Origin of the sequence: Tenacibaculum sp. SDUM215027 (assembly GCF_050566205.1) — a bacterium.
In the GTDB taxonomy this organism is placed as follows: Bacteria; Bacteroidota; Bacteroidia; order Flavobacteriales; family Flavobacteriaceae; genus Polaribacter.
Genome location: NZ_JBNXUE010000006.1, coordinates 115,343 through 173,013, shown reverse-complemented (window position 1 = coordinate 173,013; position 57,671 = coordinate 115,343). Strand labels below are relative to the sequence as shown.

Here is a 57,671-nt window from a genome sequence, read left to right as displayed (position 1 = left end):
AAATGGAAATATTTTTGAAAAAGGAGGAGTAAACATATCTAAAGTTTTTGGTGAGTTACCTGAAGCATTAAGAAAGCAATTTGGAGTAGAAAGTGGAGATTTTTTTGCTTGCGGATTAAGTTTAGTAATACATCCAAAGAATCCGTTTGTGCCAACCGTACATGCTAACTGGCGTTATTTTGAAATGTATGATGGAGATGGAAACATTGTTACACAATGGTTTGGAGGCGGACAAGATTTAACTCCGTATTATTTATTTGAAGAAGATGCGATACATTTTCATACTATTTGTAAAGAAGCTTGTGATAAGCACCACCCAGACTTTTATCCAAAATTTAAAGAAACTTGTGATAACTATTTCTGGAATGCACACCGAAATGAAGCACGCGGCTTAGGAGGTTTGTTCTTTGACTACTTAAAAGAAACTGAAGAGTTTTCGATGCAAGATCGATATGATTTTGTTACCGAAGTAGGAAATAGTTTTTTAAACTCCTATGTGCCGATTGTTGAAAAAAGAAAAGACATAGAGTATACTAAAGAACATAAAGACTGGCAAGAAGTACGTCGTGGTCGATATGTAGAATTTAATTTGGTACACGATAGAGGAACGCTATTTGGTTTAAAAACTAACGGACGGATCGAAAGCATTTTAATGAGTTTACCACCCACAGTGCAATGGAAATATAATCACCATCCAGAAGAAGGTTCAGAAGAAGCTAAATTGTTAGAAGTTTTAGCAAAACCTAAAAACTGGGTGTAGCTTTAAGCCTATCTCCAAACAACATTTTTCTTAGTAAGTTCATTATTCACATTATGAATGTGGAAAAGACGTGCTTTTAATAGCAGTTTTCTTCCATCCATAGTTCGTGTATACACTAATTTAGATTTACCAAGATGTTTGTTCCAGCAAGATTGAAAAGCTTGACATTCTTTTTTACGAACACTAAAAATTTCTGGAACAGGAAAGAAGTTCTGCAATCTATCTTCCCATAATGGTTTTACCAGAACCAGGAGGCGCAACTATATGAAAATGATCATCCTGTATATGAGAGGAGAAGTTTTGTAGCACTTTTGCTTGATACGGTCTTCAGTCAAATAGGAAGTTAAGTTTGGTAATAGCTACGTTCAACAATTTTAAATTAGGTTAAAGAGTTCAAAAATAAAATTTTGAACTAACAAACGAAAGCCTAATTTGGTATTGGGTTATTCGTAATAATATTTGTTTTTTACAGAGATAACAATAATCTATATGTGGTTTTTAAGAGTTGAATTGAGGATAATTTAATCAATAAAGGAGAAAACAAAAATATTTAACGCATAAAATCATGAAAAAATCGTTGCTTTTTAGTAACTTCGCAAGCGTTTAAAATTATACACTATGGCTAGATACGAATTGAAGTTGCCTAAAATGGGCGAAAGCGTTGCAGAAGCAACAATTACTTCTTGGGTAAAAGAAGTTGGAGAAACTATTGATATAGATGATACCGTTGTTGAAGTAGCTACAGACAAAGTAGATAGCGAAGTACCTAGTGAAGTTGAAGGAACCTTAGTTGAAATCTTATTCGAAAAAGATACTGTTGTGCAAGTAGGTGAAACTATTGCAATTATAGAAACGGAAGGAGAAGAAGGAGCAACAACTGATGGGCTTAAGAAAGAAGAGGTTACGCCAGAAACTGTAACAGTAATTGAGAAAACAGTTGAAGTAGCTAAAGAAACAGTAGCTGCTACGATTGATACTTCATCAAGTGATCGTTTTTACTCTCCATTAGTGAAGAGTATTGCACAAACTGAAGGAATATCTGTTGAAGAGTTAGAAACTATTCAAGGAACAGGTAAAGAAGGTAGAGTTACTAAAAATGATATTTTATCATATATAGAAAATAGAGGAAGTCAGCCAAAAGTTGCAGCACAAGCTTCAGTAGAAAAGAAGCCAGCACCTCAATCAACACCAGCACCAACTCCAGTTTCATTAAGTGGTCAAGATGAAATTATAGAAATGAGCCGTATGGGGAAATTAATCTCTAAACATATGGTTGATTCTATTCAAACATCAGCACACGTACAATCGTTTATTGAAATTGATGTAACTAATATTGTTAATTGGAGAAATAAGGTTAAAAATGCTTACCAGCAAAGAGAAGGAGAGAAGTTAACGTTTACACCAATATTTATGCAAGCTGTGGCTTCTACAATTAAGAAGCACCCAATGATAAATATTTCTGTTAATGGTGATAAAATCATTAAAAGAGGAAATGTAAATTTAGGAATGGCAGCAGCGTTACCTGACGGAAATTTAATTGTACCAGTAATTAAAAATGCTGATATGTTGAATTTAGTAGGTATGACTAAGCAAATAAATGATTTAGCAACTAGAGCTCGTGCTAATAAGTTAAAACCAGATGAAATTCAAGGAGGAACTTATACGGTAACTAATGTTGGAAGTTTTGGAAGTATTACAGGTACGCCAATAATAAACCAACCTCAAGTGGCTATTTTAGCTTTAGGAGCTATTGTTAAAAAACCTGCAGTTATTGAAACTCCAGAAGGAGACTTTATAGGAATTCGTCATAAGATGATTGTTTCTCATTCATACGATCATAGAGTGGTAAATGGAGCCTTAGGAGGTATGTTTATTAAAACATTAAAAGAAATTTTAGAATCTTGGGATGTAAATCAAGATTTTTAAAAAAAAGAGATATTATTTTAAAAGGCTTAGGTGTTCACCTAAGCCTTTTTTATTTTTAGCTATATTAGCTACTTTAAACTATTAATAGAAATCAAAAAAAAAGATAAAAAAAATTTTAATAGCACTTTTGTTAGGTGTAACAATGGTAAGTACAGCACAAGAAAAAGTGTTACTTCGTTTAAATTATGAAAAAGGACAAAAGTATACTATGGACATGAAAATGGCTCAGGTAATAGGTGTTGGAGTAATGACGAATAATATGCATATTCAAATGAAGTATAACATAACCAGTGTTTCAGATGATACATATGAAAGTAGTTCTAAAATTACAAAAATGGCAATGGATATGAAACAAGGTGGTGTACCAATATCTTACGATTCAACTAAAAAAGATGAAGAACTAGATGAAGCAGGTAAAATGATGAAATCTAGAATACAACCAATGTTATCAGCTACAATTATAACAAAAGGAGATAACTTAGGAAATATTTTAGAAACAAAGGTTGAGCCTAGTAATATTAAACAAGCAAAAGATTTTTCAAAGCAATCAAATAGTGTGATTTATCCTAAAGAAGCAGTTGCAGTAGGAGATACTTGGACAAAGACTAAGAATGAAGGAGCAATGAACTTCAGCTTTACCTATAAAGTTAAATCAATTTCTTCTGAAAATGTTTTAATAGATATTTCAGGAAAAGTTACAGGAGCAGCTGATGGAAATATTACAGGAGCTATGGATATAGATAGAGGTTCAGGTATGCCCTTAGAGTCAAACATTAATATGACAATGAAGATTCAAGGACAAGACGCAACAACAAATATGACTGCTAAGTTTACTAAAGGTTAAAAATAGAATACATACTTATTTAAAAAGCTCAGAATTTATTCTGAGCTTTTTTTGTAAAAAAAAATAGTTAAAACACTTGTTTTAAGTGTCTTAAAATTTGTTAATTTTGTAAAACTCTCATTATACTTCTCACAAAGGGGCTAGTTTATAACATATTTTTTAAGCAAACCCATAATTACTTTTTTAATCATAACTAAAACTTAACTATTATGAAAACAGTTAAACTTAAGCTATTAATGGGGTTTCTATTATTCATGGTTATTCCATCAACTATCTTTTCGCAAGAAGAGAATCAACGTCCTGAGTATATAACTGTCACAACGGGGCACTGGAACTTAAATTATGAAAATTTTGATAAAGGAGAATGGATTGCTGTAGAAAAAGAATTTTTAGATAAAGTTGTAAAAAAGAATGAGTTCATCTTAAGATCGTTTGTGTTTTTACATCGTTTTACACCAGATAATACAGAGATTATTTTTGTAACTACGTATTCTTCTTGGGATAATATTGATAAAGCTTACAAAAGAAGTGGTGAGTTAGCAAAAGACGCTTGGCCAGATAAAGATAAAAGAGCTGAATATTTTAAGAAAAAAGACGCATACTATACACATCATCATTCAGATGAAATTTATGCACCTATCGGAGGGGCAAAAATGTTAGAACCTACAAATAAAGAAATGATTTGGTTGATAGTAAAAGGGCATTTTGCATTTCCAGAAGATGGCTCTATGGAAGAGTTTGATGAATTATCTAAACAATATTTAGATAACGTTATTCAAAAAAATGAATTTATAAAAGGATTCTATCAACACGGACACGCTTGGGGGTCTGATAGAACAGAGTATACCAGAGCTTATGTAATAGAGTCAATGGGAGATTTAGATAAAATGGGAAAAAGAAGTAATGAGCTTTATAGAGAGCATTGGTCTGACGAAGCAAAAAGAAAAGAGTTTGGAAAGAAAATGAGTAAATATTTTACAGGTAAACATGGTGATTATATTTATACATCAGTACCGGAATTGACTAAATAAAAACTAACATAGAATAAAAGCTCAGAAATTTCTGAGCTTTTTTATTCTTTACAGATTAAATATGTTCAAATGTTTATATTATAGTGGTTTATGTAATTGTCAAAAAAAAGATAGTATGAAACAATTTATTATATTAATGATGTTCCTTGTTTTTTTATTAGGATGTCAAAATTCAGATAAAAAGAAAGAAAAAAGTTTAATCACTTCTACAAAAATGTGTGCTCCTGTTGTGTCAGACAGAGATTGGTACAATAGTAATAATAAAGCCCCCTTGTTTGACGGACTTGGAGATTTACACTACTCTATATCCACCAGTGATTCATTAGTTCAAAGATATTTTAATCAAGGTTTAATTTTGGCTTACGGTTTTAATCATGCTGAAGCAGCCCGTTCATTTTATTATGCTACAAAACTTAATCCTGAATGTGCTATGGCCTTTTGGGGTTATGCTTACGTACTTGGTCCTAACTATAATGCTGGTATGGAAAGCGACAACTACGAGCGTGCCTATGAGGCTATTCAAAAAGCAATAAAGTTGTCAGAAAAGAATGCAACCGAAAAAGAGAGATTGCTTATTGAAGCCCTTTCTAAAAGGTATGTAAATGAAACTGTCGATAACCGCTATCCATTAGACATGGCCTACGCCAATGCCATGAAAGTACTGTATGCCAAATATCCTAATGACTCTAATATAGGTGTATTTTATGCTGAATCATTAATGAATTTACACCCTTGGGATTTACAAGATAAAGAAGGTAAGGACAAGGAATGGACTCCAGAAATTATTACCACTTTAGAAAATATTATAGAAAAATACCCGAAGCATCCTGGAGCACATCATTTTTACATTCATGCGGTGGAAGCGTCAAAGACACCAGAACGAGCTTTAATAAGTGCGGAATTGTTTGATCAAGGACTAGTACCCAACGCAGGTCATTTGGTACATATGCCATCCCATGTGTATATCAGAACAGGTGATTATCATAAAGGTACCATGGCAAATATGCGATCTATAAAAGTAGATAGTGCTTATGTAACAACCTGTAATGCACAAGGAGTATATCCATTAGCATATTATCCTCATAACCAGCATTTCATGTCTGCTACAGCTACCCTCGAAGGGAATAGTAAGTGGGCTCTCTATGCGGCCGAATCTTTACAAAAAAACACTAATAAACAATTGATGAAAGAACCAGGGTGGGGTACTATTCAGCATTACTATACCATACCTTATTATGTTTATGTGAAATTTGGTAAGTGGGACGATATACTAAGTATAGAAAATGAACTACCAGATCTAGATTACCCGACAGCAATATTACATTATGCTAAAGGAATGTCTTATTTAAGGAAGGGGAATATGAAAGCTGCAAAAAGCGAACTCCAAGCCTTAGAAAAAATAGCCTCAAAAGAAGAGTTAAGAGAAATCACTGTTTGGGAAATCAATTCAGTATATGAATTGGTACAAATAGCCTATAAAGTTCTAAAAGCAGAAATACTTTCGCAAGAGAAAAACTATAAGCAAAGTATCGTTTTATTAAAAGAAGCTGTAGCTATTGAAGATGGACTAAATTATAATGAGCCACCTGATTGGTTTTTTTCTGTAAGACATCATTTAGGCGCAGTACAATTGGATGCTGAACAATATCTGGATGCGGTTAATACTTATAAACAAGATTTAAGAAATTTACCTAAAAATGGTTGGGCCTTAAAGGGACTCAGTTTAGCCTATTCAAAATTAGGAGACATACCTAACCAAAAAGAAACGGAAAAAAGATTTAATGAAGTATGGGAGACCGCTGATATTGAGTTGAAATCATCTGTCGTAAAGTGAGTTATAGATTGTAATATTGTTTTTGTTGTATTAAAGGTTAAAAGAGATGTGTTTTTAATCCTATAACTTCATTTTTTTTTATGAAAAAACCACCAATTCATATCTCGTGTAAGTTCATATCCTAATTTTTTATAAAGCTGAATTGCAGGGTTTCCTTTGTTAGTATGTAAAATAGGATGTTTTCCATCTTTTAAAATTTCTTTAGTAACGTGTTGAGAAAGCTGTTTGGCCAATCCTTTTCTGGTATATTCAGGATGAGTAACTACAGCACTAACTTCAATAAAATTATCAGTTTGCATACGTTGTCCAGTTACAGCAACAAGTTTATTATTTTTAAAAATTCCAAAATACTTACCCATATCAAACGTTCTTTTTCTATAATAACCAGGCATTACTAACCATACTAGATTATAAATTTCATCAACATGTTTTTCAGTTAACGGTATAATCTCTTCGGTAATATTAAAATCTGTTATGTTCTCTAATATCATTTGACAACCATCAATCTTTTTATACAGAAGGATTTTGTCTCTGTCGTAGGTAGGGATTTTATTTTCAGAAACTAAAAAGAATTGATCTGTAAGTTTTGAGTATTCATTTAAAGCTACTGTAGTTTTTGAAGCATCTGTAAAAGCACCGAATGGACAAATTGTAGGATTATAAAATTTTACATCATCATAATTAATAGCAAATTCTTCATGTGTTTCACACAACGAATGCCAAACAGGATTTTCAAGTTTATTATTCATTATAAATATTGGTTAAAGCAGTTTTTAAGCTTGGAAAAATAAAATTATAAGTGTTACCTGTTTTTTCAGAGGAGACTTTACTACCTTTTAATAAAATATAAGCCATTTCGCCAAAAGCAGTTTTTAAAATAAATGAAGGAGCATTCATTGGAAGTACTGGTTTATTAATACTTTTTCCAAGTAATTTTGTAAAACTTTCGTTGGTTTGATGTTCAGGAGCAACAGCGTTAAAAATACCATTAAAGTCTTTGTCTTCTATTGCTTTTGAATAGAGTTCACATAAATCATCAATATGAATCCAAGGCATATATTGTTTACCGTTTCCTAAGGCAGATAAAAATAAAGGAGTATTCATTTTTTGTAAAGCCCCTCCATTTTTTGAAAGAACGACACCAGTTCGTAAAATGGTTACAGGAATATCTATTTGTTCAAATTGAAGAGCAGCATCTTCCCATTTCATACAAATTTTTGAAATAAAATCATTTTCAGGTTTATCCTTTTCTGTAAAAACTTTATCAGAAGTAACAGCTCCATAATATCCTATACCAGATGCAGAAATTAATTTTTCAAGAGATACTTGGTATTCTTGTGCTTTATTGAATAGTAAATTAGCTGTTTTTACACGGCTATTAATTAATTCTTTCTTTCTTTCATTAGTCCATCGTTTATCAGCTATACCTGCTCCAGCCAAATGAATGATATAATTTACGTTAATAAAAGCATCTTTATCAATAAAACTTTCTTCAACATTCCAACGAAATTCATTGTTCTTTTTAGGTGTTCTGGTAAGAATGTTTACCACATGTCCTTTACTAGTTAACTTCTTAGTTAACTCTTTTCCAATTAAACCAGTTCCGCCTGTAATTAATATAGTAGCCATAGTACTCAAAAATAAACATTCATTTTTAAAGAAACTAAGAGAAGAAAGAAGAGGATTAAAAAATAATAGCTAGAGCCCTTGTAAAATAAGGAGGTTGTAAGCTTTTATAAAAAAAAGTTAAAAAAATAAAAACCAGCATTATCATTTTCTCGTAAGTAAGGTAGAATGAGTAATTAACTTTAAAATTTACAACCATGAAAAAAATGAAATTAATTATTGGAGCTAGCGCTTTTGCATTAATAGGATTAATGTTATTAGCAGCCGATCATATTGATGCTCCAGACGTAACAGGAGGGTCAAGTGATATTACAGACTTTTATGCTTTCCAAGGAGAAAATACAAGTAATCTTGTTTTTGTAGCAAACATTCAAGGATTACTAAGTCCATCAGCTACAGCATCAGCAAGTTTTGATGAAAATGTATTGATTGAATTTAATATTGATAACAACGATGATAAAGTTGAAGATTTAGTAATTCAAGCAATTCCAAGAGATGGAAAAATGTACTTTTTTGGTCCATACAATCCATCAACTACAGGTTTAAGTAGTACGTTGCCACAAGACGGGTCTGAGTATGGAGTTTCTATAACTCCTTACGGATCTAGTGCCATAGTTGGTAGTAAAGGAGGAATGCAATTTTTTGCAGGACCTAGAGACGACCCTTTCTTTATGGATTTTGCTCAATATGGTGAAATTATAGCTGGAAATGCAGGTGGTTTTAACGACCCAGGAGCAGACACTTTTGCGGGGACCAATGTATTATCAGTAGTAGTAGAAGTGCCAAAATCTATGATTGGAGGCTCAGGAACCATTAATACTTGGGTAGAAACAAAAACAAAGCAGTAGAAACAATCAACTTTAAAATTCAAAGACATGAAACTTAACAATATAAAAATCTTAGCAATTTCAATCCTATCAATTTTTGCTTTAGCAAGTTGTAGCGATGATAATAATATGCCACCAATGGCTTCTATTGATTTTTCAGGAAGCTATATGCAAAAAGATCAAATGGGTAGACCAGCGGTGAACACAGTTTTTGTAAACAGTGATATGAAAGATACATTTAATGTAACTATACCGTCAGAGCAAGGAGCAAATTTTGCTGCAATGTTTGAAACGAATTTAAAAGCATTAAGTCCAGCATATGCAAATGATGGAGATACCAATGCATTAGGTTTAGATGCTGCAACTTTTGCCAGTGTTTTAGCTACTGATGTGTTAACTGTTTCGTTAGATGGTACAACAACTTTTTATGATGGAACTAACGTGTTAACAGGTAGAGCTTTAGCAGATGATGTGATAACAGTTGAATTATTATTGATTTTCGGAGGAGAAGACTTTTCTGAAAACCCAACATTATCAAACGATAATGTAGATGCAAATGATAAAGACTTTTTAAGTTCTTTTCCATACTTGGCTAGTCCTTGGTAAAAAAGAAATGACTAAACCTCCTAAAATAAAAATTGGTTGCTTTTTAGCAACCAATTTTTAAACAAATTATTAACTAAAAATCCTTCTAAAATGAGAACTATTAAAATAATTATATGTGCTATTTTAAGTAGTACCATATTAAGTTGTACAACATCAAAAACAACAAAAGTAGCTAACCAAGAAGAGTACAATAAGTATTTACAAAATACAAAAACTACTTCAGAATCGTTAGCTCAAAAAGAATTAGATTTTTGGCAGAAAAAACTAAAGAATCAGCCAACACAATATCCGTATTTAAGTAAACTAGCGAAGGCTAATACATTACTTTTTTCAGAAAAGGGAAATATTTCTTACTTGATAGAAGCGGAAAAAAAACTACTAAAAATCAACAAAAAAACGAACTATAACAAAGCTTCATATTTACGATCATTAGCAAGAAACTATATCTCTCAGCATCGATTTAAAGAATCGTTAGAATTACTAAAAAAAGCTGAGGTAAATAGAGAGAACCTAAATGCTACTCAAAAAATGTTATTTGATGTTTATTTAGAATTAGGAACTCCACAAAAAGCTTCTGAATACTTAGCTAAAATTGAAGATTATTCTGATTTTGATTATTTAATAAGAGTTTCTAAATGGCATGATTATAAAGGAGATTTGTCTTCAGCAATTCGATTTATGGAAAAGGCCATGAAAAAAGCAGAAGAAGCTAATAATAAAGGTTTAAAAGCATGGAGTTATACCAATTTAGCTGACTTTTATGGACATAACGGTCAAATAAAGGATTCTTATAATTTATACTTAAAAGCGTTGGAGTTAGATGACAGTAATGCGTATGCAAAAAAAGGCATTGCTTGGATTGTATATTCTCATGATAAAAATGCAGATGAAGCATTACGAATTTTAGATATAATAAGTAACGAACATTCTTCACCAGATTACTATTTGTTAAAGGCAGAAATAGCAGAGTTTAAGAATAATTTAACAATGAAAGAAAGTAATATAGAGGTATATTTATCGGCTGTAAAAAATAACCTATATGGTGTAATGTATAATCAGCATTTAGCTAAATTGTATCTAGAAGAGTTTAATGATATATCAAATGCATTATCATACATCGAAAAAGAAATAGAGAATAGACCTACACCACAATCGTACGATTTATTAGCTTGGTATTATTATAAAAATAAAGACTTTAAAAAAGCTTTAGAAATAATTAATACACATGTAGTAGATAAAACTTTCGAGCCTGAAGTACAATATCATATAGCTGAAATTTACAAAGCAAATGGAGTTAAAGATAAAGCTATGGCTTTAAAAAAAGAGTTATTAGAAAGCTCTTTTGAATTAGGACCATTGATGACAGAGAAAATTTTAAGTATATAATCAAACCCCAGTATTTTGAAAACAAAGATTTTATTTTTAGCGGCACTACTAGGTAGCTGCCATGTATTTTCACAGCATTTTAAAGGAAAAGTTTTAAATACCAATAAAAGACCTTTAGAGAACGTGTATGTATATAATACCACCAGCAATAGTCATACACATACAAAAGTTAGTGGAGAATTTATCTTAGATAATTCGAAAGTAGGAGATATTATTGAGTTTGGAATTTTAGGGTATAAAAAAATCAACTTAGAATTAGATAGTGATGACCTAAGCTCTCCCAAAACAATTATTTTAGAAATGAAAAGTTTTTTGTTAGATGAAATGGTATTATCTAACAAGAGAGATCCATTACAAACAATTGTTAGAGTTGATTTAGATAAAAAACCAGTAAACTCATCTCAACAAATATTACAACGAGTGCCAGGACTTTTTATAGGTCAACATGCTGGAGGAGGAAAAGCTGAACAAATATTTTTAAGAGGTTTTGATATCGATCACGGTACTGATATAGCATTGTCGGTAGATGGTACACCTGTAAATATGGTTTCTCATGCACATGGACAAGGGTACAGTGACTTACACTTTATAATTCCTGAAACAATTGAAAAAGTTAACTTCGGAAAAGGACCTTATTACGCTAGCAAAGGAGACTTTAATACAGCAGGATATGTAGACTTTAAAACAAAAACATATTTAGAAAACAGTCAAGTAGAGGTAGGTATAGGGCAGTTCAATACATTTAGAACGTTGGGAATGTTTAACCTTTTGGATAAGAATAGTACAGACAATGCCTATGTCGCAATTGAGTATTTAGAAACAGATGGTTTTGTAGAGTCTCCTCAAAATTTTAGTCGAATTAATATCTTCACAAAGTATAGAACTTTTTTTAAAGATAATAGTAGTTTATCGTTATCTGCCTCACATTTTACGAGTAAATGGGACGCTTCAGGGCAAATACCACAAAGAGAAGTAGATAATAGAAATATTACTCGTTTTGGTTCAATTGATGATACCGAAGGAGGAACGACATCACGAACAAACATAAACTTAGAACATTCAAAATTTTTAAAGAATGACGTTAGCGTAACTTCAAATGTTTTCTATTCAAATTATAATTTCAATTTATTTTCAAACTTTACTTTCTTCTTAGAAGACCCTGTAAACGGAGATCAAATAAAGCAAACTGAAAACAGAGATGTTTTCGGGTTTAACACACAGTTTAAAAAGAAAACACAATTATCAAATATACCTGTAGAGTTAACTTTTGGAACAGGTTTACGTGCTGATATTGTAGATAATTTAGAGCTGTCGCATACACTTCAAAGAAAAGAAGTGTTAGATCAAATTCAATTAGGAAAGGTAAACCAAACAAACTATTATGCTTTTGTAAATAGTGAATTTGAATTTGGAAAATTTATGGTAGCACCTGCGTTACGTTTAGATTACTTAAAGTTTAACTATAATGATTTTTTATTAGATGAGTACAAAACGTTTTCTAAATCACAAGTGGTTGTAAACCCTAAAATTAATGTAACCTATACTCCAAATGCTAAAATTCAATGGTTTTTAAAATCAGGAATTGGATTTCATTCAAATGATACTAGGGTAGTGGCAACACAACCTAATAGAAAAACATTACCAAGAGCTTATGGTGTTGATTTGGGAACAGTTTGGAAGCCTACTTCAAGAGTTGCTATAAATACAGCATTATGGTATTTACTTTCAGAAGATGAATTAGTATATGTTGGAGATGCAGGTATTGTTGAACCATCAGGAGAAGCACAACGTTATGGTATCGATTTAGGTCTTAGATATCAATTAACAGATTGGTTGTATTTTGATAGTGATGCTACTTTTACAAAAGCAGAAAGTGTTGAAGATCCGTCAGGCGAAAACAATATTCCACTAGCACCTAAAGTAACTGTAACAGGGGGATTATCAGTAAATAATTACAAGAATTTTTCAGGAGGGGTACATTACAGATATATAGGAGACAGACCTGCAAATGAAGACAATTCAATAGTTGCAGAAGGTTATTTTGTTACCGATGCAAATATTAGTTATAAAATAAATAACCTAACATTAGGTGTAGCTTTAGAAAATATTTTTGATGTTGCTTGGAATGAAACACAGTTTGCTACGGAATCGAGGTTGCAAAATGAGCCAAATTCAGTGGAAGAAATTCACTTTACACCAGGAACTCCATTTTCTGCTAAAGCCACCATACGATATTCTTTTTAAAATAAATGATAGTCCGGGGGGACTTGAAAAGTTGTCATTTTTTTTAGAAGGATTAATGGCAACAAAAATATAGCCGCTTTTAAGCGGCTATATTAATTTATAAGTAAATGATATTTATACTGCACCTAGAGTATATAATTGTTCTAAAGTAGGTGTTTCACTTCCACCTGCTGGTTCTAAAGTAATACCGAAAGCTTGTGAATCATTAGGATTGTTAATGGTGAATATTTTAGTATCACTAGCTGTAAAATTATCTATAGTTCCTAAACTAGTAGGAGATAACGGGTCAAGTTTTAAAGACCATATCTGATATACCTTTCCTTCTGGAGGATCAGGTAACCCTTGAACATCTAAGTAAATGTTTTTAGAGTTTTTATTCCAATATACCTTTGCGTAAGCTTCAGGAGATACTTTTTGTCCTTGTAACGGAACGGTAAGAATATCTTTACTTCTTATTACTGCTAAAAGTTTTTTATTTTCAGCTAAATCAGTATTTGTTTTGTCTAACTGAATTTCATATTGTTCTTTAGCTTCATTAATAGTGTCTATTTGACCTTGCAAATTAGCACTCTTATTTAAAGATAAAATTAAGGTACTACCAACAACCAAGGCAGCAGCCCATCCAGTATAAGTTACCCAGTTATTTTTTGATGTTCGTAAAGGAATTGTTTTTACTGAATCTTCTTTTTCTTGTAACATTTTAATTAAAACGTCTTTAAAAGAATTTTCAACATCTTTAGGAGCAACATGAGACGTAAGAATAGAAATTGACTTTTCAATTTCTTTTACTTCTTCTAAAATCTCAGGATGTTCCATCATTAAACTATATACCTGCTCATTTTCCTTTTCAGAAAGAGCTCCAGCTATGTATAGTTCTAATATTCCAGATTCTATGTGTTTATTTGTAGCCATTATTTAAGCATAAGTCTTAATTCGTTAATACAATTTCGGCTTCTAGTTTTTACAGTACCAAGAGGCATTTTTAAACTTTCAGAAACCTCTTTTTGTGTAAAACCTTTAAAATAAAGAAGCTCTATAACCTTAATACAAGTATCTTTTAACTTGTTTACAAAGTTTTTTATACCAATTGCATCTGTTTGAGAGTCCAAGCTATCATGGTTCTCTAATATATCTACGAAAATTTCGGCATCAAGGTTTTTTGAATTGTTCTTAAAGTTTTTAGATCTTGTTTTGTCTATAGCAGCATTTCTAGCAATATTAATAATCCATGTAAAAAAACGCCCTTTTTTTTCGGAATATGTACTTGCATTATTCCAAGCTTTTATAAAAACATCTTGCGTTATTTCTTCAGCTATTGTTTGATCTCTAACAATATTATAAACTACACCAGTAACACTTTGTTTGTACATTTCGTAGAGTCTTTCAAAAGCTTTTACATCTTTGTTTTTAAAATTTTTAACGAGGGATTCTAGTTGCATATAGTTAATTGATTGGACTACAAAATACTAAAAATCATTTAGAATCATAACCCTATAGTTTAAATTATAAACTTACTAAAAAAAACAAGCCTCATCTTTTTATGATGAGGCTTGTTTTGCTATAATTATAACACTATTACTTAAAGTCTTTAAGTGAGTTATTAATTAATAGTTTTAATTGATTTTTGTGAGCTCTAGTAGCAATATTTCCAACACCATTATTAACCCATGATTTAATCTTGTTTAAATTATACAAGGCCATAGATTTAGAGGCGTTAGTATATTTACTTTTACTACTAATCATTTTTAGTAGCATTTTGGTGTATTCGGTTTGTAAATTTTGACGGAAAGAGTTCACGTTGGTATTTATATCAGCCTTAAATATAGCAGCATTAAGGTCTGTCATAAAATTAGCTAGCTTATATTGGTTTCCATATAACTCAGAATCAGAAATTCTTTGTAAAGTGTTTCTGTGTAAAATATGATTTAAAACTCTTTTTTGATAGCTTAGAACTTCGGCATGAATTTTAGGGTCCTCTGACCCAGAGAAAAAGTTAAAACCACGTCTTTGTCTTGCTAGATAATTATATAAGTCTTTAGGAACATTAAAGGCATCTGGAGCAAAAACATACGTTTTTAAAGCATCTATAGCTCTTTTTTGATCTTTTAAACTTACTGGAGTATAAGGTTGGTTAGCGTTTTCTTGACCAGATACAGCTCTATCCACATAAACACCACCTATAAATCTAGAAATTACATCGCCAGCTCTAGCAGCTTGCCCGTTTAAGATATAGTAAGCATTTCTTAGTTCTTCGTAGGTTTCTCCATTTTTTGAAAAACGTTGTTTAATGTTTTTCATCATATTATTAGCTAATTTAATGCGGTCAATTGAATATTTGATTTGATCGTTTGATAAATCACCTGTCATAACACGTGGATCAATTGCCTTACCAGGAGAACGCATATCATCAGCGTCGTTACCAAAAATTAATTCTGGTTTTGTTGATTGTGCTAATAAAGCATCCATTTCAGCTCTATTTTTAAAAGGAGTATACCCAAATTGAATAGCCCAAATATCATAAGGACCTACAGCAGTATCGTAATATTGCCCCTGTTTACTTCTATCAAGAGTTAAGTTAATAGCAGCATAATCCATTACAGAACCAGTTAAACATTTTCCTTTTATAAAATCAGGGTCAGCTAATTGTTCAGGAGAAAACAATTGACTAGCTTTCATATTATGGTTTAAACCTAGTGTATGACCAACTTCGTGCATGATTAATGATTTCATAGCTTCTCTTTTCATACCTTCCATTTCTAAATCAGAAGCACCAGTAGCAGCTAAAACTGTTTTACCAAACATGGTGTTTTCGTGCATTAAATGACCAGCTGAGCAGTACATAAAGTTGTTTTCATTAGTGAAAATAGCACGTGCCTCTTCTTCAGAGGAAGCTTTTGAGATATCACCAAATATTTTATTGTATTTCACACGATTGGTAAAGTGAACATATTCAAGCATAATATCAGCTCCTAAAATTTCTCCTGTTTTAGGGTTCACAAAACTAGGCCCGTAACCACCAAATGGAGGGTTAGGAGAAGAAGTCCAACGTAATACGTTATAGCGAACATCACCAGCATCCCATGTAGCATCATCTGGTTGAACTTTTACAACCATAGCATTTTTAAATCCGGCTTTTTCAAAAGCTTCATTCCAAGCTAAAACCCCTTCTTTTATAGTTTCAATAAACTCTTTTGGTGTTGAGTTTTCAATCCACCAAGTAATTGGTTTTACAGGCTCAGAAATGGCTAATTCAGGATTTTTTTTAACAAGTTTCCAACGATGTATAAAATCTCTATAGTTCACTGTTTCTGTAGAGGTCATATCGTTAGTATTAGTTAAAAAATAACCTACTCTTGGGTCATCCATCCTAGTTTGATAGTTGTTTTCAGGAACGTTCATAAACGTATGAAAAACCTTAATAGAAATATATCTACCATCTTTAATAGCACTAGAACCTTGGTTTAAAACTAAAGGATTGTTATACACATACTCAGTTTTTAGGTTAGTATTTTCTGGATAGTTTTTTATGATATTTATTTTTGACTTTTTCTTGTCGAATCTACCTAGTTTGAATGCAAAAGGAGAACTTTTAGGAAAATTAGGAGCTTTAATTCGAGTAAAAGTTTCAGAAATGAATAAAGGATTAGCATCTATTAAGTACTCTCCTTTTTTTTCATCAGAAGCTAAAATTTTAGTGCTAGCTATAATAGCATCACTAATATTTGCTTTTGCTGATTTAGAAATAGCATTGTTTTTATCGAAATAAAAAGAAGTATTTGGAGCTACAAATTCAATTTTGTTAAAATGTTTTTTTATGTTGAAAATACTAGAACCTCTATAAGCTCCTCTAAATGCACCAGCTTCTATAACTCCATCAGCAATTTGTGAGAAATAAATAAAATCTTTGTTTAATTGTTCTTTTTTCAATAAAAGTTTAACATCTCCAGTAACTGTATCTTGGAAAATAGTAAATAAACCGTCTAACTTTTTACTACTTTTAGTTAAACTCTTAATTGTTTTTTTTGGTTCCTTTTTTTTTGATTTAGAAGAAATTTCTGTTTTAGCTTTGTTCTTTCTCTTTTTCTTTTTTTGAGCACTTATGTCTTGAATGCTTGTTATTGAAATGGTTAAAAAAAGTAAACAAACTAATTTTAGTTGTTTTGTAAACATAATAAATTGTTTGAGTTGATAAATAAGACAACCAATTTACTTTTATTATTGTTTATAATTGTTAATTATATTATAAAATTTAACAGTTTATTTAGATTTTATATTGGCCTCACACAAACGAATAATTTCATTAATTCGTTTTGTTCTTGTGGTCTCTCTTTTAGCTTGGTATATCCAGTATAAGTAACTCTTGCGGTAAGATGGCGCAAAGTTTTGATAGTTATTAAAAGCGGTAGGGTTTTTATCAAACTCAATTTGTAGGTCTTTTGGAACAATCAATTTTTCTACAGGATCTAAAGCTGTCCAAGAGCCATTTTTTTTAGCAACCTTAACAGAGGTAATTCCAGAAGGATGCATTAAGTTATTAGTAATTAATTCTTCAATATATTTCTTATTTAAAGCACTCCAAACACTTTTGGGTTTTCGAGGACAAAAATATTGTCGTCTCTTTCCGTTTCCTAAACTTTTTACAGTGCTATCAATCCAGCCAAAGCATAAAGCTACTTTTACGGCTTCTTCCCATCGCATGCTAGGTATGTCAACATCAACTTTGTATAAAATTAGGTGAATTCCATTACTTTCATTATGATTATCTAATAACCAAGCTCGCCATTCAATATGCGTTTTAAAATATAGATGAGGTTTGTTATCCATTAATTAACGTATAATTTTTGAAGGGAACGAAACAATACTTTCGTATCCGTCTTTACCTACAGTACTCACTCCAAAGAAGTAATTATCTAAAACAATTCCGTCTAAAGTAAATTCGGTAGTATTTTCAACATATTTAAAGTTATCCCAAGTAGGAGAAGTAGTGTCTCTCCAATAAATTTTATATCCTTTAGCACCATCAACTTTATCCCATTGTAGTTTAGCAGAAGCTTCAACGATACCACCAATTCCTATGTTTTTAGGAGATGGAGGTGCAGCAGCAATATTGGCTAAGTTAATAGCGTTTACAGCAGTTAATTTTTTAGCATAATCAAAATTCACAAACTTTAACCGATCACCATATTCAATACCATTTTCGGTTCTAATATCTTGATGTTGTTGCGTGTAGTTTTCATGAGCTTCCATAATTCTGATACCAGCAAAACCAGCATCGTTAAAAGGTCTGTGATGTCCACCACGACCAAATCTGTCTAAGCGATAAATCATTTTCGGATTCATTTCTGGCATATAGGTTTTGGTAGTTTTGTATATGTAACGCGCTAGTTGACGTGAAGTTCCGTCTACCTCACCTCCATAAAAACGACGAGCTTTTCGCTGGCGTTCTGTTTCTGTAGGAGGGACAGGTTCAGAGAAAATTCTAAAGGTACGATTGTCAATTATGCCATCAACACCTTTTATGTTTCCAATCATATCGTTATTCATAACACCCACAATATTCCAGTCTTTTTCTTTAGCATATTTAGCCAATCCTTTTCCTCCAAATAAACCTTGTTCTTCACCTGACAAACCAACATAAATAATACTGTTTTCAAAGGTGTAGTTACTTAAAACACGAGCCGCTTCAATTGTTCCAGCCATCCCAGAGGCGTTGTCATTAGCTCCAGGAGCATCATCGGTAAAATTATTAGGATCAGAAACTCTTGAATCAATGTCACCACTCATAACAATATAATTGTTAGGATATTTTGTTCCTTTTTGAATAGCAACAACATTAACGACCCAAATATCTTTGGTGATTCTGCTATTGGTTCCTTTTTTTACAAAGTCTTTTTGGTAAAATACCTCTAAACAGTTGTTGCAATCAGAAGATATTTTATCGAATTCAGACTTAATCCAACGACGTGCCGCTCCAATTCCACGAGTATTTGAAATAGTATCGCTTAGTGTATGACGTGTTCCGAAATTTGTTAGAGTAGTAATATCAGCTTTGATTCTATCTGCTGAAACAGTATTAATAATATCGTATATTTTAGTGTCAGTTTGCGCTGATATTGTTGTAGAAATTAGAAAGAATAGTACCGTAAATTTTCTCATGTTAAGGAATTTAGCTTACTAAATTACAAAACAAAAAAGAGAATAAAATTAGCTTTATTCTCTTTTAACATATTTATTAAAGTAATTTATTATTTAAACAAACTTTATTCGTTGTCTAATTTTTTAGTTTGATTAAAACCGATTAATAATGCCCCACCTGCACAAAGAAAAATAGATGAGATAAAGAAAACTTCTGAATCAATAGCATTTGATGGTCTATCTGCCCAAGAACCACTATATCCAAATAAAGAACTTAAAATAGCACCTAATAAAACACCAACACCTATTCCCATAGCTAATAAAGCTAAGTTTAAGATAATTACCCTACCTGTTAATGTAGAACGCTTTTTTTCGCCTTGCATAAAAATTTTGGCATCTACACCTTTTTCAATTAAAGCTAAACGTTCCTTATTTCTTGTTGAATAGAATAAATAAAAGATTCCGAATATTACTGCAAACAAGAACATAAATACAATTGCTACTTCCATATTTTTGAGTTTAAAATGATTATTTTTAATGTGTTTACAGGTATGACAGCTACATCTAAAAAAAGGTTACAGAAAATTTTTATTTTTTTTTAATGAATAGTTGTAACCTTTTTTAACTAGGTACAGTCATAGTATAAAACGACTATTATTAACGACCAAATTTACATAGATAAAATCCTTAAAGGAGAAACTAATGCTTATACTTTTTTAGTAGATAGGTATAAGACAATGGTATTTACATTGGCGTTAAAGATGGTAAAGAGTAGAGAAGAAGCCGAAGAGATATCTCAAGATACTTTTATAAAGGCCTATAAAAACTTATGCAAGTTTAAAGGAGATTCAAAATTTTCTACGTGGCTTTATAAAATAGCATATAGAACTTGTTTGGATAATTTAAAAAGGAATAAAGAAAAATATTGTATAGATACAATAAATGAGATTACTATTAATAAAATAAAGTCTACTGATAGTATTTTAGAAGGTATTGAAAGAAAGGAACGAGCAGAAGTAATAAATAAATGTTTGTTAAGTTTACCAGAAGACGAACGGTCTATTTTATGGATGTTTTACTTTGAAGAGCTAAGTTTGAAAGAAATCATTGAGATTACTGACTTTACAGAAGCAAATGTAAAAGTAAAGCTACATAGAGCAAGAAAAAGTTTGTTGAGTATAGTAGAGAAAAAAGTAGAACCAGAATTGATAAATCATTATGGGAGAAGATAAACACATAGAAGAATTAGATGTTTTTACAAAAAAGTACATCAATGAAATAAGAGAGGAAACACCATCTATTGATTTTACAGCAAATATTATGGATGCTATTTTACAAGAAGAGAAGTCTTCTATTTATAAAGCTACACCATTAATATCAAAAAAAATATGGTTTGTACTTGGGGTTATATTAGCTGTTAGTATTTTGTACGTTTCCAAAGGAACTTCTTTGAGTTGGCTAAAAATACCTGAAGTAAAAATAGATTATTTATCGAATATTCAATTGCCAAATTTATTTGAAAATATCACAGTATCAAATTTAATGCTAAGTGCTTGCTTCTTTTTTACCGTAATGGTATTTGTACAAATCTATTATTTGAAAAACCATTTTACTAGAAAATTTAACTGATAAAAAAATCCGCTTTGAGTTATCAAAGCGGGTTTTTATTTTTTATTAAAGTAGTGAGATTACTTTTGAGAAGTAATCCAGTTGTTAATTTTGTTTTCTAAAAGTGCTAGAGGAATACATCCAGTTTCTAAAACTTGGTTGTGGAATTCTTTAATATCGAATTTATCTCCTAATTCCTTTTTGGCTTTTGCACGTAATTCACGGATTTTTAATTGTCCGATTTTGTACGATAATGCTTGTCCAGGATTCGCCATATAACGCTCAATTTCAGAGGTAATACTAGCTTCGCTTTCTGCTTCATTATCTAATGAATATTGAATCGCTTTTTCACGACTCCAACCTTTAGCATGTATTCCTGTATCAACGACTAAACGAATTGCTCGGTGCATTTCCATTCCTAACATTCCGAAGTATTGATAAGGGTCGGTATATAAACCTAATTCTTTTCCTAAGTTTTCGGTATACAACGCCCAACCTTCACCATAAGCACTGTACCATAAGGTTTTTCTGAAGTCTGGTAATTCTTCGTTTTCTTGCGTTAGTGAAATTTGATAGTGATGCCCAGGAATTGCCTCGTGTAAAAACAAGGCTTCATCAGAAAAGACATTGTATTTTGTAGCATCAGGAATTGGTGTATAGAAAACACCTGGGCGAGTTCCGTCTAACGAACCAGGATTGTATTCAGCACTAGCAGAAGCTTCTCTGAATTTTTCAGTTTGTTTAACCACAAATGGAGTTTTTGGTTTGTTACCAAATAACTTTTCTAATTGAGGCTTCATTTTCTCGTGAATTGAATTAAAGTTATCGATGATTTGTTGCGGTTCGGTATAAGGCATTAACTCTTTGTTATTACGAACAAAATCAAAAAAATCTTTTAAACTTCCTTCGAAACCAACTTGTTTTTTTACTTCTTCCATTTCTGTTAAAATTCGAGCAACTTCTTTTAGTCCTAACTTGTGAATTTCATCAGCAGTCATGTTTGTAGTCGTGTAGTTTTTGATAGCATGTTGATAATATGCTTTTCCGTTAGGAATATCAGAAATACCACTACTTTCTCTACCAGCAGCTAAATAATCATTTTTTAAAAACTCATGCATTGCTTTGAATGACGGGATTAATTTATCATTTAGCATATTGGTATAAGCTTCTGTTAATCTAGTTTTATCAGCATCAGAAAAATCAGTAGGAAATTTGTTTATTGGAGAGTAAAATAAGTGTTCTGAAAAATCGGTGATTCCTTCAGGAGATGTTTTTACAATTGTTAAACCTCCAAATTGTGGAATTACTTTTTTAATTAATGATTTAGGTAATACATAGCCTTCCTTGATTCCTTGTTGCATACGTTTTTTAGCTGACTGTAACCAAGTATTGTATTTGTCTAATCTACTTAACCAATTGTCGTAATCTTCAACTGTTTTAAAGGGTTGTGCACTACTACCACTAGCTAATTGTCCTATGGTAAGGTTAATTGTCCACATTTGATTAATAGGTATGAGTAAATCGTTTTTATAGCTAGCTTGTGCTAATGCCATATCGCAATCCCAAGCCAACACAGCTTTACTCATTTGTTGACTTTCGGTTAAGTCAGCGTCTTTAAAGTTGTTAAGTTTTTCTTTATAATTTTTGAAAAATTCATTACTTTTTGCTTGATGTTCATCAGACAACGTATTAGGAAATTGATCGTTGAAACGATTATCACCGGCAAAAGTAGCGCTGATTGGATTTAATTGCAGTTTACCTTCGTTGTAATCTTTTAATAACTGATTGAATTCAGTATTTTCTGGAGTAGGAGTGCTTATTACTTCCTTTTTTTCTTGCTTACAAGAAACTAGGAAAGTAGCTGTGGCTACTACAGTTAAGAGGATTTTTTTCATGGTTTTGTTTTTGAATGTGAACAAATATACCAAAAAGAAAAAGAGAGGATTAGATTGTTAATCGTGATTTGGTAAAATAGATTCTTTAATTATATTAAATATTTTTTCATGTCCCTCTGCGTTAGGGTGAACACCATCGTAGGTAAGTAAATTCTCTTTAGTAATTTCAAATTTGCTATATATATCAATAAGATTGATGTTTTGTTTTTGTGCTATTGATAACAACACATCGTTGTATCTTGAAATGTCTTTTAGAGACCTTTTTTTAGTATTATTATCATCTTCTATGACTGGAAGTATATTGATTAAATAAACAGTTGTCTTTTGTTTTAAGGCATAGTCAATACAGAAATTAAGATTAGAGCTGAATTTTTCTAAGGAAACAGTGTTGTTGCCATTTAACAAAGCAATGTCGTTAGCTCCATAAGCTAGAGTAACAATATTATTTTCATCTTTTAAAAGCCTTGTGTTGAATTCGTTTGTAAACCTTTTTATTAAACCTTCTGTTGTTTCTCCTCCAATTCCCATGTTAAAAACACAAATCTCATCTTTTTTGTTTTTTAGAAAAAGCTTCATGCAGTAAGCTTTCAAACGATCTGTCCAACCTCCTTTTTCACTATCGTTTTCACCTCTGGTAATACTATCTCCAAAACAAATAATATGCGTCATAGTTTTAAATAGATATTAGTTTTTAAGTGAAACGAAGCTAATGTTTTTTGTGTAGATAATTGAAAAACAAAAAACCTCTCTGTATAAACAAAGAGGTTTTTAATTTATCTATGACGATTCGTCATTATTTAATTAATTCGTAAGAACGTTTGATAAAGTTAGTTAACTCTTCACCGTGTAATAGGTTTTGAGATAATTTGGCTAAATCGAAAGCTTGAGAAACTAATTGTTTTTGCTTGTCTTCATCAGCAGTTAATATTTCTGATACCAACTCGTGATTGGTATTTACTACCAAGTTGTACATTTCTGGCATGTTACCCATTCCCATCATTCCACCACCAGTAGCGCTCATTTCTTTCATACGACGCATAAATTCTGGTACAGTGATTAAGAAAGGAGAAGCACTAGAATCCATAGCTTCTAATTGTACTGTGTAGCTAGAGTTGTTTACAGCGCCTTCGATAACTGGTTTTAATTTCTCTTTTTCTTCGTCAGAAAGTTTAGAAATTACCGTGTCATCTTTCTTAATTAAATTATCAACATGGTCAGCATCTACACGCTTAAACTGTACTTTTGCATCACCAGATTCAGTTTCTAATTTTTGCATTAAATGCGGAACAATAGGAGAATCTAACAACAATACTTCATATCCTTTTGCCTTAGCATCTTCAATATAACTATGTTGCGCATCTTTGTTTGCTGCGTATAAAATAACGTGATTTCCGTCTTTATCTGTTTGAGCATCTTTAGTTTTCTCAACTAACTCATCAAACGTAAAGAATTTGTTATCAACAGTTGGGTATAAGGCAAACTTCTTAGCTTTACTGAAGAATTTTTCTTCTGATAACATTCCGTATTCGATAATAACTTTGATGTCGTTCCACTTTTGTTCAAAGTCTTCACGATTGTTTTTGAATAAAGAAGAAAGTTTATCAGCTACTTTTTTAGTAATGTATCCAGAAATCTTTTTAACAGCCCCATCTGCTTGTAAATATGAACGAGAAACGTTTAGTGGAATATCTGGTGAGTCAATTACACCTTTTAGCATTTGTAAGAAATCAGGAACAATTCCTTCTACATTATCGGTAACAAATACTTGATTTTGGTATAATTGAATCTTATCTTTTTGCATATCCAAGTTCTGCGTTAACTTAGGAAAGTATAAAATTCCTGTTAAGTTGAATGGATAATCTACATTTAAGTGAATGTGGAATAAAGACTCCTCAAATTGCATTGGATACAATTCACGGTAGAAGTTTTTGTAATCTTCATCTTCCAAATCTGCTGGCTTTTTAGTCCATGCAGGTTCTGTATTATTGATGATGTCATCTACTTCAATTTGCTTGTGAGGTTCCGTTACTTCTTTACCATCTTCCTCTTTTGTAGTTTGAGGAATGAAGTCAGGATCGTTTATTTTCTTGGTTCCAAACTTAATTGGTACTTGGTTAAAACGATTGTACTTAGTTAGTAATCCACGAATTTTACCTTCTTCTAAAAACTCTGTAGAATCTTCAGCAATGTGTAATACAATTTCTGTACCTCTGTCAGCTTTGTCATGTTCAACTAAAGTATATTCAGGAGAACCATCACAAATCCAGTGAGCAGCAGGCTCATCTTTGAATGATTTGGTGAAAATTTCTACTTTATCAGCAACCATAAATGCAGAATAGAAACCTAATCCGAAATGACCAATAACACCTGTCTCGTTTTTATCGTCTTTGTACTTTTCTAAGAATTCTTCAGCACCAGAAAAGGCAATTTGGTTGATGTATTTTTCAACCTCACTCATTGTCATACCAATACCTTGGTCTTTGATAGTTAAGGTTTTTGCATCCTTATTAATGCTTATTTCAATTTTAGCATCACCTAATTCTGTTTTTGCTTCACCAATAGAAATGAGGTGTTTTAATTTGGTAGTAGCATCTGTTCCGTTAGAAATTAACTCACGTAAAAAGATTTCGTGATCAGAATACAAGAATTTTTTAATCAGAGGAAATATATTTTCAACCGATACATTAATGTTTCCTTTACTCATAAGTATATATTTTTAATTGATATTATTTTCTGTTGAATGAATAGTCAAAAAAAATACCAAATATAGATTTATGACAAGATGGCACTTTTTGTGCACATTGCATAAAATTCATACTTTTACAGGCTTTTAATTTGCAAACAACCAAAAAATAAACATAAAAAATATGTATAGTTCAAAAATCACAGGATTAGGTTATTATGTTCCTGAGAACGTAGTGACTAACGACGATCTGACTCAGTGGATGGATACCAATGATGAGTGGATTCAAGAAAGAACGGGTATCAAGGAACGTCGTTGGATTGACCCAAAAACTTCTGATGATTCTACGTCGGTAATGGGGGCAAAGGCAGCTAAAATAGCCATTGAGCGTGCAGGTTTAACCAAAGATGATATTGATTTCATTGTTTTTGCTACCTTGAGTCCTGAGTTATATTTCCCAGGCGGAGGTGTTCAAGTTCAAGACTTACTTGATATGCCAACAATTGGTGCGTTAGATGTGCGTAATCAATGTTCTGGATTTATTTATGCAATGTCTGTGGCAGACCAGTTTATTAAAACGGGCATGTACAAAAATATTTTAGTTATTGGTTCAGAAAATCACTCAGGAGGTTTAGAGCGTTCTACACGCGGTCGTGGGGTAACTGTAATTTTTGGAGATGGAGCAGGAGCTGCGGTTTTATCACGTAGTGAGGAAGAAGGAAAAGGAATTTTATCATCACATTTACATTCAGAAGGGAAGTATGCTAAAGAATTAGTATTAGAGGGACCTTCTACGGGACGTTGGGTACCAGAGATAATGGAAGCAAACGATCCAGAGGATACTTCGTATTATCCACATATGAATGGTCAATTTGTGTTTAAACATGCAGTAGTTCGTTTTTCGGAAGCTATTATAGAAGGTTTAGAAGCAAATGGATTACAAAAAGAAGATATTGATATGTTAATTCCACATCAGGCGAATTTACGTATAGCACAATTTATTCAGAAGAAATTCCAATTGTCTGATGACAAGGTGTACAATAATATTATGAAGTATGGTAATACTACGGCAGCTTCGGTTATTATTGCATTGACAGAAGCTTGGGAAAAAGGAAAAATAAATGATGGAGATTTAGTAGTTTTAGCTGCTTTTGGTAGTGGATTTACCTGGGGGTCAGTAGTGATTCGTTGGTAGTTTTATTATATATATAACAAAAACCCCGAAGTTTTATGACTTCGGGGTTAGATATTTTTATTAAAAAATAGTTTTTGATTTTATAAGAGCTATTTTTTGGTATTTAATTAATGATTAATCCTTATTGAATTCTATCAAAATCATTGTCATCTTTGCATTCACAAACAACAAGTCTTGGTTTTTTGCAACAAATATCATCGGTGTATGCTCCTCTAACCTGTTTTTTTTCATTAATACTTAGTTGTCTCCCTAAAGTTGTTACTTTTTTTTTCATCATTTTTTAATTTTATTTAATGACCAAAATAGTAATTTTGTTTACTAAAACCAAATGTTATGTTAATAATAGAATATTTATGAGGTAGATTCAATATTTGTTAGAAGTACCAATGCTAAGTGTTTTAGGTATATAATTAATGTTCTAGATGTTTTATTAAAACATACCTCCTTGAGATTCATTATCGTCTCTATACTTTCTACTTTTACTCTTATTTTTTCCACTTCCAAAATTATAAGCAAAACCTAGGTAAACTGAGTTGTATTCTAAGATGTATTTTCCTTTTTGCATAAATGGATTATTTGATGTGTAATCAAAGTTTACATTATTAAAAATATCAGAACTTCTCAAGGTAATACTTCCTTTACCGTTTAATATCTTTAATCTAGCTGCAGCATTAATCATTGTATATGGTTGTACTGTGTATTGAATGTTTTCACTTTTACCTCTAAAAATACCTGATAATTGGAAACTCAGTTTTTTTGAAGCTTTAAAAGAGTTACTTATACGTCCTTTTACTAAGGTGTTTTTTACCGTTTCAAAGTTACCGTTTAAAACACCTTGAGAGTCTTGAATGTAAGTTTCGAAAGAAGGATTTAACGTCCACCATTTGGTTGGTTTGAGACTTGCAGATAACTCAAGTCCATAACTATCAGCATAATCGTAATTGGTAAATGAAGTAATGATTCTGTCTGGGTTTTGTTCATCTTGTTGTAATAATCGACCAATTTTATCATTAGTTCTTCGATAAAATGTGCCAAATGATATATAACCTTTAGTGATTGTTTTAGTATAATTAAGTTCTAGAGAGTTTGTAAATTGCGGCTGTAAGTCAAGGTTTCCTCTTGATATAATTAGAGGTGAAAACCATTCTTGAATAGGGGTTGTTTGATAAGCAGAGGGTCTGTCAATTCTTCTACTGTAAGCAAATTGTAACTTGTCTTTTTCAGTAAAGCTGTATAGAATTGATGCTGAAGGATACCAACTAAAAATATTATTTTTTAAAGTAGTGTTTCCTTGTTCAGTATTTGAAAAAAGAGCATCTAAATTAAATTGTTCTAATCTTATACCTGCTTGAATTGAAATTTTTTTGAACTCCTTGTTAAAATTTAGATATCCTGAATAAATACCTTTGTCATAATTTAACGTTGTATTTCCTACGAGTTCAAGAGAAGCCGAATCATTTATGTGTTCTCTATCAGTAAGTATTAAATTGTAAAAATCTTGCTTTCTGAATTCAACTCCAAATTCTAGTTTTCCAGATTTTATAGGTTTTACATAATCAATATTTAATAACCATAACTTTCGTGTATCTTTAATGTTGTTTGTATAATTATATTCTTTTGAATTTGGATTAACTAATTCTTCATTAATAGTTTTCTCAGGGTTTTTTGTGATAGAGTGATTAAATTCAACTTCTAAGCTTTGACCATTATCATCAAAACTATAAAGATAATCAATGTTATAAGTTTTGTCCTTTTGGTCATAATCAGAAAAACTTTTGTTATTAAAAACTAGTGAGTTGTTTTCATGGACAAGAGTATTGGTAGCTAAACTATTTTTATCAAAATTTAGAGAAGTATACATAGATAATATACTTTTAGGAGTAACATCTATGTCTACACCAAATTTAATATTGTGATTCTTTGAGTTACTCAAAAAGTCAATATCTTGGGTTAAGTTGATGTCGGTTCTTTTTAAATCGTTAAAGGTTTCATAATCGCCCCAACCAGTATTGTAGTTTAAATAAAAATTGGTGATCCCCGTTTTATAGTTTGTATTTAGGGAAAGTTCAGGCCTTAAGTTTCTACTTTGTTTAGCACCAACAGATAAATTTCCGTTAAAACCAATTTTAGTATTTTTTTTAAGGATTAAGTTGATAATACCACTCATACCTTCTGGAGTAAATTTGACTGATGGATTTGTAATAACCTCAACACTTTTTACTGAGTTAGAGGGTATCTGTTTTAACAATTGAGAAGTGTTTACATTAGACGGTTTTCCGTTTACCAAGATTCTAACATTTTCGTTACCTCGTAAACTTACGGTTCCCGAAAGTTGATTAATGTCTATAGAAGGAATATTTTCAAGCATTTCTAATGAAGTAGCTCCAGCAGCAGTTAAGTCATTACCTACATTAATAACTTTTCTATCAATTTTTTGAATAATAGTTGAAGTTTCTCCTTGTATTTCAACTTCATCTAATTGAGTAGTATTTTCTTCAAGAAAAATTGTTCCTATTTTACTATTCTTTTTTAAGTCAATTTTCTTTTCAAAAGTTTTGTACCCAATAAATTGAAAAGTTAAGAGCAAACTCTCTTTAGGAAGTTTTTCAATTTTAAAATTACCTTTTTCATCAGAAATGCTACCTGTTAGTATTTGGTTAGAAGTATTTTTACAAGTAATTGTGACAAAAGGTAGTGGTTGATTATTTTTTTTATCTAAAACGATTCCGGTAAGCCGTAAATTTTGTGCTTGACAAAAATAAGTACCTAGAAATAAAATTAATATTAGCAATCTTTTCATATATTGAAGGGAATGAAATTGCGCTAAAATAAAAAAACGAAGTTAAATACTTCGTTTTTTTCAAATAATTAATTAAAAACTTATTTTATAAGAAACCTCCGCCTCCTTGTTTTTCATTATTATCACGTTGTTTGCGAGAGCGGGCTTTGTTTTTTCCTCCACCAAACCTATAGTTAAATCCAATATAAGCAGTTCTACTTTCCCATTTAAAACGTCCGTTTTGAACAAAAGGTCTTTCAGAGTTAAATTTAAATCTCATAGTATTGAAAATATCATTTACTCTAAAATTAATGTTTCCTTTACCTTTAAGAATACTATAGTTAGCACCAAGGTTAACCATTTTCATAGGTTCAACATCCCATTGAATATCTTTTCTAGGACCTCTATACATTGCAAATAACTGTAAGCGTAACTTCTTATTAACTGTAAAACTATTGCTTATACGAGCGTTAAATACTTCGTTTTTAACTTCTAATCTTGGAGCATTAGGATTGTTTAAATCTGTAGTTCCAAACTGTTTTTGAGAGTAGAAATCTATACTAGCATTTGCTCTCCACCATTTTGCTACTTTATAGTTTGCAGAGAACTCTAAACCATAAGCATCTGTATCATCAAAATTCTTAAAAGATAATAATTGCTTAGTATTACTTGCATCATCAGGGTCTATAGAAGTAACTCTGTTAATTGCATCTCCAATGTTTCTATAAAAACTACCAAAAGTAACTGATCCTCCTTTAATTTTTCTTGTGTAGTTAAATTCTAATGAATTCGTAAACTGAGGAACTAAGTTAGGGTTACCAACAGAAGTAATTAACGGTGTACTCCACTCTCTAATAGGGTTTACTTGTTGAATACTTGGTCTATCTACTCTTTTACTATAGCTTAATTGAAATTGATCTTTGTCGTTTGCATTGAAAGTTAAGAAACTCGATGGGTAAACAGTAAAGATTTCATCTGTTACATTTTGAGTTGCTTCACCAATTCTATTAAATTTACCTTCAATTTCATATTGTTCTAAACGAGCACCTAATTGCATTGTTAATTTTCCAAACTTATGACTATAGTTTGCATAACCTGAGTATATATTTCTATCATATGAAAAACTTGAATTTGGAATTTTTTCAGTTTGATCTACACGAGGACCATGAATATCATAAACAATTTCATTGTTTGTATCTCTTTCGTAAGAAAGAATTCTGTGTTGATCGGTTAAGTTTGTATTGTCAGTTGTGTTAACTCTATATTCAAAACCTAATTCTAGTTTTCCGTTTTTAGAAACAGGATTAGTATAGTCAAGATTAAGAAGCGTATTTTTTCTATCATTATTTATGTCGTTAAAATAATTTAATAACTTATATCTATTATCAGAAGCACTTAATGCTATATCTTGGTTTGTTAAGAAGTTAGGCGAGTCATTTTTAGAAAAGTTGGCTTCAAATTCGATATTGTGTCCTTCTTTGTCAAAGTCATGTTTATAGTTTACGTTATAAGCTTGGTTGTGACTTTCTGAAGCTTGCATGTTTGGAGCATTACTACTAATACTTCCATTGTTGTTAGTAACAATAGCCTTACCAGAAGCATCGCTGTCAAACCAGTTTTGAGTAGTATAAAGAGATAAGGTGTTTTTATCATCTAAATAAATATCAGCTCCAATTTTAAATAAATGAGATTCGTTATCATTTGTGAAAATGAAGTCTTGATTGTTAACTCCTGGTCTATTTACATAACCAAAGTTGTAACGATCTCCACCATTAAATCCGTAGTTACCAAAAAAGTTAACTTTTCCTGTTTTATAGTTCATATTTGTTGAAGCGTTATAACGAACATAATGCCCAGCTTCAACACCAGTATTTATAGAGCCATTAAAGCCCATGTTGGCATTTTTATTAAGTATTATGTTAATAATACCACTCATTCCTTCAGGGTTGTATTTAGCAGAAGGATTGGTAATTAACTCAACACTTTTAATTGATGTAGAAGGAATTTGTTTTAATAATTCAGAAGCAGGAATATTGGTAGGTTTCCCATCAATTAATACACGTACGTTTTCGTTACCACGTAAACTAATATTACCAGATTGGCTATCAACACTTACTGATTGTACGTTGTTTAATAACTCAGAAGCAGTAGCACCTGCAGATGTTAAATCTTTACCAACATTAATTACTTTTCTGTCTACTTTTTGAGTTACAGAAGAAGTCTCTGCACGAATTTCTACTTCATCTAAAGTGGTGCTATCTTCCTCTAGAGAAATTGTTCCTAAATTAACTTTACTTGATTTACGACTTACAGAAACTGGCTTTGAAAAAGTTTTATATCCTATAAACTGGACTTCTACAGTGCTATTTCCTTCAGGAATATTTTTTATAGAAAATAATCCGTTGTCATCAGTAATTCCACCAGTAATAATTTTTTTGGCAGCATCTTTGATTATAATATTTACGTAGGGAAGAGGTTGCTTGGTTGTTTGGTCGACTACCTTACCAGTAATAACACCTGGTTTAGGGAGGCTGCTTTTAGGCATTTGTGCATATATACTTGTAGTAAATACAGCTAAAAGTATTAGTAATATGTTTTTCATTTTTGTTGTTTTTGAATTGTTTTGATGCTTAATAGACTCCTTATTACCTAACTTTGTTACTTAGTTTAAGAGAGTTTAACGTATTATTAACAGAAAATGAAAAACCGTACTTTGGTGCTAGGGACTTCTTTAAAACCTTTCAGATACTCTAATATTGTCATTAAAAGATTAAGAGATAGTGGTATAGATACTGTAGCAATTGGTTTGCAAAAGGGAAGTGTAGCAGACGTTACTATTAAAACAGAAAATGTTTTTTTTGAAGATATTGATACCGTAACCTTATATTTAAATCCGGAGCGTCAGAAATTATATTATGATTATATAATCGGTTTGCAACCTCGTAGGGTAATCTTTAATCCAGGGACTGAAAATGTAGAGTTTATAAAGTTGTTAAAAGAAAATGGTATTGAGAGTGAAATAGCTTGTACTTTGGTGCTTCTATCAACAAAACAGTATTAATTTAAAATTTCAACAGGAAAAGAATTAGTGCTATATCGTTTTCCCGCTTCAGCTAATTCAGTGTTCTTGAAAACTGTTTGAGCTTCTACTTTAAAATCGTTAATGTTCTTATATCTGCTAGAGTAATGTCCAATAATTAACTTATTAGCATTTGCTTGATTAGCAATATAAGCTGCTTGTTCTGCTGTAGAGTGTTTTGTTTTATCACACAAATCTTCTCTATCTTTTAAAAATGTAGCTTCATGGTATAGCAAGTCTACATCTTTAATTATAGGAACAATATCTGGTTTGTAAGCGGTATCACTACAAAAAGCAAAACTTAAAGGTTTAGGCGGGTCAATAGTTAACTCTTCATTCGAAACTACTTCTCCTGTAGATAGTGTAAAGTCTTTACCAGCTTTAATATTATGAAAGTCACAAGTTTCTATTTCATTATATTGCTGAATGTTTTCAATGTGTAGTTTTCTAAGCTTTGGTTTTTCTGTAAATAAAAAACCATTGGTGTATATTCTATGATTTAATGGAATCGTTTTTACAGAAACCTTATCATCTTCAAAAATAAGCTCACTTTTTTTAGATTCTAATTCGTGAAAAATAATAGGATATTTAGTCCACGATTTAGAAACCTTTAGCTGAACTGTTGTTGCTTCTTTGATTCCTTTAGGACCATAAATATGGAGCTCTTTTTCTCTGTTTAAAATTCCAAAAGTAGCAATGAGTCCAACTAAACCAAAAAAGTGATCACCATGTAAATGAGAAATAAAAATATGGTTGATTTTAGAAAAACCAACCTTATATTTTCGCATTTGACGTTGTGTACCTTCACCGCAATCAATTAAAAAATGACGATTGTTAATTTCTAAATATTGGGCGGTAGGGTAGGCATTAACTCTTGGGGTAGCAGAATGACAACCTAAAACAGTTAAGTGTAAACTCATTTATTTAATTACAAAGCGTTTTGAAATTATTTCTTTATTACTTTGTATTGCATAAATGTACATTCCAGATTTTAAGTCGTTACGTTGAAACGGAAAAGAGTTACGTCCCTTAACCACTTTAAGCTCTTTATTATAAACAGTTTTACCCAATACATTTCTAACAGTTAAAATAACTGTTTGATTATGTTTAGCATTAAAGTAAATAGTGGTGTTGTTCGTAAATGGGTTAGGGGATGCTATTAACTTATCGATTGATTTTTCTTGAGAAAAACCAACTGAAATAGCTAAGAAAAAAGTTATAAAAAGTATTTTTTTTATCATAAATTATCTTTTAGGGGGTGGATAATTATTAAAAATATAAGGTTAAAAACCTAAATCACGTTGAATATTCTCCATTTCAATAACATCTTCTGCTTCTACTAAAGTAGGAACAATGTTAAATGTTTCAGGAAAATCATCAATATTAACATCTTTAGACACAACTACAAAAGATGTGCCATTGTCCTGATGTTCATGAGCGTAATTCAAAAATAATAAAATATTTTTGTTAGAGGCATTAAATTCTTCTGAAATTACAATAATCAGGTTTTTTCCTGTAAGGTTTACATACTCATTCTCAAAGTTTTCTATAAAATTAGAAAACGTTTTTTCGTCAGAAGTAATTAAAGTGTAATCAGTTTTATCTGTTATGTTCATGATTATCTTTTTATTTGTTGTGCTAACAAATAAATAACAGCCATACGAACAGCAACTCCATTTTCTACTTGGTTTAGAATAATTGATTGATCACTGTCGGCAACATCACTTGTTAGTTCTACACCTCTATTAATAGGTCCTGGGTGCATAATGACAATTTTTTTACCTAGATTATCTAATATTTCTTTATTAATACCAAAAAGTTGTGTGTATTCTCTAGTTGATGGAAAATATTTAATATCCATACGTTCGTGTTGTACACGTAATACATTAGCAACATCACACCACTCTAGGGCTTTTTTAAGATTGGTTTCTACTTCAACACCTAAACTAGAAATATATCTAGGAATTAATGTAGTAGGTCCACAAACTTTTACCTCAGCTCCTTGTAATTGTAGTGCAAAAATATTTGATAAAGCTACACGAGAGTGTAATACATCACCAACAATTACAATTTTCTTTCCTTTTAAATTGCTGTTTAAAGCCTCTCGCATAGAGAAACTATCTAATAATGCTTGAGTAGGATGTTCGTGTGTACCATCACCAGCATTAATAATTTTAGCATCTACATGGTTTGATAAGAAAATTCCAGCTCCTACATTCGAATGACGCATCACAACAATATCAACTTTCATAGATAAAATATTGTTTACAGTATCAATTAAGGTCTCTCCTTTTTTTACAGAAGATTGTCCTGCAGAAAAATTGATAACATCTGCTGATAAACGCTTTTCAGCTAATTCAAAAGAAAGTTTTGTACGTGTGCTATTTTCAAAAAATAAATTAGCAATGGTAATATCACGTAACGAAGGAACCTTTTTTATAGGTCGGTTAATGACTTCTTTAAAATGAGAAGCAGTTTCAAAAATAAGCTCAAGGTCATTTTTGTTAAGGTATTTGATTCCTAATAAATGTTCAACGCTTAACTGCTTCATCTTAGTTTGTTTTTTTAATCATAACTAATCAAGCTTTGAGGGCTTGGGTTCAAGGTAAATTGTGTCTTCTTTATGAGTTTCTTGCCAGTTAACAACTACTTTTTCTTCATTAATGGCGTCTACTTGTCTTCCTCGGTAATTAGGTTGAATTGGTAAATGACGGCTAAAACGACGATCAATTAATACCAATAACTCAATACTATCAGGTCTTCCATACGATTGTAATGCTGTTAAAGCACTTCGAACGCTTCTTCCTGAAAATAATACATCATCAATAATTACCACCTTCTTTCCTTCAATTAAAAAGTCAATTTGTGTAGAAGTGGCTTCTAAGGGTTCTTCTCTTCTGCGAAAATCATCACGATAAAAAGTAATATCTAGCAAACCTAACTCTAAGTCTTTAATATGATACTCGTCTCTTAATAACTCAGCTAGTCGATTAGCTAAATAAGAACCTCTAGGTTGTAATCCTATTAAAACGGTGTTAGAAAAATCGTTGTGATTCTCGATTAACTGACACGCTAATCGATGCAGAATGATTTCAATTTCTTTCGAAGTAAGTAGTGTTTTTCTGCTCATTTGTTGCTACCAAATTGGTTTGATAGTTCAACGTTCAAAATTAAGGCAAAAATTAACGCTGACAAAATTAAACTTAATGAAACCTAAAACTAGGTCTATAAAATTATCTTTACATTTGCGCACTTTTACAAAAGACTCTTAGAAATTATGATGAAATACATTAAAAGTAAGAAGATTAACATAAAAGACGATTCGTTAGCAGGTATAACAGTATCGCTAGCAATGATACCGGAAGTGGTAGCTTTTGCTTTTGTGGCTCAAATTAGTCCTATTGTAGCGTTATTTGGAGCTTTTGTGGTAGGAATTGTTTCAGCAGTTTTTGGAGGTAGACCTGGGTTAATTTCTGGTGCAGCAGGTGCTGTGGCTGTAATTTTTGTAAATATGATACAAGAAGGGCATGCAAAGGGATTACTGTTTGATACACCTGTAGAAAACATGGGGTACTTTTATTTATTAGCAGCTGTAGTATTAATGGGAGTTATTCAAATACTAGCAGGAGTTTTTAAGTTAGGGAAATTAGTTAGGTTAATTCCGCACCCAGTTATGATGGGATTTGTAAATGGTTTAGCCGTAGTTATTTTTATTGCACAGTTAGGAATGTTCAAAGAGAATAAGAAAGATGTTTTTGGACAAAATATGCGTAAAACTGAATCGAAAGAATTGGTGTATAAAATTGCTGATAACGAAGTGCAAGATTTAGTTTCAAATGCTGCGTTGTTTTCAATCAAAGGAAGTTCGATTATCAATAATGAAACAAATCAAGAAGTTTTTGTAAAGTCAGACACGCAAGTTTTTGATGCAAAAACAAAAAAGGTAGTTTATAATATAGAAAATGACGGATTTTATTCAGTAAAAGATAGTGGAGTCGTAAAATCTACCTTACAAGGAACAAAGTTATATACTATGATTGGGTTAGTGTTGTTAACAATGCTAATTATATGGTTATTACCTAAATTAACAACTAAAATACCAGCCGCGTTAACAGCTATATTAATAGTAACATTTATATCTATTTTTGGTGGATTAGAGTCTATTAATGTAGGAGATTTCATTAGAGATGGTGGAGGTGCTGGTTTAAATGGATTTGATGAGATTTCTAAAAAAATGAACTTAGCAGAGCTTTGGAGTAATTTACCATTCAACTTAGATACGTTAAAATTTATCGCTCCGTATGCCTTCTTAGCAGCTTCAGTAGGATTGATTGAAACATTAATGACAATGAATTTAGTAGATGAGTTAACTGACTCTAGAGGTGATGGAAATAAAGAATGTGTAGCACAAGGAGCTGGAAATATGTTAAGTGGATTGTTTGGAGGAACAGGTGGTTGTGGTATGATTGGTCAAACTGTAATTAATATTAATGCAGGTGGTAGAGGACGTTTATCAGGAGTAATGATGGCAGTTACCTTATTAGTTTTTATTCTTTTTGCTGATAAGTATATTGAGCAAGTACCTATTGCTGCTTTAGTAGGAGTAATGTTTATGATGGTGATTGATACATTTGCATGGTCTAGTTTTAGAATTATGAACAAAATACCAAAATCAGATGCGATTGTATTAATTATAGTATCTGCTGTAACTGTAATTTTCGATTTAGCAATTGCTGTATTTGTAGGGGTAATTATTTCAGCATTAGTTTTTGCATGGGAGAATGCGAAGAAAATTAGAGCAAGGAAACGTTTTAAACGAGATGGAACTAAGGTTTACGAAATTTGGGGACCTTTATTCTTCGGAAGTATTACAGCTTTTAACGAAAAGTTTGATATTAAGAATGATCCAGAGAATGTTGAGATTGATTTTGTAGAATCTCGTATTTCAGACCATTCAGCTATTGAAGCTATTTTTATATTAGTTGAAAAGTATCAAAAAGTAGGGAAAAAGGTAACGCTAAAACACTTAAGTGAAGATTGTAAAGTGTTGCTTTATAAAGCAAGTCCAATTTTTGCAGATGTTATAGAAGAAGCGGTAGATGATCCTCGTTATCATTTGGCTGCAAACCCAGAAGATTTTCCGAAACCATTATCAGAATATAGTTTTTAAATCGTAGGGCGATATAGTTAAAGATTTAATTAGATACTTGTTTTGAAATTAAAATAAAAAATCCCGCAATTTGCGGGATTTTTTATTTCTTAACTTTTCTGAAGAGGACTTATAATTTCTACATCACTAAAAGCAATTGCCCCTCTAATTACACTATCAATAGTACTTTTTAAAGCTTCAATCAATTGCATTTTTAATTGTGATTTATGATAAATCAAACTAACTTCACGTGCAGGAGAAGGAGATTCAAATTCTCTTAAATGAGTTTTGTCTCGTTCATTTAAGTCTAAAGTATTTAAGTAAGGAAGTAAAGTCATTCCTAACCCGTCTTTAGATAATTTAATCAATGTATCAAAACTTCCGCTTTCTAGTTGAAAATGATGTGTTGAGCTTCTTTTATTTGTTCTACAAAGATTAATTACACTGTCTTTAAAACAATGCCCGTCTTCTAATAACAAAATATCATCAACCTCTAAATCGTCAACTTTTAATTTCTTTTGCTTAAATAATCGATGCTCACTAGGAACTAAACCAACAAAAGGTTCGTAGTATAAAACTCGCTCTTTAATTGCTTCGTTTTCTAACGGAGTAGCAGCGATAGCAGCATCAATATAACCATCCATTAACTTCCTAACAATTTCTTCAGTAGTTAACTCTTCAATAACTAACTGAACTTTAGGATAATTTTTACTAAAAGTTTTTAAAAACATAGGGAGTAACGTAGGCATAATTGTAGGAATGATTCCTAATCTAAATTCACCACCTACATAACCTTTTTGTTGATGTACAATATCTATAATACGATTACTTTCATCAACAATAACTTTAGCTTGTTCTACAATACGTTTCCCAACTTCAGTTAACTCAATTGGCTTTTTAGAACGATTAAAAATCTTAGCATCTAATTCTTCTTCAAGCTTCTGTATTTGCATACTTAACGTAGGTTGCGTAACAAAACAATGTTCAGCAGCTATGGTAAAGTTTTTATATTCAGCAACAGCTAGTGTATATTTTAATTGTGTTATAGTCATTTCAATAATAATTTTCGATAAAGATATTAAAACAATCGATTACCTTTATAGTAAAAGCGTTAAAAGTTGCCTTAAATTTGCAATAGAAAAAGTAAAAAACTTAAAGTCAATACAATATGTCAACTACAATTTTAGGATTAGATAAACAAAAAACTGAAAACTTAGTAAGCGAGTTAAATACATTATTAGCAAATTTTCAAGTGTATTATCAAAATGCAAGAGGGTTGCACTGGAATATTAAAGGAAAAAACTTTTTTGAGTTACATATGAAGTTTGAGGAGTTTTATACAGATGCACAAGAAAAAGTAGATTTAATTGCAGAACGTATTTTAACGCTACAAGGAACACCATTACATACTTTTGAAGATTACACTAGTGTATCAAGAGTGCCAGTAGGGAAAAATATTTCAAATGATGTTGAAGCAGTTAAATTAATTATTAATTCATTATCAGAATTATTAAAAATAGAACGTACAATTCTTGATTTGTCAGATGAAGCTGAAGATGAAGGAACAAATTCAATGATGAGTGATTTTATTGCAGAACAAGAAAAAACATTGTGGATGATGAATGCTTGGTTAGGCTAAGAAATAGTTATCTATGTTTTGGGGATGAAAGAGCAACGTATTTACGTTGCTTTTTTTCGTTTTTAGAAAAAACTATGTAACCTATTTATTTTTAAGCCGTCCTATTTGTAATAATCAAGAAAACAAGCCAAATGAAAAACCAAATTCAAATAAAAAAAGTCTTACTCTTCTCTTTATGCTTTTTGTTAACAAGTTTAGTGTCAGCACAAAATTTGACATCTAAGGTTGATGGAATTTTACAAACACAATTCAAAAATAATGAAACAGGAGTAGTGGCTTTGGTAGCTAAAAAAGGAAATATTATTTACAGAAAAGCTTTCGGAAAAGCTAATTTAGAGCTTGATGTAAACATGGTGCCAGAAAATGTTTTCGAAGTAGGTTCAATAACAAAACAGTTTACATCAGTTTCAATATTAATGTTGTTAGAAGAAGGTAAGCTAAGTTTAGAAGATGATATAACTAAGTTTATATCTGATTATCCAACGAACGGAAAACAAATTACTGTTCATAATTTACTAACACATACATCTGGAATTAAAAGTTATACATCAATGCAAAAGTTTGGGGAAATTATGACGAAAGATGAGTCACCTTTAAAATTTATTGATTTCTTTAAGAATGAGCCAATGGATTTTGAACCAGGAAAAAAGTATAAATACAATAATTCTGGATACTTTATTTTAGGATATATTGTTGAAAAAGTAAGTGGAATGAGTTATCCGAAATTTGTTGAAGAACGAATTTTTAAGAAGCTAAATATGAATTCTTCTTACTACGGAAGTCATACAAAACTAATTAAAAACAGAGCCTCAGGATATCAAAAAAGGAACGGAGAGTTTTCAAATGCTCAATACTTAAGCTTATCGTTACCATATGCAGCAGGTTCAATTATGTCGAATGTAGATGATATGTTAAAGTGGCAAACAGCCATTCGTAATAATACATTAGTAAAAAAAGAAACAATTGATAAAGCGCTTACCAATTACACACTGAATAATGGTAAGAAAATAAACTATGGATATGGTTGGAGTTTTAACGAAATAAATGGTGTACCTACTATTGAACATGGTGGAGCAATTCCTGGGTATAGATCTATGGGAGTATATGTTCCTAGTGAAGATGTATATGTAATTGTATTTTCTAATTGTGGAAGTAATTCGCCAACCAATACAGCTATAAAAATAGCTACTTTGGCTATTAATAAACCTTTTTCTACAGGTAATAATGCCGTTTCTTTATCAAAAGAAGAGTTGCAAAAATGGGTAGGTGCTTATAAATTTGAAGATGGAGGAATTCGTTTAATTACGATGGAAAATAACCAACTGTATAGTCAAAGAAAAGGGAGTTCAAGTAAATTTAAGATTTATCCAACTTCACTAAATGAGTTTTCTTTTGAAGACGGATTTTACACATATAAGTTTTTAGAAAAAAAAGGAAAGAAAACAACAATCTTTCAAAACAGAATAAAAAAGAAAAAGGTATGTTTACATCTAACCAAAGCTAAAGATTAATAAAAGGAGCTAAAAACCGAAATTAGAATAAGTACTTAATTAAAATCCGAATACTTACAAAGGCAATCAAAATAGCGGTTGCCTTTTTTAGTTGAGTGGGAGTAAAGAATTGATTACTCATTCTGCTACCAATTTGACCGCCAATAAAAACGGTAATTAATAAAATAGAAGTTAGTGCCCAATCAATAGAAAACTCAGGATTTGTATACTGACCTATCAACCCAGATATAGAGTTTACCAAAATGAAAAAACTTGCTGTAGCAGCTATTTTTTTAGGAGTGTCCCAATTGGTTAAATGAAGCAATGGAGCTAGGAAAATACCACCACCAATACCAACCATTCCTGAAATAAAACCAATAACTCCACCATAACCTGCGTTTTTTGTTAAGCTTAAATCAGAAGTTTTGTTATTATTAGTAACTACTTTATTAGAAATCCACATAGTAATAGCAGCAAAAAGTAACGTAAAACCTAACAGGATAAAGAAAAACGTTTGACTTATACGTAAATAGCCACCTAAAAAAGCCATGGGAATGCTAAATAAAGTAAGAGGAATGACCTTTTTCCAATCATATTGTTTTTGTTGTGTATACAGTAAAACATTCCCTGTAACGACCATCACATTACAAAGTAAAGCAGTAGCTCTAATTTGTGTAAAAAGTAACCCAGTAAGTGCTAAAACGGCTAAGTAACTAGAACCTCCACCAAATCCGACAGAGGAGTATAGAACAGCTACAATAAAAAAAAGTAAGATTATGTACCAATTAGTACTTAAAACATCTAGAAAAAGAGATATCACCATATAAAACAAATGTAACTATAAAAGTTTTTTGAAAAAAGTTGATGATTTATTCTTTTATAAAAGACTTTTTAAATTGCTGAGGAGTAATCATCTCCATTTTTTTAAACTGCCTGTTAAAGTAGCTAATATTATTAAAACCAGATTTGTAAGCTATTTCAGAGATTCGCAGGTTTTTAGATTGTTTTATAAGTTTTTTAGATAATTTAATCTTTTCAGAATTTATATAGTCAATAGGAGAAATTCCTAAGGTATTTTTAAACTTTTTATGAAAATGAGACGTACTCATACAAGCTTTTTTAGCTAACAATTCTACAGTAATATCTTTATTAGTAAGATTGTTTTTTATAAACTTAATAACCATACCTATACGTGTATCTGTAAGCGTGCCAGAAGGATCATTTAAGATAAAAGCTTTAGCCTTAGTTTGTAATAATCTCACAATAAGTTCCTGAATCATTAAATCAAGAAGAATGTCTTTAGACTTATTTTGGTCAGTAAAAGTGTGTACCAAACGTCCTACTAAATGATTAATATCTGTATTGTGTACTAGGTGAGAAGAAGTTTCATTTAGCTTCCAATTATTGTTTTCACGTTCAATAGTTACGTTATGATTAAACTTTTCTACTATCTCATCAATCTTATTAGAATCAATGCCTAAAGCCAAACATTGAGTAGGATTATTCTTTTCAGCTAAAGGAAAATCGATAATCATTTCTTTGTTAGTCGGCATTACTACAGATTCACCAGGGAAGAAATCAAAAGGTTCCATACCTTCTAAATGCATTATTTTTTTCCCAGTAAGCATACTTGCTATAACAGGAAAATCAAAAGTCAAAGAGACTTGTTCAGCACTTTTATGAGTCTCAAAAATATTTAACTCAGCATATTCAGCATTATACGTAGTTCTGTTCTCTATTAAAGTAGTAAGTTTTCTACTTTCTTTATGTCGACTTAATAAATGGTTCATAATCAATAGTACAAAATTCTATTTATCCTTTTTTTGAGATAATAGATATGTGTTACAATTTAATAAATACGTTCAATATATTGACTATATGATGTTTTAATTTTACAAAAATTACGAAATATTCATTTTTAACACGTATTTATTGAGGAAGTGTTATTTCGATAGTTGATTTAAGTAAAAAACAAAAATACAAAGTTTTATGAGTTACACGAAACCAAAATTTAAAGACACTTATGCAAATTTTATCAATGGAAAGTTTGTGTCTCCATTAGGAGGGGAATATTTTGAAAATACATCTCCAATTGATAATAGCATTATAGCAAAATATCCTAGATCACAAAAAGAAGATGTTGAATTAGCATTGGATGCAGCAAACGCAGCCAAAGAAATCTGGGGAAACACTTCAGCTGCGGAGCGAGCATCTTTATTAAATAAAGTAGCAGATATTATTGAGGCAAATTTAGAAGAGTTTGCATTAGTAGAAACGTGTGATAATGGAAAACCAATACGAGAAACCTTAAATGCAGATGTTCCTTTAGCGGCAGATCATTGGCGTTATTTTGCTGCAGCAATTAGAGCAGAAGAGGGTAGTGCTACCGAGCTTGATCAAAATACCTTATCAATGAACATTAAAGAGCCTTTAGGGGTTGTTGGACAAATTATTCCTTGGAATTTTCCTCTTTTAATGTTGTCATGGAAATTACCTCCAGCACTAGCAACAGGTAACTGTGTAATATTAAAACCAGCAGAACAAACTCCATCATCAGCAACACTTTTAATGGAGAAAATAGCAGATGTATTTCCTCCAGGGGTTATTAATGTAATACATGGTTTTGGACCAGAAGCAGGTAAGCCATTAGCATCGAGCCCTAGAATAGATAAAGTAGCATTTACAGGAGAAACTACTACAGGGCAGTTAATTATGCAATACGCTTCTAAAAATTTAAATCCAGTAACGATGGAATTAGGAGGTAAGTCTCCAAATATCTTCTTTAATAGTGTAATGGATGAAGACGATGCATTTTTAGATAAAGCAATTGAAGGTGCAGTGTTGTTTGCTTTTAATCAAGGAGAAGTATGTACTTGTCCTTCGCGTATTTTAGTACAAGAAGATATTTATGATAAGTTTATGGAGCGAGTGGTAGCAAGAACAAAAGCTATTGTTCAAGATAGTCCATACGATGTAAATACGATGGTAGGTGCACAAGCATCAAACGATCAATATGAAAAAATACAAGCCTATATTAATATAGGAAAAGAAGAAGGAGCGAAAGTGTTATGCGGGGGAGAAGCTAATAAATTAGAAGGAGAGCTAGCGAATGGATTTTATATTAAACCAACTATTTTAGAAGGACATAACAAAATGCGTGTATTCCAAGAAGAAATTTTTGGTCCAGTAGTATGTGTAACAAAGTTTAAAGATGAAGCTGAAGCGTTAGAAATAGCAAATGATACGATGTACGGATTAGGAGCAGGAGTTTGGACGCGTGATGCACATCAGTTATATCAAATTCCAAGAGCTATTAAAGCAGGTAGAGTTTGGGTGAACTGTTACCATTCATATCCTGCACATGCACCATTTGGAGGGTATAAAAAATCAGGATTTGGTAGAGAAACCCACTTAATGATGATGGACCACTATCGTCAAACTAAGAACATGTTGATATCGTATGATAAAAACAAGTTAGGATTCTTTTAGTTGTTTGAAAATACTGGGCTGATATAGGCCCAGTATTTTATAATTTAAAAATAGAATATGCAAAGAGTAGCAATAACAGATGCGGCAAAAGAAATAGTTGAAAAACTAAAAAAACAACATGGAGATTTAATTTTTCATCAAAGTGGAGGGTGTTGTGATGGTTCATCACCAATGATTTTTCCTAAAGATGAAATGTATTTAGATGAAAGTGATATTCTGTTAGGTGTGTTAGATGAAGTTCCTTTTTATATGAATAAAGATCAATATGAATATTGGAAGCATACGCACTTAACAATTGATGTTACTGAAGGAAGAGGGTCAAGTTTTTCGTTAGAAATTCCTTTAGGAGTTCGTTTTATTGTGCGTTCACGTTTATTGCAGCAAGAAGATAAAGATTAGTATATGTTTTAAGAAGAAGAACTAATAAGTTGATAAACAATTAAAAATGATTTATTTTAGTAGCTTTAGCTAAAATAAAAGAAGTATAAGAATGAGTAACTACCACGTAAAAAACCTAGAAGAATATTTTCAAGTATATAGAAAGTCCGTAAGAAATCCAGAGTTATTTTGGGAAGAAATAGCAGAAGAACACTTTGTTTGGAGAAAAAAATGGGATACCGTTTTAAACTATGATTTTGATAAAACCGAATTTAAATGGTTTGAAGGAGCAAAGCTAAACATTACAGAAAATTGTATAGATCGTCATTTACATATTAGAGGAGATAAAACGGCTATTTTATTTGAGCCTAATAACCCAAAAGAAGATGCCCAACACATATCTTATAAAGAATTACACAAGCGTGTTTGTAAATTTGCTAATGTGTTAAAAGACCACGGAATTAAAAAAGGAGATAGAGTTTGTATTTACTTACCAATGATTCCAGAGTTAGCGATCTCAGTTTTAGCTTGCGCCCGAATTGGAGCGGTACATTCGGTAGTCTTTGCAGGGTTTTCTTCAACGGCATTAGCAACGAGAATTAACGATTGTGAAGCAAAAATGGTAATTACATCTGATGGATCTTACCGAGGGGCTAAAACAATCGACTTAAAAAGTATTGTTGATGAAGCATTAGAAGACTGTTCTACTATAAAAAATGTATTAGTAGCAAAGCGTATAAATTCAAATATTAAATTAAAAGAAGGGCGTGATAAATGGTTAGGACCATTGCTGGAAGAAGCATATCATGATTGTGTCCCTGAGATTATGGATGCAGAAGATCCGTTATTTATTTTATATACTTCCGGATCAACAGGGAGCCCCAAAGGAATGTTACACACTACAGCAGGATACATGGTGTATACCGCTTACACTTTTAAAAATGTTTTCAATTATAAAGAGAATGATGTATACTGGTGTACGGCAGATATTGGTTGGATTACTGGGCATAGTTATATTGTGTACGGACCTTTAGCAAACGGAGCAACTACGGTTATGTTTGAAGGAGTTCCTAGCTACCCAGATTTTGGTCGCTTTTGGGAAATTGTTGAAAAGCATAACATAAACCAATTCTATACAGCACCAACTGCAATTAGAGCATTAGCAAAAGAGAATTTAGATTTCGTAGATAGTCACAACTTATCATCACTAAAAGTTTTAGGAACAGTAGGTGAGCCGATAAACGAAGAAGCGTGGCACTGGTATAATGATAATGTAGGGAAAAAGAAAAGTCCTATTGTAGATACCTGGTGGCAAACAGAAACAGGTGGAATTATGATTTCACCATTACCATATATCACTCCAACAAAGCCAACTTATGCAACGTTACCTTTACCAGGGATCCAAATAGCATTAATGGATGAAAACGGAAAAGAGGTAAAAGGAAATCAAGTTGACGGAAGATTGTGCATAAAATATCCTTGGCCATCTATGGCAAGAACTATATGGGGAAACCATCAGCGTTATAAGGAAACGTATTTTTCAGCATTCAATGATATGTATTTTACAGGTGATGGGGCACTTCGTGATGAGGTAGGTTATTACAGAATTACAGGTAGGGTAGATGATGTAATTATAGTTTCAGGACATAATTTAGGAACTGCACCTATTGAAGATGCTGTAAATGAGCATCCAGCAGTTGCTGAAAGTGCTATTGTAGGTTTTCCACATGATGTGAAAGGAAATGCGTTGTATGGATATGTGATTTTAAAAGAAACTGGAGAAGCAAGAAATCAAGATAACTTACGTAAAGAAATAAATCAAATAATAACTGAGCATATTGGACCTATCGCTAAGCTAGATAAAATTCAGTTTACTGAAGGATTGCCAAAAACACGTTCAGGAAAAATTATGCGTCGTATTCTTCGAAAAATAGCACATAATGAATTAGATAATTTAGGAGATGTTTCTACACTCTTAAACCCTGAAGTTGTACAAAGTATAATTGATAATAGATTTTAAAAAAAATAAAAAAGGGGTTCTTATAAGAATCCCTTTTCTTTTGCTATTAAAATTAAATCACGGTCATCAGAATTGTCAACTCCAAAAATTTTAGCCATTTGTCGTTTTCTTTTTTGAACGGCAGCCAACGATAACGGAAGAATATTAGGTAATTTATTTACACGATTACCAATAGATAACTCATATAAGATTTTTCGATCCAAATCATCTAAAAAATATTCATTAGAAACCTGACTTCTCATCATTTTCATTACCGTTTTGCTGTAATATGGAGGATCATTAAGTACTTCTTCAATAGCGTGAACCAACTCTACAGGTGTAATGTCGTTTTTAACTAAAAAACCATCAGGATTTACATTTTTTAAAATACTATGTACTCGGTAATTATCGTTAAAAGTAGTTGAGATAATAATTTTAGAATCAGGTAGTTTTTCATTAATAATCAAACCTAAATCTTCACCAGATAAAATACCTTTTTCTTCCATAGGAGGGAGGCTAATATCTAAAAAGATAATTTCAATTGGTTGATTAGAAGAGGAGTATGTCTCTATAATTTCATCAGCAGCACCACAGTTATTTGCTATTTGTACCTGAAAAGAAATGTTTTCACCTTGACTTTCAATATAAGTAAAAGCGCTTTTATAAGCTTCTGATATTAAGGGATGATCGTCAATTATTAAAGCGTTATACTTTTTGTTTTCCATTTGTTGTATTAAAAGGGGTTATAATGACAAGCGTAGTTCCTTGGTTTTCTTTAGAAATAAACTCTAAATTACCACCTAGTTTTTTTACTCTTGCTGTAATATTTTTTATACCAATTCCCTTTTTCTTTTTCTCGGTATTAAAACCAATTCCGTCATCTTTTAACGAAATAATAAGCTCTTTTTTATTAAATGAGACGTCTAAGATAACATTTTTTGCCTTTGCATGCTTTATAATGTTTTGTAAAGCTTCTTGAATTATGCGGTATATGTTGGCTTTAGTAACCTCACTAATTTCATTCCAAGGAATAGTTTTATCAAAATCAATTTGATAGCTAAAGTTACCAATTGTGCTTCTGTCTTTTAAAAGTTGAGTTAAAATAGTCGTAAAGTTAATGTTTGAGCTATCAAAATTATCACTTAACCTATGAGAAACGTCTCTAATTTCTTTTTCTATTTCTTGTAATTCGTCTAAAAAAGCTTGGTGCTTATCTTGAGTTTCAGGTTTCATTTGCATAGCTAAAAAACCAAGATTTACACGAGTACCAAAAAGTTTTCCTAAAACACCATCATGAAGTTCTGCCGATATACGATTACGTTCGTTAACACGTTCTTCTTCTAGTTTAGCCTGTTGTTGTAGTGTTAACACATATACTTCTTCGTTAGCTTTTTGTTGTTCCGCCTCTAGTTTTAATTTCTCATTTCTTACTTTTTGTACACGTAAAAAATATAGTAAGCTAAGAACTAACAGACCAGCAAAACTAGTTACAATAATCCATATACGTTGTTGACTTAAACGTTCGGTTTCTTCAATATATTCATCTGTTTCAAACTCAATACGAGTAAATTTGTTTTGTATTCTTCGTTCAGCACTAATTAAACTATCGTTAAACACTATATAACGATCTAAGTATTTTTTAGAATTTTGTTTATCTAAGTTGGCGAGCTGTTTTAAAGAAGCTAAATAATCTCTACCGTTTTTTAATTCTTTAGCAATTGAGTTAGCCTCTTTAGCATATTGTAGAGCTTTGGTACTATCTTTAGAGTATAAATAAAAGTCTGATAGATGAATTTTATTTATAAGTATGCCTTCTTTATATTTTAAACTATCTCGAATATTTAAAGCATAGTGAAAATCTTTTTCTATCCCTATGGTATCCTTCATAAAGAGTTTACAGTAGGCACGATTATCTATTAATCTAGCTAAATTATCTATTTGATAATTATTGTAAATGGCTTTATTGTAGTAACTTATCGCTTCTTTATATTTTTTCTTTTTAAAATAAGTTAGACCTATGTTGTTTAATAAATTCTCATTATAATTTTTTAAAAGTTTAGTTTTGTTTAAGTAGAATAGAGCTTTGTCATAATAAAATAAAGCCTTATCATAATTTTTTATATCAACTTGTAATAAACCTAGATGATTATAGGAAATGTATAAACGTTTGTAATTTTTTAGTTCTTTAAAGATTTTGATAGCTTCTATACCGAGAATCTCACTACCAGTATAATCTCTATACTTTCCTTTTATATTAGCCATCCCTTGTAGGGTTTGTGAAGCTTCATTTTTAAATCCACCTTTAATAAAGTTTTGATAGGCTTCATTTAAATGAAAATAGCCTTTTTCATAAATTTCCAATTTCACATAATAAGTAGCGTAATTCCAATGAGTATCACCAATAGCATAGGAGTGATGAGTTTTATTTGCAAGTTGTAATGCTTCTTTGTTGATTTTAAAAAAATGTATGGTATCCTTTAATTTATAAAATTCATAAGCGATAGAGCTAAATTCTAAAGGTGTTTTTATGTTGTGCTTTTTAATGTAATTATAAGATCTAAGAAGTAATTTCTTTTTGGAAACTGTATCTAGTTTTTTATTTTTGGCTTGTTTGAGCCACAGCTTAATGCTATCATTTTGTTTTATTTCTTGTAAGGGAAGAGAGAAACAGTAAGAATCTACTGAAAAGAGAATAATAAATAAAAAAAAGCTTTTTTTAAAATACTTCAAGGTTGTTGATTTTAGACAAAACTAAAAAAAAAGCTTTTAACAATTTTGTTAAAAGCTTATAAATAAATAAGGTTAATTTCCTTTAGTTCCATCTCCATTGTTACCGCTTCCATCATCACCTGTATCAAAGTCGGTAATTCCACCAGCACCGTCATTTCCAGTACTATCAGTAGGTACATTAGTGTTTGAAACTAATTCTGTTTGGTTAACAGTGTTGTTTGGTACAATATCTTCTGTTAAGTCTGTACAACTTGTAGTTAACAAAAATAACGTGCTTATTAGTAGTGTAAGTTTTAAAGTTCTCATAATTTCAATTTTTAAATTTTGACAATAGTTTTTCTAGCCGCATGTGCAGCTCGTATAGCATCGAAATAAATTTTCGTGTGTATTACATCATTTTTTAAATGAGGCAATAGTCATCTAACCCAAGTGTTTGGGTAGTATGTAGAATTAAATTGATTTAAACATCAATTCGTGAAGATGCGTTACTGTTAAGGCCTATTGAGTACAACAGACTTCAGGAAATTCTACTATATCGTAAAAAAGAAGCGTTTGCAATTTTTGAATAAACGCTAGTTGATTTTTACTCTAAAATAGTGACACAAGTGTAAATAGTGAGTAAGTTTTTAGTAAGTGTTCTTGTTTAATGAGTAAACGTCCTTTTTCATTTAGTATGTGCAATTTTAATGTTTTCATAGCATTTATTTTGTCTTCTTAATATAGTGAAAAAAAACGAATTATACAAGTTTTAACTTGTTGAAAATATGTTTTTTAATAAAAAAAAGCGTCTTTTTTAAAAAGACGCTTTTGTGTTATATATAAGTGTAGAATAATTACTAATTCCTCATTAAATATTTTGCTCCACAATAAAGATCCTTGTCTTTCATTACTGCATAATCAGTACCCTCTCTAAGAGGTAAGCTGATTTTTGTGTTTACATAAATTAATTTCATAGTTCTAAATAGCTTTGTTGTTTAGTACCGATTAAGTATATCTTAATAAGTATGGTACAAATATACGAAATTTTCACAATAAAACAAGTGTTTTTATTGTTTAATACACTAATAATCAAGTGGTTGTGTTAGTTTTAGGGTAAGAGGAGGCTGTCCGGATAATATCCAGATAAGTAGTGTTTTTGTAACGTTTTGTGCGTTAGTATCTTAGGATTCAATTAAGAGTTTTTAGTATGTTTTAAATTAAAATTCCATTTTTCAAAAAAAAATATAAAAAAAAGCGTCCAAAATTAATTGGACGCTTTATATATTATTAGTTTTTATAATCAAATCATATTTGAGTTTTCATTATAATTAACATATAATGTCCTGTTTCGAAAGATTCCTTCATCAGGATTCCCGCGAAAACTACATTTTAAGCTAACAAGCTTTTGTGCTATATGTAAATTCATTTTTTTCATAAAAAGCAAATATATATAATTTTAAACAATTATTATTTTAAGGTGTTTTTTAGCTTTTAAAGTATTTTTTCTTCAGTTTTAATGAAAAAGTAAGTCAGTGACTTACTTTTAGTAAGTCACTGACTTACCAAAAACAAAAATAGACGGTTTATTTTTGTCTCGGTTAAAAATTAAGCCTTGAATAAGGTAAGATATGAAAATGGGGATTTATATCACGTCGTCGGGGAAATTCTATGAAAAAAAAGAAAAAGATTTTTACTCTAACCAAAGTAAAAAAATGAAGTAAGTAAAAGAACGCCTTTAAGGCGTTCTTTTTTATTAAGGGAAAATTTGTGATATCTTATAAGTATATATTAACTAAGTTAAGAGAAGGTTAAGTTGTACCTTTTTGATTGTTAGTGTTTAATGGGATTTATGTAAACTTATTAAGTGCATCTGTTTAAGTTTAGTTAAAGTTCATAACCTTTTGATGAGGTATATTTAAACTACAGCTAAGGGCTTCTTAAAGTAAGTGTTGTTGATTTGCCGGTATAAACAAAATTAACATAATAATGAAAAACTTACTTAAATTAGGATTCTTAGGTGTTTGTAGTGCAATCACTTTATCATCGTGTGATTCTGATAGTACACCTAATCACGGAGGTTCAATTGAATTAAAAGCACACTCTAAAACTCCCAACTTCTTAAAATTAGAATCAGAGTTTTCTGGAGTAAACATTTTTCCTTTATTATCATCTGAAGATAAATTAGAAGATACTCCAAACTTTGTGTATGGTTCTATGGCTGATGGGGCTGGATTAATGAGGAACTCAGATGGTACTTATACTTTAATAAATAATATTGAGGCAGATTACTCTATTGCTCGTATTAAATTAGATAAAACTTTTAAACCAGTTCATGGTGAGTATATTTTAAACGCTATAGCAACAGGAGGTTCTGCTCAATGTTCAGGGACGTTAATAACACAAGAAGAACACGGTTTTGGTCCTTTATATTTATCAGGAGGAGAATGGGGAGATGGACCTCAAGGGGTTTTTGCAACTGATCCTTTTAAAGATGCTTCAGCGGCAAGTTCTCCAAGAATGTTAACAGCTATGGGGCAATGGGTTACTGAAAATGCAGTGCCATTAAGTAAAGAAGCATATACTGATAAAACAGTTGTGTTTATTGGAGATGATCATGGAGATAATATGGTTCCTTCAGGGCAATTAGGAATGTATGTAGGTGATAGAGGAGATTTAGAAGGAGGTAAATTATATGGTTTAAAAGTAACTGATGAAGGTGTTACTTATGAAGTAGATATGAAAGAGGGTACAACATACAATGCTTCTTTTGTTGAATTAACCGAAAAGAATATCGATTTATTAGATGCTGAAGCTAAGGAAAAAGGTGTTATGGGATTCTCTCGTTTAGAAGATATTGATTGGAGAAGAGGTTCAGCTAAAAACAATCGTGAAATTTATTTTTGTGTAACAGGTCGTAAAAAAGAAGGTTTAGTAGGAAAAGGAACTATTTATGGACGTGTTTATAAAGTAGAGTTAAATGAAAATGATCCTACAGGAGTAGCTAAAATTACATGTGTGCTAGATGGAGATAAGTTAGATGGTAAAGCAAGTGCTTTTCATAGTCCTGATAACATCGTAGTTACTGAAAATTACGCGTATATTCAAGAAGATCCAAATGGATATTTTGATGGAGAAAAGAATCACGCAGCTAGTTTGTATCAATACAATTTAAAGACAGAAGAATTAAAAAAAGTATTAGAATGTGATCAAGTTGCAGCTTCTGCACAAGGTTATGGAGCATCTTATCAAGATAGCGCTTGGGAAATTACTGGTATGATTGATATTTCTAAAACTATTGGAGTAAGTGACACTTTTTTATTAATTACTCAAAATCATGGATGGGTTCCTACGGATGGTGGTGCTTTCACTGATGCAAATGCAAATGATGCAGCAGAAACTACAAAAGAAGGGAGTCAATTATATGTAGTTCAAGGATTAAATAGATAATGACGAACAATTTTCAAATAATAAAAAAGGCATATGTTATCATGTGTCTTTTTCTAGTATCTATAATTAGCTGTAAGCAAGAAAAAACGGCAAATTATAAAAAGGTAAAAGATAAAACTTTAGTTGTAAAAGTTCAAGAGTATTATACGAGGCATCTCGACAGTTGTGTTTCTATTTTAAAGGAAATAAATACTGTTGATGCTATTTCAGAAAAAATTAAAAAGTACAAATCAGCAAGGAGAGAGTTCAAATTAATAGAACCTATTTTAGCATTTGCTGATAAAGAAAACTACAAGAGTTTAAACAGTCCTAATCTTTTAAGGGTTGATGAAGAAGATGCTACAAATATAAAAATAAGAAGCCCTTTCGGATTTCAGGTCATTGAAGAGTTATTGCATGAAAATGAGGTTGATGTCATTGCTTTAAAAGATGCTATAAATATTGCAGCAAATAGACTTAAATTAATAGCAGCGAATAACACATTATATTTAAAAAAATATCATGTATTATGGTTGTTACGTGATCAGATTGCACGAATAGCTTTGGTTGGAATTACAGGTTTTGACTCTCCTGTGTTAGAACAGTCACTTATCGAAGCTAAAATAAACTATGAGACTATACTATTTATTGTAAAAACCCATAAAAGTGAATTTTCAAATACAAATTTATATGCTACTTGGGTAAATGAATTACAAACAACTCAAAAAGAATTACAAAAAGGTGATTTTACTACTTTTAATCGTTACGATTTCATCAAAAATCACGCACATAAACAATTAGAATTATTAACAAAAACTGCAGAAGATTGGAAAGTAGAATTCCCATTAACAATGGCGTTCAATAATAACATTACCTCGTTGTTTTCAAAAGAAACCTTTAATGTCGATTTTTTTAATGATTATCATCAGTTAGAGAACGCAATGTCTGAAGATAAAATAGCTTTAGGTAGAAAGTTATTTAATGATAAAAACTTGTCGAAAGATGGAGTGATGAGTTGTGCTACTTGTCATATTAAAGACAAGGCTTTTACTGACGGATTAGCAACTTTTCCGAAGCAAAAAAGAAATACACCCACATTACCATATGCAGCTTATCAACAAACCTTTTTTCATGATGGAAGAGCGGGAAGTTTAGAAGGACAAATTGTTGGAGTTGTTGAAAACAAAAATGAGTTTCATACCAACTTAGAAAATTTGACAGAAACTGTAAAAAATGATAGTGCATACACAAAATCATTTACTGATTTATATGGAAAAGTAACTGATTTTAACATCAGAAACGCAATAGCAAACTATATTAGAAGCTTAGGCGATTTTAGCTCAAAATTTGATAAAAACATCAATAATAAAGAAAGTACTTTAACAACTTCTGAAATCAATGGGTTTAACCTTTTTATGGGAAAAGCAAAATGTGCAACCTGTCACTTTCCACCTGTGTTTAACGGAACAGTTCCTCCTAATTTTACAGAGACAGAAGTAGAGTCTATAGGAGTTCCAAATATAGAAGAAACTGAGTTAGATAATGATTTAGGGGCTTATAATATATTTAAAACTGAAGAAAGAAAATACTTTTTCAAAACTTCTAGCGTTCGTAATGTATCCAAAACGGCCCCCTATATGCACAATGGGGTATATGAAACTTTAGAACAAGTAGTTGATTTTTATAATAAGGGTGGAGGACAAGGATTAGGACACAAAGTGCCAAATCAAACCTTACCATCAGATAAATTGAATTTGTCAGAAAAAGAAATTGAAGACCTAATAGCTTTTATAGAGGCCTTAACGGATGAATAAATTCATTCAATTTTATAATTAACATAAAGCTCTCTAAATGTATTTTAGAGAGTTTTTTATTTTTGTTGTAATGTATAGTAGCAGTTTCGACCAATTAGAATAAATCAATTATCATGAAAAAAATAGTAGTACTAATCGCTATAGTCCTTGTTTCAGTAGCGTGTAAAAAAGAAGTTAAGAAGGAAATAACCAAAAAAGAAGAGGTAGCAGCGTTAAAATATCCAAAAGTATTAGAAGTGGTTCTTGAAAAACACGGAGGTATTGAACAATGGAAGAAAATGAAAACACTATCGTTTACGTTAAAAAATGAAGAGCACACTACAGATTTGCATTCAAGAAAAATAGTAGTTAATTCACCTGAATATTCTTTAGGGTTTGATGGAAGAGAGGTGTGGTTACAACAGCAAGACTCAACAGCTTTTAAGAGAGACCCTAAATTTTATTATAACTTATATTTCTACTTTTATGCAATGCCTTTTGTATTAGCTGATGATGGAATTATATACTCAGAAACTGAACCACTAACTTTTGAAGGGATATCTTACCCTGGGGTGAAAATTTCTTATAAAGCTAACGTAGGAACTTCACCAGATGATAATTATTTTATATTTTACCATCCAGAAACAAAACAAATGGCTTGGTTAGGGTATACAGTTACCTTTTTTAGTAAAGAACCAACTGATGCTTATAAAATTATAAGATATAACGATTGGGAAAATGTTAACGGTTTGTTGTTGCCAAAAACCATAACTTGGTATGCTAAAAATGAAAAAGGACAGCCAACAGAACCAACAAAAGGACCAATTAAGTTTGCAATGCCTTTGTTAAGTGAAGCTTCATTAGCCGATAGTTTCTATGAAAAACCAAAACAGTAATCAACTAATAAAACAAACAAAGTATGGGTAAAAAGTATGTATGGAAAAAAGAGTACACGTTAGTCTTAGTAGCTAATTTGGTGTACATCGTATTATTTTACATAATCACTAACATATATACAAAATAAACATGCAACAAATAGATTGGATTGTTCTTTCAGTAACCTTATTGTTTATTGTTTTATACGGAGCTTGGAAAACCAGAGGAAGTAAAAATGTTGAAGATTATATAAAAGGAGGAAACCAAAGTAAGTGGTGGACAATTGGTTTGTCGGTTATGGCAACACAAGCCAGTGCTATTACTTTTTTATCAACTCCAGGACAAGCATTTCATAGCGGAATGGGTTTTGTGCAATTTTACTTCGGATTGCCTATTGCTATGGTAATTATTTGTTTGGTGTTTATTCCTATTTATCACCGACTAAAAGTATATACGGCCTACGAATATTTAGAAGGAAGATTCGACCAAAAGACAAGAACGTTAGCCGCAATTTTATTTTTAATCCAACGAGGATTAGCAGCAGGAATTACCATTTTTGCACCCGCTATTATTTTGTCAGCAGTTTTAGGTTGGGATTTAGTATCACTAAACATTATTATAGGTGTTTTAGTAATTATTTATACTGTTTCTGGAGGAACCAAAGCGGTAAGTGTTACACAAAAACAACAAATGGCAGTAATTTTCGCAGGAATGTTTGTTGCTTTTTATTTGATATTACAATATTTACCTGACGATATTACATTTACAAAAGCGCTAGAAATTGCAGGGGCTTCCGATAAAATGCAGGTACTCGATTTTTCTTGGGATTTAAATAATCGTTATACTGTTTGGACAGGTATTTTAGGAGGAACATTTTTAATGTTATCCTATTTCGGAACAGATCAAAGTCAAGTACAACGTTATTTATCAGGAAAATCATTACGAGAAAGTCAATTAGGTTTGATTTTTAATGGATTGCTAAAAGTACCCATGCAGTTTTTTATTCTGTTAGTAGGAGTGATGGTGTTTGTGTTTTATCAATTCAATCCGGCGCCGTTAAACTTTAATCCAAAAGCAGGAGAAGCGATAGCGAATTCAAATCTCGAAACGATTGAAAAGTATGTTGAACTAGATGAGCAGCATCGATTTATAGAAGAACGAAAAAAAGCATTAATTTTTGAAGGATTAACACCTGAAAATGTAGTAAAAATTCAAGAGTTTAATAAGCAAGATAAAGTATTAAAAGAAACAGCGAAAACTGTTATTTCAAAAGCTGATCCACTGGTAGAAACAAACGATAAAGATTATGTGTTCATCCACTTTATATTGAATAATCTTCCAAAAGGATTAATAGGTTTGTTATTAGCAGTAATTTTATCAGCAGCTATGTCTTCTACAGCTTCTGAGTTAAATGCCTTAGCTGGTACCACAGTGATTGATTTATACAAACGAAATTCAACGAAAGAACATAGCGAAGCACATTATGTAAAAATGTCAAAATGGTTTACGTTAGGTTGGGGTATTTTGGCAATTTCAGTCGCCTGTATAGCCAATTTATTTGATAATTTAATTCAGCTCGTAAATATTATTGGTTCTATTTTTTACGGAAACGTTTTAGGTATCTTTTTATTAGCCTTTTTTATAAAGTTTGTTAAAGGAAATGCAGTATTTATTGCAGCAATTATTACGCAACTATTAATTATTACAGTTTGGTATATCGATTGGTTACCATACCTATGGTTAAACGCTTTAGGGTGTGGTTTGGTAATGTTATTAGCAATACTAATTCAGTCAATTACTAAAGAAAACTAACTTTTTTCTATTCGTAAAGTATCAATAATATCAGAAGCAATTAAGGCTTTGTATCCTTTTTTACAAGCGGCATCGTCACCTGCTTTTCCATGGAAAAACACACCCAACAAAGCGGCGTGTAAAGGAGTGTAGTTTTGTGCTAATAAGCCTGTGATAATTCCTGTGAGTACATCACCGCTACCACCTGTTGCCATTCCTTGGTTTCCAGAAGTGTTGAAGTATAAATTCCCTTCAGGAGAAGAAACCACAGTATATGCATTTTTTAAAACTACGATACATTGATATTTTGCAGAAAACTCAAGTTGCTTCTGAAAACGTTCAGTTGAGGTGTCAGATTTTCCAACCAATCTATCAAACTCTTTAATATGTGGAGTTAAGACAGAGTTTTTAGGAAGTAACGATTTTAATCCTTCGTTTTGAGCAATAATATTTATAGCATCGGCATCTATTACT

At 31.2% G+C, this 57,671-nt stretch carries 51 protein-coding genes (2 of these 51 running past the window's edge); 23 read left to right on the top strand and 28 right to left on the bottom strand.

What is annotated here, in order from left to right; translation table 11 throughout:
* Window positions 1-760 carry the 3' portion of an oxygen-dependent coproporphyrinogen oxidase gene (gene hemF, locus ACQYZ7_RS14040; protein ID WP_430730351.1) on the top strand. The gene continues 143 nt to the left of window position 1, outside the view, so the window shows 760 of its 903 coding nt (coding positions 144-903); the start codon falls outside the window, past its left edge; it ends in the stop codon at window positions 758-760.
* A gap of 8 nt (window positions 761-768) precedes the next feature.
* On the opposite strand, the gene ACQYZ7_RS14035 is transcribed toward hemF, so the two are convergent.
* Complete coding sequence (locus ACQYZ7_RS14035) at window positions 769-1,020, bottom strand: hypothetical protein (RefSeq protein ID WP_430730477.1); 252 nt, start codon at window positions 1,018-1,020, stop codon at window positions 769-771.
* Window positions 980-1,069, bottom strand: coding sequence for a hypothetical protein (locus ACQYZ7_RS14030; protein ID WP_430730350.1), 90 nt, complete (start codon window positions 1,067-1,069; stop codon window positions 980-982). The genes ACQYZ7_RS14035 and ACQYZ7_RS14030 overlap by 41 nt, the downstream gene beginning before the upstream one ends.
* A gap of 309 nt (window positions 1,070-1,378) precedes the next feature.
* On the opposite strand from ACQYZ7_RS14030, the gene ACQYZ7_RS14025 reads away from it, so the two are divergent.
* From ACQYZ7_RS14025 to ACQYZ7_RS14010, 4 genes are all read left to right on the top strand, one after another.
* Window positions 1,379-2,686 carry a dihydrolipoamide acetyltransferase family protein gene (locus ACQYZ7_RS14025; RefSeq protein ID WP_430730349.1) on the top strand — a complete coding sequence of 436 codons (1,308 nt, stop codon included), beginning with the start codon at window positions 1,379-1,381 and terminating at the stop codon, window positions 2,684-2,686.
* Window positions 2,687-2,828: 142 nt separating this feature from the next.
* On the top strand, window positions 2,829-3,530 hold the full coding sequence (locus ACQYZ7_RS14020) for a DUF6263 family protein (RefSeq protein WP_430730348.1): 702 nt from the start codon (window positions 2,829-2,831) through the stop codon (window positions 3,528-3,530).
* A gap of 209 nt (window positions 3,531-3,739) precedes the next feature.
* Window positions 3,740-4,561 carry a hypothetical protein gene (locus ACQYZ7_RS14015; RefSeq protein ID WP_430730347.1) on the top strand — a complete coding sequence of 274 codons (822 nt, stop codon included), beginning with the start codon at window positions 3,740-3,742 and terminating at the stop codon, window positions 4,559-4,561.
* Between the two features lie 115 nt (window positions 4,562-4,676).
* Window positions 4,677-6,395, top strand: coding sequence for a hypothetical protein (locus ACQYZ7_RS14010; protein WP_430730346.1), 1,719 nt, complete (start codon window positions 4,677-4,679; stop codon window positions 6,393-6,395).
* A 68-nt stretch (window positions 6,396-6,463) separates the two neighbouring features.
* Here the strand turns inward: ACQYZ7_RS14010 and ACQYZ7_RS14005 are convergent, their stop codons facing one another.
* Together ACQYZ7_RS14005 and ACQYZ7_RS14000 are read right to left on the bottom strand one after the other, a co-directional pair.
* Window positions 6,464-7,144: a GNAT family N-acetyltransferase gene (locus ACQYZ7_RS14005; RefSeq protein ID WP_430730345.1), complete on the bottom strand. Its 681-nt coding sequence runs from the start codon at window positions 7,142-7,144 to the stop codon at window positions 6,464-6,466.
* Window positions 7,137-8,024, bottom strand: a complete 888-nt coding sequence (locus ACQYZ7_RS14000; protein WP_430730344.1) for a TIGR01777 family oxidoreductase — start codon at window positions 8,022-8,024, stop codon at window positions 7,137-7,139. The genes ACQYZ7_RS14005 and ACQYZ7_RS14000 overlap by 8 nt, the downstream gene beginning before the upstream one ends.
* Window positions 8,025-8,218: 194 nt before the next feature.
* Here ACQYZ7_RS14000 and ACQYZ7_RS13995 point away from each other — a divergent pair, with 194 nt between their 5' ends.
* The 4 genes from ACQYZ7_RS13995 (at window position 8,219) to ACQYZ7_RS13980 (ending at window position 13,084) form a co-directional block, all read left to right on the top strand.
* Entirely contained in the window at window positions 8,219-8,869 is a 651-nt protein-coding gene (locus tag ACQYZ7_RS13995; protein WP_430730343.1) for a DUF4331 family protein, read from the top strand.
* A 27-nt stretch (window positions 8,870-8,896) separates the two neighbouring features.
* On the top strand, window positions 8,897-9,454 hold the full coding sequence (locus ACQYZ7_RS13990; RefSeq protein ID WP_430730342.1) for a DUF4331 family protein: 558 nt from the start codon (window positions 8,897-8,899) through the stop codon (window positions 9,452-9,454).
* A 90-nt stretch (window positions 9,455-9,544) separates the two neighbouring features.
* A complete protein-coding gene (locus ACQYZ7_RS13985) occupies window positions 9,545-10,840 on the top strand; it encodes a tetratricopeptide repeat protein (RefSeq protein ID WP_430730341.1) in 1,296 nt (431 codons plus the stop codon).
* Window positions 10,841-10,855: 15 nt separating this feature from the next.
* Window positions 10,856-13,084: a TonB-dependent receptor gene (locus ACQYZ7_RS13980; RefSeq protein WP_430730340.1), complete on the top strand. Its 2,229-nt coding sequence runs from the start codon at window positions 10,856-10,858 to the stop codon at window positions 13,082-13,084.
* Window positions 13,085-13,198: 114 nt separating this feature from the next.
* Here the strand turns inward: ACQYZ7_RS13980 and ACQYZ7_RS13975 are convergent, their stop codons facing one another.
* The 6 genes from ACQYZ7_RS13975 to ACQYZ7_RS13950 all read right to left on the bottom strand — a co-directional run bounded on the left by ACQYZ7_RS13975 (window position 13,199) and on the right by ACQYZ7_RS13950 (window position 19,728).
* On the bottom strand, window positions 13,199-13,996 hold the full coding sequence (locus tag ACQYZ7_RS13975) for an anti-sigma factor (protein ID WP_430730339.1): 798 nt from the start codon (window positions 13,994-13,996) through the stop codon (window positions 13,199-13,201).
* Window positions 13,996-14,523: an RNA polymerase sigma factor gene (locus ACQYZ7_RS13970; protein ID WP_430730338.1), complete on the bottom strand. Its 528-nt coding sequence runs from the start codon at window positions 14,521-14,523 to the stop codon at window positions 13,996-13,998. Before ACQYZ7_RS13970 ends, ACQYZ7_RS13975 begins: the two co-directional genes overlap by 1 nt.
* A 136-nt stretch (window positions 14,524-14,659) precedes the next feature.
* Window positions 14,660-17,254: a zinc-dependent metalloprotease gene (locus tag ACQYZ7_RS13965; RefSeq protein WP_430730337.1), complete on the bottom strand. Its 2,595-nt coding sequence runs from the start codon at window positions 17,252-17,254 to the stop codon at window positions 14,660-14,662.
* Window positions 17,255-17,341: 87 nt separating this feature from the next.
* On the bottom strand, window positions 17,342-17,908 hold the full coding sequence (locus ACQYZ7_RS13960) for a YdeI/OmpD-associated family protein (RefSeq protein WP_430730336.1): 567 nt from the start codon (window positions 17,906-17,908) through the stop codon (window positions 17,342-17,344).
* A gap of 3 nt (window positions 17,909-17,911) precedes the next feature.
* Window positions 17,912-19,240 (bottom strand): M28 family peptidase, encoded by a 1,329-nt coding sequence (locus ACQYZ7_RS13955; protein ID WP_430730335.1) that lies wholly within the window; start codon window positions 19,238-19,240, stop codon window positions 17,912-17,914.
* Window positions 19,241-19,344: 104 nt separating this feature from the next.
* Window positions 19,345-19,728 (bottom strand): DUF6249 domain-containing protein, encoded by a 384-nt coding sequence (locus ACQYZ7_RS13950; RefSeq protein WP_028890977.1) that lies wholly within the window; start codon window positions 19,726-19,728, stop codon window positions 19,345-19,347.
* Window positions 19,729-19,872: 144 nt separating this feature from the next.
* Between ACQYZ7_RS13950 and ACQYZ7_RS13945 the strand changes: the two genes are divergently transcribed.
* Window positions 19,873-20,451 carry an RNA polymerase sigma factor gene (locus tag ACQYZ7_RS13945; RefSeq protein ID WP_430730474.1) on the top strand — a complete coding sequence of 193 codons (579 nt, stop codon included), beginning with the start codon at window positions 19,873-19,875 and terminating at the stop codon, window positions 20,449-20,451.
* Entirely contained in the window at window positions 20,438-20,848 is a 411-nt protein-coding gene (locus ACQYZ7_RS13940; RefSeq protein ID WP_430730334.1) for a hypothetical protein, read from the top strand. Before ACQYZ7_RS13945 ends, ACQYZ7_RS13940 begins: the two co-directional genes overlap by 14 nt.
* Before the next feature lie 59 nt (window positions 20,849-20,907).
* Here ACQYZ7_RS13940 and ACQYZ7_RS13935 read toward each other — a convergent pair whose 3' ends face one another.
* The 3 genes from ACQYZ7_RS13935 to htpG form a co-directional block, all read right to left on the bottom strand.
* A complete protein-coding gene (locus tag ACQYZ7_RS13935) occupies window positions 20,908-22,722 on the bottom strand; it encodes a DUF885 domain-containing protein (protein WP_430730333.1) in 1,815 nt (604 codons plus the stop codon).
* Window positions 22,723-22,779: 57 nt separating this feature from the next.
* Entirely contained in the window at window positions 22,780-23,391 is a 612-nt protein-coding gene (locus tag ACQYZ7_RS13930) for an SGNH/GDSL hydrolase family protein (protein ID WP_430730332.1), read from the bottom strand.
* 124 nt (window positions 23,392-23,515) lie between these two features.
* On the bottom strand, window positions 23,516-25,426 hold the full coding sequence (gene htpG, locus ACQYZ7_RS13925) for a molecular chaperone HtpG (protein ID WP_430730331.1): 1,911 nt from the start codon (window positions 25,424-25,426) through the stop codon (window positions 23,516-23,518).
* A gap of 163 nt (window positions 25,427-25,589) precedes the next feature.
* Between htpG and ACQYZ7_RS13920 the strand changes: the two genes are divergently transcribed.
* Window positions 25,590-26,600: a 3-oxoacyl-ACP synthase III family protein gene (locus tag ACQYZ7_RS13920; RefSeq protein WP_430730330.1), complete on the top strand. Its 1,011-nt coding sequence runs from the start codon at window positions 25,590-25,592 to the stop codon at window positions 26,598-26,600.
* A 121-nt stretch (window positions 26,601-26,721) separates the two neighbouring features.
* Here the strand turns inward: ACQYZ7_RS13920 and ACQYZ7_RS13915 are convergent, their stop codons facing one another.
* From ACQYZ7_RS13915 to ACQYZ7_RS13905, 3 genes are all read right to left on the bottom strand, one after another.
* The gene (locus ACQYZ7_RS13915) at window positions 26,722-26,874 is read right to left on the bottom strand and encodes a hypothetical protein (RefSeq protein WP_430730329.1); all 153 of its coding nucleotides are present in this window, start codon (window positions 26,872-26,874) and stop codon (window positions 26,722-26,724) included.
* Window positions 26,875-27,030: 156 nt separating this feature from the next.
* Complete coding sequence (locus tag ACQYZ7_RS13910) at window positions 27,031-29,400, bottom strand: TonB-dependent receptor domain-containing protein (protein ID WP_430730328.1); 2,370 nt, start codon at window positions 29,398-29,400, stop codon at window positions 27,031-27,033.
* Window positions 29,401-29,485: 85 nt separating this feature from the next.
* Window positions 29,486-31,981: a TonB-dependent receptor domain-containing protein gene (locus tag ACQYZ7_RS13905; protein WP_430730327.1), complete on the bottom strand. Its 2,496-nt coding sequence runs from the start codon at window positions 31,979-31,981 to the stop codon at window positions 29,486-29,488.
* 96 nt (window positions 31,982-32,077) lie between these two features.
* Between ACQYZ7_RS13905 and ACQYZ7_RS13900 the strand changes: the two genes are divergently transcribed.
* Window positions 32,078-32,440, top strand: coding sequence for a CoA-binding protein (locus tag ACQYZ7_RS13900; RefSeq protein ID WP_430730326.1), 363 nt, complete (start codon window positions 32,078-32,080; stop codon window positions 32,438-32,440).
* On the opposite strand, the gene ACQYZ7_RS13895 is transcribed toward ACQYZ7_RS13900, so the two are convergent.
* Genes ACQYZ7_RS13895 through pyrR form a run of 5 tightly spaced genes read right to left on the bottom strand, consistent with a single transcriptional unit; the run spans window position 32,437 to window position 35,588 of the window.
* A complete protein-coding gene (locus tag ACQYZ7_RS13895; protein WP_430730325.1) occupies window positions 32,437-33,378 on the bottom strand; it encodes a ribonuclease Z in 942 nt (313 codons plus the stop codon). The genes ACQYZ7_RS13900 and ACQYZ7_RS13895 overlap by 4 nt on opposite strands.
* Entirely contained in the window at window positions 33,379-33,699 is a 321-nt protein-coding gene (locus ACQYZ7_RS13890) for a T9SS type A sorting domain-containing protein (RefSeq protein ID WP_115900823.1), read from the bottom strand.
* 42 nt (window positions 33,700-33,741) lie between these two features.
* Window positions 33,742-34,074, bottom strand: a complete 333-nt coding sequence (locus ACQYZ7_RS13885; RefSeq protein WP_430730324.1) for a hypothetical protein — start codon at window positions 34,072-34,074, stop codon at window positions 33,742-33,744.
* Between the two features lie 2 nt (window positions 34,075-34,076).
* Window positions 34,077-35,009 (bottom strand): aspartate carbamoyltransferase catalytic subunit, encoded by a 933-nt coding sequence (locus ACQYZ7_RS13880; RefSeq protein ID WP_430730323.1) that lies wholly within the window; start codon window positions 35,007-35,009, stop codon window positions 34,077-34,079.
* Between the two features lie 24 nt (window positions 35,010-35,033).
* Window positions 35,034-35,588 carry a bifunctional pyr operon transcriptional regulator/uracil phosphoribosyltransferase PyrR gene (gene pyrR, locus ACQYZ7_RS13875; protein ID WP_430730322.1) on the bottom strand — a complete coding sequence of 185 codons (555 nt, stop codon included), beginning with the start codon at window positions 35,586-35,588 and terminating at the stop codon, window positions 35,034-35,036.
* Between the two features lie 147 nt (window positions 35,589-35,735).
* On the opposite strand from pyrR, the gene ACQYZ7_RS13870 reads away from it, so the two are divergent.
* Window positions 35,736-37,628 carry a SulP family inorganic anion transporter gene (locus ACQYZ7_RS13870; RefSeq protein ID WP_430730321.1) on the top strand — a complete coding sequence of 631 codons (1,893 nt, stop codon included), beginning with the start codon at window positions 35,736-35,738 and terminating at the stop codon, window positions 37,626-37,628.
* An 89-nt stretch (window positions 37,629-37,717) separates the two neighbouring features.
* Here the strand turns inward: ACQYZ7_RS13870 and ACQYZ7_RS13865 are convergent, their stop codons facing one another.
* Window positions 37,718-38,659 carry a hydrogen peroxide-inducible genes activator gene (locus tag ACQYZ7_RS13865; RefSeq protein WP_430730320.1) on the bottom strand — a complete coding sequence of 314 codons (942 nt, stop codon included), beginning with the start codon at window positions 38,657-38,659 and terminating at the stop codon, window positions 37,718-37,720.
* Window positions 38,660-38,775: 116 nt separating this feature from the next.
* Between ACQYZ7_RS13865 and ACQYZ7_RS13860 the strand changes: the two genes are divergently transcribed.
* Both ACQYZ7_RS13860 and ACQYZ7_RS13855 read left to right on the top strand, forming a co-directional pair.
* On the top strand, window positions 38,776-39,246 hold the full coding sequence (locus ACQYZ7_RS13860; RefSeq protein WP_430730319.1) for a Dps family protein: 471 nt from the start codon (window positions 38,776-38,778) through the stop codon (window positions 39,244-39,246).
* A gap of 131 nt (window positions 39,247-39,377) precedes the next feature.
* Entirely contained in the window at window positions 39,378-40,757 is a 1,380-nt protein-coding gene (locus ACQYZ7_RS13855; RefSeq protein ID WP_430730318.1) for a serine hydrolase domain-containing protein, read from the top strand.
* 22 nt (window positions 40,758-40,779) lie between these two features.
* Here the strand turns inward: ACQYZ7_RS13855 and ACQYZ7_RS13850 are convergent, their stop codons facing one another.
* Together ACQYZ7_RS13850 and ACQYZ7_RS13845 are read right to left on the bottom strand one after the other, a co-directional pair.
* Window positions 40,780-41,559: a sulfite exporter TauE/SafE family protein gene (locus tag ACQYZ7_RS13850; RefSeq protein ID WP_430730317.1), complete on the bottom strand. Its 780-nt coding sequence runs from the start codon at window positions 41,557-41,559 to the stop codon at window positions 40,780-40,782.
* Between the two features lie 46 nt (window positions 41,560-41,605).
* Window positions 41,606-42,526 (bottom strand): AraC family transcriptional regulator, encoded by a 921-nt coding sequence (locus ACQYZ7_RS13845; RefSeq protein WP_430730316.1) that lies wholly within the window; start codon window positions 42,524-42,526, stop codon window positions 41,606-41,608.
* A gap of 199 nt (window positions 42,527-42,725) precedes the next feature.
* Between ACQYZ7_RS13845 and ACQYZ7_RS13840 the strand changes: the two genes are divergently transcribed.
* From ACQYZ7_RS13840 to acs, 3 genes are all read left to right on the top strand, one after another.
* Window positions 42,726-44,225, top strand: a complete 1,500-nt coding sequence (locus tag ACQYZ7_RS13840) for an aldehyde dehydrogenase family protein (RefSeq protein ID WP_430730315.1) — start codon at window positions 42,726-42,728, stop codon at window positions 44,223-44,225.
* A gap of 57 nt (window positions 44,226-44,282) precedes the next feature.
* Window positions 44,283-44,624, top strand: coding sequence for a DUF779 domain-containing protein (locus tag ACQYZ7_RS13835; protein WP_430730314.1), 342 nt, complete (start codon window positions 44,283-44,285; stop codon window positions 44,622-44,624).
* 91 nt (window positions 44,625-44,715) lie between these two features.
* A complete protein-coding gene (gene acs, locus ACQYZ7_RS13830; RefSeq protein WP_430730313.1) occupies window positions 44,716-46,623 on the top strand; it encodes an acetate--CoA ligase in 1,908 nt (635 codons plus the stop codon).
* A 20-nt stretch (window positions 46,624-46,643) separates the two neighbouring features.
* On the opposite strand, the gene ACQYZ7_RS13825 is transcribed toward acs, so the two are convergent.
* The 3 genes from ACQYZ7_RS13825 to ACQYZ7_RS13815 form a co-directional block, all read right to left on the bottom strand.
* The gene (locus ACQYZ7_RS13825; protein ID WP_430730312.1) at window positions 46,644-47,327 is read right to left on the bottom strand and encodes a response regulator; all 684 of its coding nucleotides are present in this window, start codon (window positions 47,325-47,327) and stop codon (window positions 46,644-46,646) included.
* A complete protein-coding gene (locus tag ACQYZ7_RS13820) occupies window positions 47,308-49,332 on the bottom strand; it encodes a tetratricopeptide repeat-containing sensor histidine kinase (protein ID WP_430730311.1) in 2,025 nt (674 codons plus the stop codon). Before ACQYZ7_RS13820 ends, ACQYZ7_RS13825 begins: the two co-directional genes overlap by 20 nt.
* A gap of 72 nt (window positions 49,333-49,404) precedes the next feature.
* Window positions 49,405-49,638 carry a hypothetical protein gene (locus ACQYZ7_RS13815; protein ID WP_430730310.1) on the bottom strand — a complete coding sequence of 78 codons (234 nt, stop codon included), beginning with the start codon at window positions 49,636-49,638 and terminating at the stop codon, window positions 49,405-49,407.
* Between the two features lie 1,659 nt (window positions 49,639-51,297).
* Between ACQYZ7_RS13815 and ACQYZ7_RS13810 the strand changes: the two genes are divergently transcribed.
* From ACQYZ7_RS13810 to ACQYZ7_RS13795, 4 genes are all read left to right on the top strand, one after another.
* Window positions 51,298-52,758: an alkaline phosphatase PhoX gene (locus ACQYZ7_RS13810; protein WP_430730309.1), complete on the top strand. Its 1,461-nt coding sequence runs from the start codon at window positions 51,298-51,300 to the stop codon at window positions 52,756-52,758.
* Window positions 52,759-52,799: 41 nt separating this feature from the next.
* On the top strand, window positions 52,800-54,551 hold the full coding sequence (locus tag ACQYZ7_RS13805; RefSeq protein ID WP_430730308.1) for a cytochrome-c peroxidase: 1,752 nt from the start codon (window positions 52,800-52,802) through the stop codon (window positions 54,549-54,551).
* Window positions 54,552-54,664: 113 nt separating this feature from the next.
* Window positions 54,665-55,426, top strand: a complete 762-nt coding sequence (locus ACQYZ7_RS13800; RefSeq protein ID WP_430730307.1) for a DUF6503 family protein — start codon at window positions 54,665-54,667, stop codon at window positions 55,424-55,426.
* 130 nt (window positions 55,427-55,556) lie between these two features.
* Window positions 55,557-57,218: a sodium:solute symporter gene (locus ACQYZ7_RS13795; RefSeq protein WP_430730306.1), complete on the top strand. Its 1,662-nt coding sequence runs from the start codon at window positions 55,557-55,559 to the stop codon at window positions 57,216-57,218.
* Here ACQYZ7_RS13795 and ACQYZ7_RS13790 read toward each other — a convergent pair.
* Window positions 57,215-57,671: the end of an NAD(P)H-hydrate dehydratase gene (locus tag ACQYZ7_RS13790; protein WP_430730305.1), read on the bottom strand. Its footprint extends 1,031 nt past the window's final position; the window shows 457 of its 1,488 coding nt (coding positions 1,032-1,488); its start codon lies off the right edge, out of view; it ends in the stop codon at window positions 57,215-57,217. The two genes, ACQYZ7_RS13795 and ACQYZ7_RS13790, sit on opposite strands and share 4 nt — an antisense overlap.

What these genes read in the sequence shown, in the direction of transcription:
- ACQYZ7_RS14020 (WP_430730348.1), top strand. Translation starts at nt 2,829, where the DNA reads ATGGTAAGTACAGCACAAGAAAAAGTGTTACTTCGTTTAAATTATGAA.
- htpG (WP_430730331.1), bottom strand. Translation starts at nt 25,426, where the DNA reads ATGAGTAAAGGAAACATTAATGTATCGGTTGAAAATATATTTCCTCTG.
- acs (WP_430730313.1), top strand. Translation starts at nt 44,716, where the DNA reads ATGAGTAACTACCACGTAAAAAACCTAGAAGAATATTTTCAAGTATAT.
- ACQYZ7_RS13990 (WP_430730342.1), top strand. Translation starts at nt 8,897, where the DNA reads ATGAAACTTAACAATATAAAAATCTTAGCAATTTCAATCCTATCAATT.
- ACQYZ7_RS13950 (WP_028890977.1), bottom strand. Translation starts at nt 19,728, where the DNA reads ATGGAAGTAGCAATTGTATTTATGTTCTTGTTTGCAGTAATATTCGGA.
- ACQYZ7_RS13860 (WP_430730319.1), top strand. Translation starts at nt 38,776, where the DNA reads ATGTCAACTACAATTTTAGGATTAGATAAACAAAAAACTGAAAACTTA.
- ACQYZ7_RS13805 (WP_430730308.1), top strand. Translation starts at nt 52,800, where the DNA reads ATGTGTCTTTTTCTAGTATCTATAATTAGCTGTAAGCAAGAAAAAACG.
- ACQYZ7_RS13920 (WP_430730330.1), top strand. Translation starts at nt 25,590, where the DNA reads ATGTATAGTTCAAAAATCACAGGATTAGGTTATTATGTTCCTGAGAAC.
- ACQYZ7_RS13810 (WP_430730309.1), top strand. Translation starts at nt 51,298, where the DNA reads ATGAAAAACTTACTTAAATTAGGATTCTTAGGTGTTTGTAGTGCAATC.
- ACQYZ7_RS13970 (WP_430730338.1), bottom strand. Translation starts at nt 14,523, where the DNA reads ATGCAACTAGAATCCCTCGTTAAAAATTTTAAAAACAAAGATGTAAAA.
- ACQYZ7_RS13850 (WP_430730317.1), bottom strand. Translation starts at nt 41,559, where the DNA reads ATGGTGATATCTCTTTTTCTAGATGTTTTAAGTACTAATTGGTACATA.
- ACQYZ7_RS14010 (WP_430730346.1), top strand. Translation starts at nt 4,677, where the DNA reads ATGAAACAATTTATTATATTAATGATGTTCCTTGTTTTTTTATTAGGA.
- ACQYZ7_RS13865 (WP_430730320.1), bottom strand. Translation starts at nt 38,659, where the DNA reads ATGACTATAACACAATTAAAATATACACTAGCTGTTGCTGAATATAAA.
- ACQYZ7_RS13930 (WP_430730332.1), bottom strand. Translation starts at nt 23,391, where the DNA reads ATGACGCATATTATTTGTTTTGGAGATAGTATTACCAGAGGTGAAAAC.
- ACQYZ7_RS14005 (WP_430730345.1), bottom strand. Translation starts at nt 7,144, where the DNA reads ATGAATAATAAACTTGAAAATCCTGTTTGGCATTCGTTGTGTGAAACA.
- ACQYZ7_RS13900 (WP_430730326.1), top strand. Translation starts at nt 32,078, where the DNA reads ATGAAAAACCGTACTTTGGTGCTAGGGACTTCTTTAAAACCTTTCAGA.
- ACQYZ7_RS13890 (WP_115900823.1), bottom strand. Translation starts at nt 33,699, where the DNA reads ATGATAAAAAAAATACTTTTTATAACTTTTTTCTTAGCTATTTCAGTT.
- ACQYZ7_RS13910 (WP_430730328.1), bottom strand. Translation starts at nt 29,400, where the DNA reads ATGAAAAGATTGCTAATATTAATTTTATTTCTAGGTACTTATTTTTGT.
- ACQYZ7_RS13800 (WP_430730307.1), top strand. Translation starts at nt 54,665, where the DNA reads ATGAAAAAAATAGTAGTACTAATCGCTATAGTCCTTGTTTCAGTAGCG.
- ACQYZ7_RS13915 (WP_430730329.1), bottom strand. Translation starts at nt 26,874, where the DNA reads ATGAAAAAAAAAGTAACAACTTTAGGGAGACAACTAAGTATTAATGAA.
- pyrR (WP_430730322.1), bottom strand. Translation starts at nt 35,588, where the DNA reads ATGAGCAGAAAAACACTACTTACTTCGAAAGAAATTGAAATCATTCTG.
- ACQYZ7_RS13795 (WP_430730306.1), top strand. Translation starts at nt 55,557, where the DNA reads ATGCAACAAATAGATTGGATTGTTCTTTCAGTAACCTTATTGTTTATT.
- ACQYZ7_RS13840 (WP_430730315.1), top strand. Translation starts at nt 42,726, where the DNA reads ATGAGTTACACGAAACCAAAATTTAAAGACACTTATGCAAATTTTATC.
- ACQYZ7_RS14000 (WP_430730344.1), bottom strand. Translation starts at nt 8,024, where the DNA reads ATGGCTACTATATTAATTACAGGCGGAACTGGTTTAATTGGAAAAGAG.
- ACQYZ7_RS14025 (WP_430730349.1), top strand. Translation starts at nt 1,379, where the DNA reads ATGGCTAGATACGAATTGAAGTTGCCTAAAATGGGCGAAAGCGTTGCA.
- ACQYZ7_RS13955 (WP_430730335.1), bottom strand. Translation starts at nt 19,240, where the DNA reads ATGAGAAAATTTACGGTACTATTCTTTCTAATTTCTACAACAATATCA.
- ACQYZ7_RS13880 (WP_430730323.1), bottom strand. Translation starts at nt 35,009, where the DNA reads ATGAAGCAGTTAAGCGTTGAACATTTATTAGGAATCAAATACCTTAAC.
- ACQYZ7_RS13815 (WP_430730310.1), bottom strand. Translation starts at nt 49,638, where the DNA reads ATGAGAACTTTAAAACTTACACTACTAATAAGCACGTTATTTTTGTTA.
- ACQYZ7_RS13835 (WP_430730314.1), top strand. Translation starts at nt 44,283, where the DNA reads ATGCAAAGAGTAGCAATAACAGATGCGGCAAAAGAAATAGTTGAAAAA.
- ACQYZ7_RS13935 (WP_430730333.1), bottom strand. Translation starts at nt 22,722, where the DNA reads ATGAAAAAAATCCTCTTAACTGTAGTAGCCACAGCTACTTTCCTAGTT.
- ACQYZ7_RS13965 (WP_430730337.1), bottom strand. Translation starts at nt 17,254, where the DNA reads ATGTTTACAAAACAACTAAAATTAGTTTGTTTACTTTTTTTAACCATT.
- ACQYZ7_RS13895 (WP_430730325.1), bottom strand. Translation starts at nt 33,378, where the DNA reads ATGAGTTTACACTTAACTGTTTTAGGTTGTCATTCTGCTACCCCAAGA.
- ACQYZ7_RS13825 (WP_430730312.1), bottom strand. Translation starts at nt 47,327, where the DNA reads ATGGAAAACAAAAAGTATAACGCTTTAATAATTGACGATCATCCCTTA.
- ACQYZ7_RS13905 (WP_430730327.1), bottom strand. Translation starts at nt 31,981, where the DNA reads ATGAAAAACATATTACTAATACTTTTAGCTGTATTTACTACAAGTATA.
- ACQYZ7_RS13975 (WP_430730339.1), bottom strand. Translation starts at nt 13,996, where the DNA reads ATGGCTACAAATAAACACATAGAATCTGGAATATTAGAACTATACATA.
- ACQYZ7_RS13960 (WP_430730336.1), bottom strand. Translation starts at nt 17,908, where the DNA reads ATGGATAACAAACCTCATCTATATTTTAAAACGCATATTGAATGGCGA.
- ACQYZ7_RS14015 (WP_430730347.1), top strand. Translation starts at nt 3,740, where the DNA reads ATGAAAACAGTTAAACTTAAGCTATTAATGGGGTTTCTATTATTCATG.
- ACQYZ7_RS13885 (WP_430730324.1), bottom strand. Translation starts at nt 34,074, where the DNA reads ATGAACATAACAGATAAAACTGATTACACTTTAATTACTTCTGACGAA.
- ACQYZ7_RS13845 (WP_430730316.1), bottom strand. Translation starts at nt 42,526, where the DNA reads ATGAACCATTTATTAAGTCGACATAAAGAAAGTAGAAAACTTACTACT.
- ACQYZ7_RS13985 (WP_430730341.1), top strand. Translation starts at nt 9,545, where the DNA reads ATGAGAACTATTAAAATAATTATATGTGCTATTTTAAGTAGTACCATA.
- ACQYZ7_RS13940 (WP_430730334.1), top strand. Translation starts at nt 20,438, where the DNA reads ATGGGAGAAGATAAACACATAGAAGAATTAGATGTTTTTACAAAAAAG.
- ACQYZ7_RS13870 (WP_430730321.1), top strand. Translation starts at nt 35,736, where the DNA reads ATGATGAAATACATTAAAAGTAAGAAGATTAACATAAAAGACGATTCG.
- ACQYZ7_RS13995 (WP_430730343.1), top strand. Translation starts at nt 8,219, where the DNA reads ATGAAAAAAATGAAATTAATTATTGGAGCTAGCGCTTTTGCATTAATA.
- ACQYZ7_RS13855 (WP_430730318.1), top strand. Translation starts at nt 39,378, where the DNA reads ATGAAAAACCAAATTCAAATAAAAAAAGTCTTACTCTTCTCTTTATGC.